This window comes from Vibrio sp. M260112, from assembly GCF_036533775.1.
Classification (GTDB): domain Bacteria; phylum Pseudomonadota; class Gammaproteobacteria; order Enterobacterales; family Vibrionaceae; genus Vibrio.
In genome coordinates this window covers 57672-115342 of record NZ_JATABH010000010.1, presented here as the reverse complement: position 1 = coordinate 115342, position 57671 = coordinate 57672, and the positions used below count along the sequence as shown (strand labels likewise).

The 57671-nt window shown below is 45.3% G+C and carries 52 protein-coding genes (2 of these 52 cut by a window edge); 32 read left to right on the top strand and 20 right to left on the bottom strand.

Annotation, left to right across the window (positions count from 1 at the left end):
* From truD to rpoS, 5 genes are all read left to right on the top strand, one after another.
* On the top strand, positions 1 to 359 hold the 3' end of the coding sequence (gene truD / locus QTN95_RS07160; protein ID WP_331416933.1) for a tRNA pseudouridine(13) synthase TruD. It extends 688 nt beyond the left edge of the window; 359 of the gene's 1047 nt are visible here — the last part of the coding sequence; its start codon lies off the left edge, out of view; it ends in the stop codon at positions 357 to 359.
* Positions 356 to 1114: a 5'/3'-nucleotidase SurE gene (gene surE, locus QTN95_RS07155; RefSeq protein ID WP_331416932.1), complete on the top strand. Its 759-nt coding sequence runs from the start codon at positions 356 to 358 to the stop codon at positions 1112 to 1114. Before truD ends, surE begins: the two co-directional genes overlap by 4 nt.
* A 2-nt stretch (positions 1115 to 1116) precedes the next feature.
* Positions 1117 to 1743, top strand: coding sequence for a protein-L-isoaspartate(D-aspartate) O-methyltransferase (locus QTN95_RS07150; RefSeq protein WP_138971397.1), 627 nt, complete (start codon positions 1117 to 1119; stop codon positions 1741 to 1743).
* 2 nt (positions 1744 to 1745) lie between these two features.
* A complete protein-coding gene (gene nlpD, locus QTN95_RS07145; protein ID WP_331416930.1) occupies positions 1746 to 2657 on the top strand; it encodes a murein hydrolase activator NlpD in 912 nt (303 codons plus the stop codon).
* A gap of 72 nt (positions 2658 to 2729) precedes the next feature.
* Positions 2730 to 3710, top strand: a complete 981-nt coding sequence (gene rpoS / locus QTN95_RS07140; RefSeq protein ID WP_331416929.1) for an RNA polymerase sigma factor RpoS — start codon at positions 2730 to 2732, stop codon at positions 3708 to 3710.
* Between the two features lie 77 nt (positions 3711 to 3787).
* Here rpoS and QTN95_RS07135 read toward each other — a convergent pair whose 3' ends face one another.
* Together QTN95_RS07135 and QTN95_RS07130 are read right to left on the bottom strand one after the other, a co-directional pair.
* A complete protein-coding gene (locus QTN95_RS07135) occupies positions 3788 to 5059 on the bottom strand; it encodes an HlyC/CorC family transporter (protein WP_331416928.1) in 1272 nt (423 codons plus the stop codon).
* A 122-nt stretch (positions 5060 to 5181) separates the two neighbouring features.
* Entirely contained in the window at positions 5182 to 5976 is a 795-nt protein-coding gene (locus QTN95_RS07130) for a cytochrome C assembly family protein (protein WP_331416927.1), read from the bottom strand.
* Between the two features lie 208 nt (positions 5977 to 6184).
* On the opposite strand from QTN95_RS07130, the gene ffh reads away from it, so the two are divergent.
* The 5 genes from ffh (at position 6185) to rplS (ending at position 9767) form a co-directional block, all read left to right on the top strand.
* Entirely contained in the window at positions 6185 to 7573 is a 1389-nt protein-coding gene (ffh, locus tag QTN95_RS07125) for a signal recognition particle protein (protein ID WP_269377480.1), read from the top strand.
* A gap of 206 nt (positions 7574 to 7779) precedes the next feature.
* The gene (rpsP, locus tag QTN95_RS07120) at positions 7780 to 8028 is read left to right on the top strand and encodes a 30S ribosomal protein S16 (protein WP_004410028.1); all 249 of its coding nucleotides are present in this window, start codon (positions 7780 to 7782) and stop codon (positions 8026 to 8028) included.
* A 26-nt stretch (positions 8029 to 8054) separates the two neighbouring features.
* The gene (gene rimM, locus QTN95_RS07115) at positions 8055 to 8603 is read left to right on the top strand and encodes a ribosome maturation factor RimM (RefSeq protein ID WP_138971392.1); all 549 of its coding nucleotides are present in this window, start codon (positions 8055 to 8057) and stop codon (positions 8601 to 8603) included.
* Between the two features lie 25 nt (positions 8604 to 8628).
* The gene (trmD, locus tag QTN95_RS07110) at positions 8629 to 9369 is read left to right on the top strand and encodes a tRNA (guanosine(37)-N1)-methyltransferase TrmD (protein WP_138971391.1); all 741 of its coding nucleotides are present in this window, start codon (positions 8629 to 8631) and stop codon (positions 9367 to 9369) included.
* A 44-nt stretch (positions 9370 to 9413) separates the two neighbouring features.
* The gene (rplS, locus tag QTN95_RS07105; protein ID WP_138971390.1) at positions 9414 to 9767 is read left to right on the top strand and encodes a 50S ribosomal protein L19; all 354 of its coding nucleotides are present in this window, start codon (positions 9414 to 9416) and stop codon (positions 9765 to 9767) included.
* A 251-nt stretch (positions 9768 to 10018) separates the two neighbouring features.
* Here the strand turns inward: rplS and yacG are convergent, their stop codons facing one another.
* From yacG to nadC, 8 genes are all read right to left on the bottom strand, one after another.
* Entirely contained in the window at positions 10019 to 10213 is a 195-nt protein-coding gene (yacG, locus tag QTN95_RS07100) for a DNA gyrase inhibitor YacG (protein ID WP_269377476.1), read from the bottom strand.
* 64 nt (positions 10214 to 10277) lie between these two features.
* Positions 10278 to 11018 carry a cell division protein ZapD gene (gene zapD, locus QTN95_RS07095; protein ID WP_331416923.1) on the bottom strand — a complete coding sequence of 247 codons (741 nt, stop codon included), beginning with the start codon at positions 11016 to 11018 and terminating at the stop codon, positions 10278 to 10280.
* Between the two features lie 34 nt (positions 11019 to 11052).
* Entirely contained in the window at positions 11053 to 11661 is a 609-nt protein-coding gene (gene coaE / locus QTN95_RS07090; protein WP_331416922.1) for a dephospho-CoA kinase, read from the bottom strand.
* Between the two features lies 1 nt (position 11662).
* On the bottom strand, positions 11663 to 12532 hold the full coding sequence (locus QTN95_RS07085) for a prepilin peptidase (protein WP_331416920.1): 870 nt from the start codon (positions 12530 to 12532) through the stop codon (positions 11663 to 11665).
* A 43-nt stretch (positions 12533 to 12575) separates the two neighbouring features.
* Positions 12576 to 13805 carry a type II secretion system F family protein gene (locus QTN95_RS07080; RefSeq protein ID WP_331416919.1) on the bottom strand — a complete coding sequence of 410 codons (1230 nt, stop codon included), beginning with the start codon at positions 13803 to 13805 and terminating at the stop codon, positions 12576 to 12578.
* Between the two features lie 9 nt (positions 13806 to 13814).
* Entirely contained in the window at positions 13815 to 15506 is a 1692-nt protein-coding gene (gene pilB, locus QTN95_RS07075; RefSeq protein ID WP_331416918.1) for a type IV-A pilus assembly ATPase PilB, read from the bottom strand.
* Positions 15506 to 15952: a pilin gene (locus QTN95_RS07070; RefSeq protein WP_138971384.1), complete on the bottom strand. Its 447-nt coding sequence runs from the start codon at positions 15950 to 15952 to the stop codon at positions 15506 to 15508. The genes pilB and QTN95_RS07070 overlap by 1 nt, the downstream gene beginning before the upstream one ends.
* 199 nt (positions 15953 to 16151) lie before the next feature.
* Positions 16152 to 17039 carry a carboxylating nicotinate-nucleotide diphosphorylase gene (nadC, locus tag QTN95_RS07065; protein ID WP_331416917.1) on the bottom strand — a complete coding sequence of 296 codons (888 nt, stop codon included), beginning with the start codon at positions 17037 to 17039 and terminating at the stop codon, positions 16152 to 16154.
* A gap of 132 nt (positions 17040 to 17171) precedes the next feature.
* Here nadC and ampD point away from each other — a divergent pair, with 132 nt between their 5' ends.
* On the top strand, positions 17172 to 17726 hold the full coding sequence (ampD, locus tag QTN95_RS07060; RefSeq protein WP_331416951.1) for a 1,6-anhydro-N-acetylmuramyl-L-alanine amidase AmpD: 555 nt from the start codon (positions 17172 to 17174) through the stop codon (positions 17724 to 17726).
* A 272-nt stretch (positions 17727 to 17998) separates the two neighbouring features.
* On the opposite strand, the gene fldB is transcribed toward ampD, so the two are convergent.
* Positions 17999 to 18520, bottom strand: coding sequence for a flavodoxin FldB (fldB, locus tag QTN95_RS07055; protein WP_331416915.1), 522 nt, complete (start codon positions 18518 to 18520; stop codon positions 17999 to 18001).
* 164 nt (positions 18521 to 18684) lie between these two features.
* Here fldB and xerD point away from each other — a divergent pair, with 164 nt between their 5' ends.
* The 7 genes from xerD (at position 18685) to lpdA (ending at position 29665) form a co-directional block, all read left to right on the top strand.
* The gene (gene xerD / locus QTN95_RS07050; protein ID WP_269377546.1) at positions 18685 to 19581 is read left to right on the top strand and encodes a site-specific tyrosine recombinase XerD; all 897 of its coding nucleotides are present in this window, start codon (positions 18685 to 18687) and stop codon (positions 19579 to 19581) included.
* Between the two features lie 40 nt (positions 19582 to 19621).
* Entirely contained in the window at positions 19622 to 20368 is a 747-nt protein-coding gene (locus QTN95_RS07045) for a thioredoxin fold domain-containing protein (protein ID WP_331416913.1), read from the top strand.
* 39 nt (positions 20369 to 20407) lie between these two features.
* On the top strand, positions 20408 to 22144 hold the full coding sequence (recJ, locus tag QTN95_RS07040) for a single-stranded-DNA-specific exonuclease RecJ (RefSeq protein ID WP_331416911.1): 1737 nt from the start codon (positions 20408 to 20410) through the stop codon (positions 22142 to 22144).
* Positions 22145 to 22580: 436 nt separating this feature from the next.
* Entirely contained in the window at positions 22581 to 23372 is a 792-nt protein-coding gene (gene pdhR / locus QTN95_RS07035; protein WP_138973121.1) for a pyruvate dehydrogenase complex transcriptional repressor PdhR, read from the top strand.
* A 31-nt stretch (positions 23373 to 23403) separates the two neighbouring features.
* A complete protein-coding gene (aceE, locus tag QTN95_RS07030; protein ID WP_269377463.1) occupies positions 23404 to 26067 on the top strand; it encodes a pyruvate dehydrogenase (acetyl-transferring), homodimeric type in 2664 nt (887 codons plus the stop codon).
* Positions 26068 to 26086: 19 nt separating this feature from the next.
* A complete protein-coding gene (aceF, locus tag QTN95_RS07025) occupies positions 26087 to 27973 on the top strand; it encodes a pyruvate dehydrogenase complex dihydrolipoyllysine-residue acetyltransferase (RefSeq protein ID WP_331416909.1) in 1887 nt (628 codons plus the stop codon).
* Between the two features lie 264 nt (positions 27974 to 28237).
* Entirely contained in the window at positions 28238 to 29665 is a 1428-nt protein-coding gene (gene lpdA / locus QTN95_RS07020; RefSeq protein ID WP_138973118.1) for a dihydrolipoyl dehydrogenase, read from the top strand.
* Positions 29666 to 29788: 123 nt separating this feature from the next.
* Here lpdA and QTN95_RS07015 read toward each other — a convergent pair whose 3' ends face one another.
* A complete protein-coding gene (locus QTN95_RS07015) occupies positions 29789 to 30409 on the bottom strand; it encodes a LuxR/HapR/OpaR family quorum-sensing transcriptional regulator (protein ID WP_331416908.1) in 621 nt (206 codons plus the stop codon).
* Positions 30410 to 30726: 317 nt separating this feature from the next.
* Between QTN95_RS07015 and hpt the strand changes: the two genes are divergently transcribed.
* Entirely contained in the window at positions 30727 to 31257 is a 531-nt protein-coding gene (gene hpt, locus QTN95_RS07010; RefSeq protein WP_331416907.1) for a hypoxanthine phosphoribosyltransferase, read from the top strand.
* 65 nt (positions 31258 to 31322) lie between these two features.
* Here hpt and can read toward each other — a convergent pair whose 3' ends face one another.
* Entirely contained in the window at positions 31323 to 31991 is a 669-nt protein-coding gene (gene can / locus QTN95_RS07005; protein WP_331416906.1) for a carbonate dehydratase, read from the bottom strand.
* A 397-nt stretch (positions 31992 to 32388) separates the two neighbouring features.
* On the opposite strand from can, the gene QTN95_RS07000 reads away from it, so the two are divergent.
* From QTN95_RS07000 to QTN95_RS06990, 3 genes are all read left to right on the top strand, one after another.
* Positions 32389 to 34059, top strand: a complete 1671-nt coding sequence (locus QTN95_RS07000; RefSeq protein ID WP_138973114.1) for a SulP family inorganic anion transporter — start codon at positions 32389 to 32391, stop codon at positions 34057 to 34059.
* A 171-nt stretch (positions 34060 to 34230) separates the two neighbouring features.
* On the top strand, positions 34231 to 35148 hold the full coding sequence (locus QTN95_RS06995; protein WP_331416905.1) for an ABC transporter ATP-binding protein: 918 nt from the start codon (positions 34231 to 34233) through the stop codon (positions 35146 to 35148).
* 1 nt (position 35149) lies between these two features.
* Complete coding sequence (locus QTN95_RS06990; RefSeq protein WP_138973112.1) at positions 35150 to 35920, top strand: ABC transporter permease; 771 nt, start codon at positions 35150 to 35152, stop codon at positions 35918 to 35920.
* Positions 35921 to 35982: 62 nt separating this feature from the next.
* Here QTN95_RS06990 and panC read toward each other — a convergent pair whose 3' ends face one another.
* From panC to sfsA, 7 genes are all read right to left on the bottom strand, one after another.
* Positions 35983 to 36885 (bottom strand): pantoate--beta-alanine ligase, encoded by a 903-nt coding sequence (panC, locus tag QTN95_RS06985; protein ID WP_331416903.1) that lies wholly within the window; start codon positions 36883 to 36885, stop codon positions 35983 to 35985.
* 12 nt (positions 36886 to 36897) lie between these two features.
* Positions 36898 to 37692: a 3-methyl-2-oxobutanoate hydroxymethyltransferase gene (panB, locus tag QTN95_RS06980; RefSeq protein ID WP_138973110.1), complete on the bottom strand. Its 795-nt coding sequence runs from the start codon at positions 37690 to 37692 to the stop codon at positions 36898 to 36900.
* Between the two features lie 22 nt (positions 37693 to 37714).
* On the bottom strand, positions 37715 to 38200 hold the full coding sequence (gene folK / locus QTN95_RS06975; RefSeq protein WP_138973109.1) for a 2-amino-4-hydroxy-6-hydroxymethyldihydropteridine diphosphokinase: 486 nt from the start codon (positions 38198 to 38200) through the stop codon (positions 37715 to 37717).
* Positions 38201 to 38202: 2 nt separating this feature from the next.
* Positions 38203 to 39564, bottom strand: coding sequence for a polynucleotide adenylyltransferase PcnB (gene pcnB / locus QTN95_RS06970; protein WP_331416902.1), 1362 nt, complete (start codon positions 39562 to 39564; stop codon positions 38203 to 38205).
* 81 nt (positions 39565 to 39645) lie between these two features.
* Entirely contained in the window at positions 39646 to 40536 is an 891-nt protein-coding gene (gene gluQRS, locus QTN95_RS06965) for a tRNA glutamyl-Q(34) synthetase GluQRS (RefSeq protein ID WP_331416901.1), read from the bottom strand.
* A 77-nt stretch (positions 40537 to 40613) separates the two neighbouring features.
* The gene (gene dksA, locus QTN95_RS06960) at positions 40614 to 41060 is read right to left on the bottom strand and encodes an RNA polymerase-binding protein DksA (protein WP_331416900.1); all 447 of its coding nucleotides are present in this window, start codon (positions 41058 to 41060) and stop codon (positions 40614 to 40616) included.
* Positions 41061 to 41199: 139 nt separating this feature from the next.
* A complete protein-coding gene (gene sfsA, locus QTN95_RS06955; RefSeq protein WP_331416899.1) occupies positions 41200 to 41913 on the bottom strand; it encodes a DNA/RNA nuclease SfsA in 714 nt (237 codons plus the stop codon).
* Positions 41914 to 41967: 54 nt separating this feature from the next.
* Between sfsA and hrpB the strand changes: the two genes are divergently transcribed.
* The 10 genes from hrpB to QTN95_RS06905 all read left to right on the top strand — a co-directional run.
* Positions 41968 to 44421 (top strand): ATP-dependent helicase HrpB, encoded by a 2454-nt coding sequence (gene hrpB, locus QTN95_RS06950; protein WP_331416898.1) that lies wholly within the window; start codon positions 41968 to 41970, stop codon positions 44419 to 44421.
* Positions 44418 to 46793, top strand: coding sequence for a penicillin-binding protein 1B (gene mrcB, locus QTN95_RS06945; RefSeq protein ID WP_331416897.1), 2376 nt, complete (start codon positions 44418 to 44420; stop codon positions 46791 to 46793). Before hrpB ends, mrcB begins: the two co-directional genes overlap by 4 nt.
* A gap of 83 nt (positions 46794 to 46876) precedes the next feature.
* Positions 46877 to 49168 carry a patatin-like phospholipase family protein gene (locus QTN95_RS06940; RefSeq protein WP_443088857.1) on the top strand — a complete coding sequence of 764 codons (2292 nt, stop codon included), beginning with the start codon at positions 46877 to 46879 and terminating at the stop codon, positions 49166 to 49168.
* Positions 49169 to 49465: 297 nt separating this feature from the next.
* Entirely contained in the window at positions 49466 to 52054 is a 2589-nt protein-coding gene (acnB, locus tag QTN95_RS06935; RefSeq protein WP_269377448.1) for a bifunctional aconitate hydratase 2/2-methylisocitrate dehydratase, read from the top strand.
* 309 nt (positions 52055 to 52363) lie between these two features.
* Complete coding sequence (locus QTN95_RS06930; RefSeq protein WP_138973126.1) at positions 52364 to 52735, top strand: YacL family protein; 372 nt, start codon at positions 52364 to 52366, stop codon at positions 52733 to 52735.
* Between the two features lie 189 nt (positions 52736 to 52924).
* Positions 52925 to 53263, top strand: coding sequence for a P-II family nitrogen regulator (gene glnK / locus QTN95_RS06925; protein WP_269377446.1), 339 nt, complete (start codon positions 52925 to 52927; stop codon positions 53261 to 53263).
* A gap of 26 nt (positions 53264 to 53289) precedes the next feature.
* Positions 53290 to 54519, top strand: a complete 1230-nt coding sequence (locus QTN95_RS06920; protein ID WP_269377445.1) for an ammonium transporter — start codon at positions 53290 to 53292, stop codon at positions 54517 to 54519.
* 161 nt (positions 54520 to 54680) lie between these two features.
* The gene (locus QTN95_RS06915) at positions 54681 to 55697 is read left to right on the top strand and encodes a Fe(3+) ABC transporter substrate-binding protein (RefSeq protein WP_331416896.1); all 1017 of its coding nucleotides are present in this window, start codon (positions 54681 to 54683) and stop codon (positions 55695 to 55697) included.
* A gap of 220 nt (positions 55698 to 55917) precedes the next feature.
* A complete protein-coding gene (locus QTN95_RS06910) occupies positions 55918 to 57543 on the top strand; it encodes an ABC transporter permease (RefSeq protein WP_331416895.1) in 1626 nt (541 codons plus the stop codon).
* On the top strand, positions 57543 to 57671 hold the beginning of the coding sequence (locus QTN95_RS06905) for an ABC transporter ATP-binding protein (RefSeq protein WP_138973131.1). The gene runs 903 nt beyond the window's last position; 129 of the gene's 1032 nt are visible here — the first part of the coding sequence; the start codon lies at positions 57543 to 57545; its stop codon lies off the right edge, out of view. Before QTN95_RS06910 ends, QTN95_RS06905 begins: the two co-directional genes overlap by 1 nt.

Sequence of the window (57671 nt, the reverse complement as noted above, 5' to 3'; positions counted from 1 at the left end):
AAGATAACGCATTACAAACCGTTGAACTTGACAGCTTAGATCAAGTCAATAGCCAGTTGATGCAAGGGGATGTTCAGCTTACAGCGGCTTTGGCCGGTGACAATGAACTGCCTACCAAGAATCAGGCTTTAACGCTTGAGCAACCTCATTTAGATGCGGAACCCGATCTGATGGCATTGATTCGTGGTAATAGAATGCGCCATGATCGTCGTGAAATTGGCTTGATGCCTCAAGATCTGAGTTGGGAAGTTGAGGGAGATAATGTAACGCTAACCTTCTCTCTGGACGCTGGTTGTTTCGCGACAGCGATTATTCGAGAACTCATTGAAGAGATCGAAGTGGAGCGCCAATACCAATGAGCGATAGACGTCTGAGAATATTGATCAGTAACGATGATGGAGTGCATGCGGAAGGCATTCATACTCTGGCAGATGCGCTACGCGATATGGCAGAGGTGACGATTGTTGCCCCTGACCGTAACCGTTCAGGAGCTTCCAACTCTCTGACGTTAGAGCAGCCTTTGCGAGTGAATCAAATAGCTCCACAGGTCTATTCTGTGCAAGGTACGCCGACGGATTGTGTTCATTTTGCTCTCAACGAATTGATGAAAGATCAACTGCCTGATCTTGTTTTAACGGGCATTAATCATGGTGCGAACCTCGGTGATGATGTGCTCTATTCAGGCACGGTTGCGGCAGCGATGGAAGGTCATTTTCTTGGTGTTCAAGCCATTGCTTTCTCTTTAGTTGGCAAACATCATTTTGGAACTGCCGCCAATATTGCGCGTCAAATGGTTGCTCAGCATGCTCGATCACCGATCCCAACGAACCGTTTACTGAATGTTAATGTTCCTGATGTGAAGCCTGAACAGCTGAAAGGCACTGTGGTGACTCGACTTGGTGCGCGCCATCACGCAGAAGCAATGATTAAGCAGAAAGATCCGCGTGGTCATGATATTTATTGGCTTGGTCCTCCAGGCAAAGAACAAGATGCGGGTGAAGGTACCGACTTTTTTGCCATTGAACGCGGTTACGTGTCCATCACTCCGCTTCAAGTCGATCTTACGGCCCATGAGTCTCTTGCGAGTATGGATAATTGGTTAAAGGATAAGTAACAATGGTCAATCCACATGCTGACAGATTAATCGACTTTCTTGTCGCGAGTGGCATACAAGATAAAAAGGTACTTGATGCTATTTATCGCCTTCCTAGAGAGCAATTTGTCTCTCAAGCGATGATGCACCAAGCCTATGATAATAACGCGTTGCCTATTGGTCAGGGACAGACAATTTCACAGCCCTACATTGTCGCTAAAATGACAGAAATGTTAGAGCTAAGCAGAGACAGTCGTGTTCTTGAGATAGGAACGGGGTCGGGTTATCAGACTGCGGTGTTAGCGCAGCTTGTCGATCATGTTTACTCTATCGAACGTATTAAAGCATTGCAGTGGGAAGCGAAAAGGCGCCTTAAACAGTTAGATATATATAATGTATCGACTAAGCATGGCGATGGTTGGCAAGGCTGGCCAGCTAAGGGACCGTTTGATGCCATTATCGTCACAGCGGCAGCCGAATCGGTGCCCTCTGCATTACTAGAGCAACTGAATAATAAAGGTATTATGGTTATCCCGGTTGGAACAGAAGAGCAGCAACTGTTAAAGATCACTCGCCAAGATGATCAATTCAGTTCAGAGATCATTGAGATGGTGCGTTTTGTTCCTTTAGTCGCGGGTGACCTCGCATAGTAATGAAGCGTTGTATCGTCTTACTTCTCATTCTTGGATTAGGCAGTATGTTATTTGGATGTGCTGCTCATTCGCCTGCACCAGTATCTGGTCTTCAAAAAGACTATGGCTCTGTTTCTCGTGGCAGTTATCGAGGCAGTTACTATCAGGTAGAAAAAGGCGACACGCTATATTTCATTGCTTATGTTACTGACAAGGATGTTAATGAGATAATTAGCTACAACTCATTAAAAGCGCCTTACACGATTTACCCTGGTCAGAAGCTTAAGTTATGGCAACCTGCATACAATGCTCCAGCCTATGGTGGTACAGGTGCTGGAGCTGCAATCGCGGTTGCAGCAGTACCGTCGAAACCACAAACGAGTACAGTGTCGAGTAAAAACTCGAATCAAAAGGTTACTCCAAGTAGTACAAAAAACAATCAAACACAGGTTAAAAAAGATCCTCCTAAGAAGGTTGATCAATCGAAATCAAAGGAGTATGTTGGTTCTAACGACAAACAAAAAGTGACCAACACAGCCAGTAAATCAACTTCAAACAACAACAAAATTTCCAAGTGGTTATGGCCAACAAAAGGGAGAGTAATCAAAAACTTCTCTGCTGGAGATCAAGGGAACAAAGGTATTGATATCGCAGGACAGCGTGGTCAATCTATCGTATCAACAGCAGGTGGCACCGTCGTTTATTCAGGCAATGCGCTACGCGGTTACGGTAATCTCGTGATTATTAAACATAACGACAATTACCTCAGTGCATATGCACATAATGATCGGTTGCTAGTACACGAAGGACAGAGTGTAAAAGCAGGCCAAAAGATTGCAACAATGGGCAGCTCCGGAGCCAGTAGTGTTCGTTTGCACTTTGAAATTCGCTATCAAGGTAAGTCAGTCAATCCAAAACGCTACTTACCATAAAATTTACTATTTAGAGTAAAATAGCGACATTAGACGTAGTAATGTCTTGCTAGCTCGCCAGGGGGAGGCGCTATGAGTATCAGCAATGCAGCAACGAAAGTCGAACCATTCGAAGTTAGTGACGAAACGATGGATACGTTTCAAACTACCGAATCCACCAAATTAGATTTAACTGAGGACGTCAAAGAAGAGTTTGATGCATCAAGCAAAAGCTTGGATGCGACACAGCTTTACTTAGGCGAAATTGGCTTTTCTCCACTACTCACAGCAGAAGAAGAAGTTCTATACGCGAGGCGCGCTCTTCGTGGCGATGAGGCTGCACGTAAACGCATGATAGAAAGTAATCTGCGTCTAGTTGTAAAAATTTCCCGACGTTACAGCAATCGTGGCCTTGCTCTATTAGATCTTATCGAAGAGGGTAATCTTGGTTTGATCCGAGCGGTTGAGAAGTTTGATCCAGAACGTGGATTTAGATTCTCTACTTATGCGACTTGGTGGATCCGCCAAACCATTGAACGTGCTTTGATGAATCAAACTCGCACTATCCGTTTACCTATCCATGTTGTCAAAGAGCTAAACATCTATCTGCGCACAGCGCGTGAACTATCACAGAAACTCGATCACGAACCAACCGCTGAAGAGATTGCAACACAACTCGATAAGCCAGTTGATGATGTCAGTAAGATGCTGCGTTTGAATGAGCGTATAAGCTCGGTTGATACACCGATCGGAGGGGATGGCGAAAAAGCCTTGCTGGATATCATTCCGGATGTCAATAACTCAGATCCAGAGGTCTCCACGCAGGATGACGATATTAGAGATTCTCTGATTCATTGGTTAGACGAACTTAACCCTAAGCAGAAAGAAGTGTTAGCCCGTCGCTTTGGCCTACTTGGCTATGAGCCTTCAACGCTCGAAGAAGTAGGACGTGAGATCAATCTAACTCGCGAGCGAGTGCGCCAAATTCAGGTAGAAGGCCTACGTCGATTAAGAGAAATTCTTATCAAGCAAGGTCTGAATATGGAAAACTTATTCAGTGTTACTGAAGACTAACGTTTTCCTCTGAGTATTAAAAAGCCTTGGTCAGTCCAAGGCTTTTTTGATCTTGAATGTGGTTCAATGAAATCGATTTATTTCGACTTCAGTTTTGGAAAGACTTTTACCTGCTTGATGCGGTTCTCTTCCAACTCGACGATCTCCATCGGGTGTCCAGATACTTGCACGCTGAGGTGACTTTCTGGGATATCTTCTAAATGCTCAAGGATTAGGCCGTTCAAGGTCCTAGGTCCATCAGTCGGTAGAGACCACTTAAGTCCTTTATTGATATCTCGGATATTGGCGCTGCCCTCAATCAGGAAGCTACCATCACCTTGTGGGCTGATTTCATCAGACAGACTTGGTGCAATAGAGGTGGTAAATTCCCCTACGATCTCTTCAAGAATGTCTTCTAAGGTAATCAAGCCGATAATATCGCCATATTCGTCGACAATTAAACCGATGCGCTCTTTATTGCGTTGGAACTTAAGTAATTGGACATTGAGAGGCGTACTTTCTGGAATAAAGTAGACTTCATCCGCCGCACGCAAAAGTGTCTCTTTCGTCGACTCATTTTTTTCCAACATCAGGCGATAAGACTCACGTAAACGCAACATACCCACCACTTCATCTATCTTATCGCGATATAGAACAACTCGACCATGCGGAGAGTGGGTTAACTGACGTACGATAGATTTCCAGTCATCGTTGATATCAATACCGGTAATCTCATTGCGAGGCACCATAATGTCGTTAACGGTGACATGCTCTAGGTCGAGAATCGATATCAGCATGTCTTGGTGGCGGCGAGGGATTAAACTGCCGGCTTCATTTACAACGGTTCTTAATTCTTCAGAGCTCAGCGGATCTTCCGCACCGTGGTTTGCTTTTATACCAAGTAAGCGGATAAAACCATTGGTGATAAAATTGACCAGTAAAACAAGAGGTGACAGCACCTTCATTAGAATCGTGAGTAAGATACTACTAGCGTAAGAAACCTTTTCAGGATACAGAGCAGCAAGGGTTTTTGGGGTCACTTCTGCGAAGACGAGTATGACTAGGGTGAGGGCACCGGTCGCAATAGCGACGCCTAAATCCCCAAATAAACGCATACCGAGAATAGTGGCAATCGCTGAGGCAAGAATATTTACTAGGTTATTGCCGATTAAGATTAAACCAATCAGTCGATCAGGGCGAACAAGCAGTTTTTCTACGCGTTTAGCACCTTTATGACCATGGTTGGCAAGGTGTTTGAGTCGGTAGCGGTTTAGAGACATCATCCCTGTCTCTGAACCTGAAAAATATCCTGAAATAACAATAAGACACGCGAGTAGCGCAAATAAGATACCCGTTGATATGTCGTCCAAAGCTTATCTTTTCCTTGTTATGTTTGGTTAATTTATGACCTAGTTTGTCAGTGAAGTCAATTTCAAAAAAAGAACTGAACATTGTAAAAGAAAGGTGCATCAGATGCACCTTTCTTAATCAACTAGTTCAAGATTATCTCGCGAACAAAGCGACTGCCAAAATAGGCAAGGGTCAGTAAGGTTGCGCCAGCGACGGCAAACCATGTGACTTTACGACCACGCCAACCTTTACGATAGTGGCCCCATAGAAGCACTGAGTAAACAATCCAAGCAATGAAGGAAAGAATGCCCTTGTGTGCTTTACCTTGTGCGAACATATCCTGCACGAAGACAAAACCGGTTAAAAGTGTTCCGGTGAGTAACAGGTTTCCGATCAAAATGATATTAAAGAGCTGTCTCTCCACCATGAGTAAAGGTGGCAGATTTGGATTAATCGCCAACGCTTTCTTCGCCTTTAATTTATGATCAAGCCAAGCTAATTGCAGAGCGTACAGTGCACCAATGGTCAAGGTTGAATAGGAGAACAAAGCGAACGAGATATGTATCAGCAGCTTTGGATCTTGTTCAAGATGAGTAATGAAGGTGCTCGGCAGAAAAGCGGCGGCAATAAGATTAATCGCAGCAAAGCTGTAGACGACTGGCAATAAAAACCACAGGCGAGTTTTGAGCATCGCTCCGCTCATCACCAGCGATACGATAAAACTGATTAGTGAGGCGACATTTAGAATACTAAGATTCTGCCCCGAACTACCTAAAATGAGATCGCTAAGCAGCCAAGCATGAAATGCCAACGCAACAAATGCACTGACAAAGACAGTTTTGACACGGATGCCTGTTTGGTGAACAAGGCCCGGGACTATAGTTGCAATCGCTAATAGATAGAGTATTGCAGCAACAACGGCGATTAGGTTGTCCATTATTCTCTATAAGCTGGTGGATTTTTAACAAATTATACCCTGCATCAACGGCTTGAGCTATGACTTATCTCGTTCATTTGCGTGACTTGAGAGGTCAAAACTCATCTAGGCAGTGTCAAGCATGGGTTGGCTAAGGTATACTCATAGTAATTTGTCGCCATTTTAAAGGGCGAAGCTCCTTGCAAACCGTCTAGGTAAAGAGACTAAGATGTTTGATAATTTAACGGATCGCTTATCCAAAACGCTGAAAAATATCAGCGGTAAAGGTCGCCTGACCGAAGATAATATTAAAGATACGTTGCGCGAAGTGCGAATGGCACTTCTTGAAGCGGACGTTGCATTGCCTGTTGTACGTGATTTTATTAAACGCGTTAAAGAAGCAGCCGTTGGTGTAGAAGTTTCGAAATCGCTCACTCCTGGCCAAGAGTTCATTAAGATTGTTCAAAATGAACTTGAAGGTGTCATGGGTGAGTCAAATGAAGCGCTAAACTTAGCGGCTCAACCACCTGCTGTTATCTTAATGGCAGGTTTGCAGGGTGCGGGTAAAACCACATCGGTAGGTAAACTTTCTAAGCTACTGACAGAAAGAGACAAGAAGAAAGTCTTGGTTGTCTCTGCCGACGTATACCGTCCAGCGGCAATTAAGCAGCTAGAAACCCTTGCTGCTGATGTTGGTGTTGATTTCTTCCCATCTTCTGCTGACCAGAAGCCGATTGACATTGCCAATGCTGCAATTGATCACGCAAAGAAAAAGTTCTACGACGTTCTTGTTGTCGATACTGCGGGTCGATTGGCGGTAGATGAGCTAATGATGGCGGAGATTAAAGACCTCCATTCTGCGATTAATCCTGTAGAAACCCTATTCGTTGTTGATGCAATGACGGGTCAAGACGCGGCGAATACGGCCAAAGCATTTGGTGATGCATTGCCTCTGACGGGTGTCATCCTGACAAAAGTTGATGGTGATGCTCGTGGCGGTGCGGCCCTTTCTGTTCGTCATATTACAGGTAAGCCAATCAAATTCTTAGGTGTCGGTGAAAAAACCGATGCACTAGAACCGTTCCATCCTGATCGTGTTGCTTCTCGTATTTTGGGTATGGGCGATGTACTGTCTTTGATTGAAGACCTACAGCGCAACGTAGATACAGAAAAGGCCGAAAAGCTCGCTAAGAAGTTTAAAGAGAAAAAAGGTTTTGATCTCGAAGACTTCCGTGAACAGTTAGGTCAAATGCAAAACATGGGCGGTATGATGGGAATGATGGATAAGTTGCCAGGTATGAGCAACTTACCAGACAACATCAAAGATAAAGTTGATGACAAGATGTTCAAACAGATGGAAGCGATCATCAACTCTATGACGATGAAAGAGCGTCAACGCCCAGAACTGATTAAAGGCTCACGTAAAAAGCGCATCGCAGCGGGTTCAGGTACTCAGGTACAAGACGTTAACCGCTTGCTGAAACAGTTCACCCAGATGCAGAAGATGATGAAGAAAATGCAAAAAGGTGGCATGAAAGGCATGATGCGTAACATGCAAGGCATGATGGGTGGCATGGGCGGAATGGGTGGCGGTGGCTTCAACCCATTTGGTCGCTAAACTTAGTCAGCAACAATATTTCAAGGTGTTAGCTGTGTTACAAACTTAGAACCCGTTTTATGTTGGTGAAAAAGTAGCTAAAGACCTTGCATTGCTCCGGAATAAGAGTAAAATTCCGGAGCTTTATTTTGGCACGAGCCCCAAACTATTTAGAGATAAATGGTTTCTGGGGTTAATTTTATTTTTGAGAAAGCAAAGAGGACGACATGGTAACCATTCGTTTGGCACGTCACGGCGCTAAAAAGCGTCCATTTTATCAAATCGTAGTAGCGGACAGCCGCAATGCAGCAACTGGCCGTTTCATCGAGAAAGTTGGTTTCTTCAACCCAACAGCTCAAGGTCAAGAAGAAGGTCTACGTCTAGACCTAGATCGCGTTAACCACTGGGTTGGTCAAGGCGCATCTCTATCTGACCGCGTAGCTAAGCTAGTTAAAGACGCTCAAAAAGCGGCTTAATTCTTTTTAGAAGTAGAAATTAGCTTATGTCGATGAAAGGTAAAGAAACAATGAGTGACGAAAAGATTGTTGTAGGCAAGTTTGGTGCTACTTACGGCATTCGTGGTTGGCTCAAGGTTTTTTCCTACACAGACAATACCGAAAGCATATTTGATTACACTCCTTGGTTTATCAAGCAAGGTGAAAAGTGGGTCGAGTACAAAGTAGAAAGCTGGAAGCGCCATAACAAAGGTTTGGTGGTAAAGCTGGAAGGTCTTGATGTACGTGAAGACGCGCAACTGATGACTAACTTTGAAATCTCTATTGACCCTGCTGTATTACCAGAATTGCCATCAGACGAGTTCTATTGGCGTGATTTGATTGGTATGCAAGTAGTAACCGATAAAGGTTACGATCTAGGCATTGTCTCTGACATGCTAGAAACTGGCTCCAACGATGTTTTGGTGATTAAAGCAAATCTAAAAGATGCTTTTGGGCAAAAGGAACGACTAATTCCGTTCCTTGAAGAGCAAGTGATCAAACATATTGATCGCGAAGCTCAACGGATCGAAGTTGACTGGGATCCTGGATTCTAACTCCAAGTAACGGAGCGATTGAACAATGTGGGTTGGCGTAATTAGCCTATTTCCTGAGATGTTCCGCAGCGTTACTGATTACGGAGTAACAGGTCAAGCGGTTAAAAAAGGTCTTTTGTCGATTGAGACATGGAATCCTCGTGATTTCACGCACGACAAACATCGCACTGTCGATGACAGACCTTATGGTGGTGGTCCTGGCATGCTTATGATGGTTCAGCCTTTGCGCGATGCTATCCACGCAGCCAAACAGGCATCACCAGGTAAGACGAAGGTAATCTACCTGTCACCTCAAGGTCGAAAACTTGACCAAAAAGGTGTCGAAGAGCTGGCAACAAACGAGAACTTGCTTCTGATTTGTGGTCGCTACGAAGGGGTAGATGAGCGTGTCATTCAATCTGAAGTCGACGAAGAATGGTCGATTGGTGATTTTGTGATGACGGGTGGTGAAATACCAGCCATGACGCTAATTGATTCAGTCTCTCGGTTTGTTCCGGGTGTGCTTGGAGATTTTGCGTCAGCGGAAGAAGACTCTTTCGCAAATGGTTTGTTAGATTGCCCTCACTATACGCGGCCTGAGGTTCTAGATGGTAAAGAAGTGCCAGCGGTACTCAAATCTGGAAACCATAGGGATATTCGTCGCTGGCGACTAAAACAGTCGTTAGGCCGCACTTGGTTAAGAAGACCAGAGCTCCTGGAAAACCTAGCTCTGACTGACGAACAGGAACAATTACTAGCCGAATTCATTTCTGAATCTCGAACTTAGTAACCTATTAAATTTAGTATCAGTTTATTCTAGGAATATTGAAAATGAGTAACATCATCAAAGCTCTTGAAGAAGAGCAAATGAAAAAAGACCTACCTAACTACGCACCTGGTGACACAGTTGTTGTTCAAGTTAAGGTAAAAGAAGGTGAGCGTGAGCGTCTACAGGCTTTCGAAGGCGTTGTAATCGCAATCCGTAACCGTGGTCTACACTCTGCATTCACAGTACGTAAGATTTCTAACGGTGAAGGTGTAGAGCGTACGTTCCAAACACACTCTCCAATGGTTGATAGCATTGAAGTTAAACGCCGCGGTGCAGTACGTCGTGCCAAACTGTACTACCTACGTGAGCGTTCTGGTAAGTCAGCTCGTATCAAAGAGAAACTTGCTAAGAAGTAATGCTATAACTAGCGTTCTCATATTAAACGGAGCCCATATGGCTCCGTTTTTTTATTTTAGGCACTATGCTGGTGGCATTTCACGATAGCGTCGGCGTCGGTACTCATTTACTGGCGTAAACTCCGTTCCTCCTTCTTGCTCTCGTAAAATTCTCCTGCGCATATCGCTATATAATATAGAAAGATAGGCAAGAAAAAAGCCGATGTTTTCACATCAGCTCTTCAATGTTTAGTATTTTCGCTACTCGCTACTTAATATTGGTCTTCCGACCAACCGTCAGCATCTGACATATCCGGTGCGCCGGGAATCGTATTTTCTTCGTCAGCCCACTCGCCAAAATCAATCATTTGGCACTGTTTACTGCAAAATGGACGGTAAGGGCTTTGCTCTCCCCAAATAACGTCGGTGCCACATTGAGGGCAGGGTACGGTAGTAATTTTTGACATGATGATTCTCTAAATACCCAAAAATAGTATTGAAGTAGTATAACGCGTTAACTAGTGATTGTGTTTAGCAACAAACGGCAAGTTGAAATTCAACGTTCGCGATGGAAGCTTGGCCTGTTTTGAATTCAATAAATTTAATCGCAAAACGGTTCTTATGGCCAGAAATCATAGGATAGACGCCGAAATGCATCGGTATTTCAAGGCGTAAGATATTGGCTTCGTCAGCGTCACTTTGGTAGAAACCAGAGTTGGCATGTATGGTTCTAAAATGGCCAGCTTCTCGGGTTAGTTTTAGCCACTGATTCAGTGCTTTTGCTAGGGGTTGAAGGGTACTCAACCACTGATGAGCATCAGTTTTTTTCTGCTCAAGTGGTAGGTGTAACCAATGATGGAGAGCCGGAAGATCAAAGCAGCATGAGCCGCCAGGAAGATTAAACCTTTGGCGTATGGCGCTAAGAAAGCGATCTTCTTTGAGACTTTGTCCAAAACGCTCGGCGGCCATCAGTTCACTGTGAACGCTATCAACTTCGTTCAGAACCTCTCGCAGCATCTCTTGATCGACGCCTTCGACATTTAACCAAGAACGGTAAGCGAGGCGCTGCTTTTCGATGTCTTTAGCCAACTCACTTTTCAACTGAATCTGTTCAAAGATTTCCAGTAAGTCAAACAGTGAACGGTAGAAGATCAGATGCTGCATATTATCGCTGAACTGAGCGGCAATATTTAGTTGGTTGAGTAAAGCCTCAACCCTCAAATATATACGGGTTTTCTCGTTCAGTGGATGTTCAAAATAATGCGTTGTCATTAATCGGCAGCTCTGGATTATTCATCCTTTATTCTCACAGATTTACCCTACATATTTCTAGAAACTTTTTATGTAATTCTGTGATTTGATACAAAATTTTTTGGTTTTTTGTATTATTTTTAATCACGTAATCGGCGATAGCGAGTCGCTGCTCGCGTGTCGCTTGAGAGGCGAGAATTGCTTTGGCTTGCTCGCTGCCTACGTGATCACGTTTAACCGTACGCTGAATTTGAGTTTCTGGGTCGACATCCACCACAATCACCTTATCAGCTAAGGTTTGCAGGTTGTTTTCTACCATCAATGGAATGACAAGCAGTGCGTATTCAGAGCGGACATTTTCAAGATCGTTTAGCATCTTATGTCTGATCATTGGATGGAGTAGGTTGTTAAGCCACTCCTTGTGAGTGGGATCGGCAAAGATAATTTCTCTCAGCTTAGCACGATTTAACGCACCATCTGATTGAATAACTTCAGATCCAAAATGTTGCGCAATCTGCTGTAATCCATCACTACCTGGCTCTACGACCTGACGAGCGACGATATCTGCATCAACAATTTCAATTCCAAATTCTTGGTGGAAAATATTTGCGACGGTTGTTTTTCCACTCGCGATGCCGCCAGTGAGTCCGATGACGAGTGTCATATTAAATTCCTAGAAAATTGCTCAGATACCAATCCAAAATGTCATTTCCCCACATCATACAAATCCAGCCTGCGATAGCTAGGTACGGGCCAAATGGAAATGCTTTGTCGATACCTTGTTGCTTCAGTCGGAGTTGGATTAAACCAAAAATGAGTCCTACGCCAGAAGATAGCAGTATAACCATTGGCAGATATTGCCATCCCAGCCAAGCCCCCAGCGCCGCAAGAAGTTTGAAGTCACCATACCCCATGCCTTCTTTGCCAGTTATCAATTTGAATAACCAATAAACAGACCATAAAGATAGGTAACCAGCTATCGCGCCTATAATTGAATCTTGCAGTGATACAGGGCTAATGTGGAGCAGAGAGAGTAGGATACCGGCCCAAGTCAAAGGTAGGGTGAGTTGATCGGGAAGCAGCATGGTATCGAGATCAATGAATGTGGCTGCAATCAGAACAAAGGTGAAGAAAATTAGGGCAATCGTGAAATAGCTGAAGCCAAGTTGATAGGCAACCAAGAATGAGAGCGCAGCACTGATCAGTTCTACCAATGGATAACGTGCGCTAATTTTCGCATGACATTGATGACATTGACCTTTGAGTATCAGCCAGCTGACGATAGGAATATTATCAACGAAACGAATCGGCGTTTGACACTTTGGGCAGCTCGAGCGTGGTACGCTCAGATTGTAAGTCCCCTGTGGTGGCTCGATATTGTACTCAGGAAAGCTTTCAGCACATTCATGACGCCATTCCCGTTCCATAATGAGCGGCAGGCGATGAATAACCACGTTGAGAAAGCTGCCAATGATCAGACCAAACACTGTCGCCAAAGTAGGGAAAAGCCAAGGATTGAAGTCAAAAATGTCCATATAGGAGTCAACTGTCCAATTTCACACATATATCCTGAGTATACTACCCTAAGACATTCATTAAGTTAAAGATTGGTAGGTACATTGCCACAACTAGCCCTCCGACTGTCGAGCCAAGGAAAATAATGATAAGTGGCTCTAGCGTTTTGCCAAGGGTGTCAATACTACTTTCTACGCTTGCCTCGTATATATCCGCTATTTTGTTGAGCATATCATCCAATTTTCCTGCTTCTTCACCAATCATGACCATTTGTAAAACCATCTCTGGAAATGCTTCACACTGTCTCATCGCGACATACATCGGCATACCCGATGCAGTGTTTGTCGTGACACGCTCCAGTGCTTTTTGATAGTAGAGATTTCCCGCTGTTCGCGCCGCCGTTTCCAAACATAAAAGAATAGGTAGGCCAGCGCTAAAGCTTGTCGCCATTGTGCGGCTAAATCTAGCGATGGCGGCTTGTCCTAGTACTTTGCCAAGGATAGGTGCAGCGAGTAGCCATTGATTCCATAGTAAGGTGAAGCGCGTAGAGCGCTTATTAACAGACTTGAAAGTCAGACAGATTAGAAAGAAGAGTAGCAAGATCACCCAGAGATAATCTTGGCTGAGCGAAGATATGTGCAGTACCTGCTTAGTTAACCAAGGAAGGTCGGCTCCGAAGCCAGCATATATAGATTCAAACTGAGGGATAACCAGTGTCAGCATTAAGTAACAGACGATTAGCGCGGTTAGCACTACCATGCTTGGGTATATTAATGCTTTAACCACATTGGATTTGAGTTGATCGGATTTTTCTCTATGGCTGGCCAATCGCTCAAATACGTCAGTGAGTTTGCCGGTCTGCTCTCCAGTTACCACTAAATCGCGATACATAGGATCAAAATGAACGCTGGTCATCCCCAGTGCCTGAGACAGAGGAACGCCGACTTCAATTGTTGCGGAAAGTTTCATGAGTATCGATTTCATTTCTCCTTTGTTCTGGTTCGTCGCGACCAATTTAAGGACTGAGATAATCGGCATGCCAGTGGAGAGCATAGTCGCGATTTGACGGGTCACAATCGTAATATCTTTCGCTTTTACTTGCTGAGTGAAGCGTTCGACCATGGATAATGGACGTACGGTTATTTGAATCTCGTTTATATGATTCAGCTTGAGTTCACGTCTTACCTCGAAGTCACTATAGGCAAAACTACGCCCCGTAACTTTTGACCCAGAGCGGGCGATGCCTTTCCAGATAAAGGCTTTTATTTGAGGTCGGTGTTTAAGCGTCATCATTTCCCCACGTTATAAATAGAGCACACGTTGAAGTTCTTGGTAGCTTGTAATTCCGCAGAGCAACTTTTCCACACCCGCTTGTTTCAGAGTCATCATGCCTTGTTCTCTGGCAAGGTTTTCAATTTCTTGACTGCTTCTCTCAGCACCGACCGCATTAAGTAAAGCCTCGTTGAATGCCATCAACTCATAGAGTCCTACTCTGCCGGAATAACCGTTGTTGCATTCACTGCATCCCTGCTCGTGAGCTTGGTAGAGAGTGGTGTCGTCTGGTAGTTCAAACTGTTTTCTTATAGACGCTGACGGATTGAGGCGTTGTTTGCAGTGAGGGCATAGACGGCGAGCGAGGCGTTGTGCAATCACCAGACTCAGCGATGAAGAAAGATTATAAGATTCAATCCCCATATTTTTTAATCGAGAAACGGCTTCGGAAGCGGAATTGGTATGAAGCGTGGTTAATACCAGATGGCCCGTTTGAGCGGCCTTAACGGCAATTTCTGCTGTCTCACGATCTCGTATTTCACCCACCATAATAATATCTGGGTCTTGGCGCAGAAATGCTCTAAGAGTCTTAGAAAAGTCGAGACCGATATGCGGTTGAATCTGAACTTGGTTAATACCCGTTAGGTTGATCTCTACCGGGTCTTCTGCTGTGGAGATATTAATCTGGGGGGTATTGAGAATTTTTAAGCCAGTATACAGGGAGGCACTTTTCCCGCTTCCTGTCGGTCCTGTAACCACAATGAGTCCTTGAGGTTTGTTGAGGGCTTGAAGATAGATCTGCTTTTGATGAGGCGTATATCCCAGTGAATCAAGGTCGAGGGTCGTAGAACGACTATCTAGCAGACGAACCACAATTTTTTCTCCCCATAATGTCGGTAAGCTAGACACTCGGATATCTATTGCTGCATGTTGGCTTAGCTTCAGTTTTATCCTGCCATCTTGCGGAAGCCGTCGCTCCGCAATATCGAGCTTGGCAAGTATTTTGAGTCGGGTGGTGAGTCGTCGGCTTAAATGATGAGGTGGCTGCTGACTTTCTACCAGTAGTCCATCACAACGCATACGGACACGATATGATTGTTCATAGGGCTCGAAATGAATATCTGAAGCGGTTTTCCTGACCGCATCTAAAAGGATCTGATTGATATAGCGACTTACAGGCGCGTCATCTTGGCTAAGATCTTCAACCGATGCCATTTCCTCCTGAGTAATGTCAACCAATGAAGCCAGTTCCTGCTCATTAATGTCTCGTCCAAAATTAGCGTGCAGAGTGACATCTGCTTTTCCATAAACGCGCCGTATAGCGCCTTGAAGTTGTTGGAAGTCGGCTAAGACGAGATCTATTTGAAATCCGGTAGCAAAACGAAACTCCTCTTCAATTTCACTATGTGTAATATCGGTGACGGCGACCGTTAGAACTTGTCCAATTTGCTCAATTGGTAACGCAGAAAATCGTGTGATGAGTTCCCTTAAGCCTAACGTGTTACACAACTTCGCATATTCAAATTGTTCGAGGTTGGTTTCTGGCTGCTCGAAAAGCTGGGAGAGCACTTTAGTTAGCTGGCCAGAGCTCAATAACTTCAATGATATCAAAGCTTCGGGTGCCGACTGACCAGAAGCTTTGATGTGATTAAGTAGTAAGGATTCTTGTTGGTGATTAAGAATACTTGCTTGTCTTAATATTGAAGGCAATGTGGTTAGCATTAGTTTTTAGGGCACCAGTTATCCGCAGTACCATCAATCGATGTGCATACAACACTCCATATCACTCCCCCAGAAGACACTTCAGGGATTAAGTCCACCATATCACCATTTTTTAACCTACCTTTTGTTTTTGAGGGATTGATTGACGCTCGCACCCTCTGTCGCCCGCTTGTTGCGTCGGTAATTGACGCGACTGAAAAGTCGCCAAGATCTTGTGCTAAAGGAACGTCGCCATTACCAGAGGTGCAATTGGGCTCCCCTCGGATGAGACAAATGGAAACCGCAGTCTTGATGGTCATGGATGCATTGAGCATTTCACTGGCATGAGCGCGGGTTACGTAGTTTTGATAACTGGGGATCGCTAATGTTGCAAGTACCGCCACAATCGCAACAACGACCATCAATTCGATTAAGGTAAAGCCTTTATTCTTTTGCTTCGTTGCCATCTTTCTCATCTCTAGTTTTTTTGGGGTGTGGCAAAAGAATACGAGGGAGAGAATGGATAAGGTATGTAGCAGTGAGTTGTTCTGGACAAGAAGAGAGCAAAATAATCCTTTTTTGCACATAAGTGTCAGAAGGATTTGACGTTGTGGGAAAAAATAGAGGCTTGAAGGCCTCTATTGTGATCAGTTAGTGCTGATGTTTTTATTTAAAGCGCATGGAAAGATCCATCGCCTTGATATGTTTAGTTAATGCTCCAACAGAGATGTAATCCACACCCGTTTCCGCGTACTCACGTAGAGTCTCTAAAGTGACGTTACCGGAGTTTTCTAGTGCGGCACGACCTGCATTAATTTTCACGGCTTCGCGCATCATATCGGTTGTGAAATTATCCAACATAATGATGTCTGCACCTGCTTCAATCGCTTCTTGTAGCTCAGCAATACTTTCTGTTTCAACCTCGACAGGTTTACCTGGATTTAGCTCTTTAGCCGTTTTGATTGTTTGCGTGATACCACCATTAGCGATGATGTGGTTCTCTTTAATCAAGTAGGCGTCGAAAACTCCGATGCGGTGGTTGAAGCCACCACCACAAGCTACCGCATATTTTAGTGCGCTGCGTAGACCTGGAATGGTTTTGCGGGTATCAAGTAAACGACAGCCAGTACCTTCCAGCTTTTCAGCATATTGAGCGGTGGTAGTTGCACAGCCAGAAAGTGTTTGGATGAAATTCATCGCGTTACGTTCACCTGTAAGTAGCGCGCGAGAAGGACCTGAAAGAGTACAAAGAACCTGATTTGGCTCTACTTTGTCACCATCTTCGACATTCCATTCGATGGTGACTTCGCCACCTAGCTGCTTAAACACTTCATCAGCCCAAGCTTTGCCACAGAAGACACCGTGTTCGCGGGTGATAATGGTTGCTTCGTTGTGGGCATCTGCGGGAATTAGACTTGCGGTAATATCAGCAGCAGGGTCAAGTGTGCCACCAAGATCTTCTTTGATGGTATCCGCGACTGCTCGGGAGATCTCTAGGGGAAGTTGTTGTTTCAAATATTCGAGACGTTCTTGGCTATTGTGTGTGTTTTTCATCGCAAATCTAATACGCAGTTGGACAAGAGGTGGGCATGATACGCTGACTGAGAGTGAAATTCAGCCATTAATCTCGCATTTCATGGCCAAACAGATAAAATCGTGAGGACTGATAATATGACGAGCAGCAAAATGATTGATGAGCAGGGTTGGTACAGTAAAGCGCGACGAGTTGAATCTCCATTCTTCGATCAAAGAAGCGAGCCACAAGACATCTCTTTGCTGGTGGTACATAACATCAGCCTCCCGCCTGGGCAGTTCGGTGGTCCTTATATTGAGCAGTTTTTTACTGGCAAGTTGGATCCTGAGCAGCACCCATTCTTTAAGGTCATCCATCAAATGGGGGTTTCGGCGCACTGCTTAATTCGTCGTGATGGTGAGGTCGTACAGTTTGTTCCATTTACAGCTAGAGCTTGGCATGCGGGAAAGTCGAGCTTTGCTGGGCGTGAAAAGTGTAACGATTATTCGATAGGCATTGAGCTAGAAGGCAGTGACTTTGTCGCCTACACCGATGCGCAATATCAAGCATTGACTGAACTAACTCAGCAGATTCAGCACGAGTATCCTTTAATCACACTTCCGCGCATCACAGGACATCAGTATATAGCGCCACTGCGTAAGACAGACCCTGGGCTAGTGTTTGATTGGGCTAGGTTTAGGAACGGACTGCGCTCTATAGATAGCTAGAGCGCAGCGCTTAGAGAGTCGAGAACGGACTTCGTCCTGCGAGAATTTAGAGCGGGCTTCGCCTTTCGAGAGGCGGTTATTGAGCGTGAACCTCCGTTTACGGACATTGTTGTTTATTTTACTTAAAAGAAAAGGGTTGACGCAGTGTGCCAACCCTTCAAGCTTTTCTCGACGCTCGACGCTCGACGCTCGACGCTCGACGCTCGACGCTCGACGCTCGACGCTCGACGCTCGACGCTCGACGCTCGACGCTCGACGCTCGACGCTCGACGCTACAGCGTCTCTTGATATTCAACCAGAATTTGCTCAACCCAAGTAGCGATACGTTCATCACTTAACTCATATTGTGAGTCTTCATCTAGTGCAAGGCCGACAAAATGGCTTTTGTCTTCAGTGAGAGCTTTCGAAGCTTCAAACTGATAGTTTTCATCGTTTGGCCAATATCCAACGACGTTAGCCCCCGCTTTTTTCACTTCATCGTGCAGAAAGCCCATGGCATCTAAATACCATTCGCCGTAACCTTCTTGATCGCCCAGACCAAACAGAGCAACGGTTTTTCCTGTCAGTGGCAGGCTCTCTATTTGATCCCAAAGTTCGTTCCAGTCTTCTTGGATCTCGCCAAAATCCCATGTTGAAATCCCCAAAATCAGAAAATCATAGTCAGCCATTAAAGACAGAGGCGCTTGTTTAACATTGTGAATATCAATAAGGTCTTCACCAATAATGGCACGGATCTTCTCTGCTGCCATTTCGGTATAACAAGTGGTTGAGCCGTAAAATAGACCGATTTTCATAGTATTCTTTTCTGTATTGGAGAATTGATGGTGAATTCTAAACACAAAATGGCGAGCTTTGCAGCGAATATCCGTCGGTAGGATGAATTTTTATAGCTTTATTACTCTTAGGAACTTACATTTGAGCGCATAACGAAATAAAGAGGTTTGCTGTGTCTGAACAAATGTCACCTGATCAAGGAATAGTTGAGCAGTTTTTAGATTCAATGTGGATGGAGAGAGGGTTGTCAGAAAACACTTTAGATTCATACCGTAATGATCTGGTAAAACTATTGAAGTGGATGGCAGCAAACAACTATCGTCTCGATTTTATCAGCCTCTCTGGACTTCAAGACTATCAGTCTTGGCTTGCTGACTCAGGCTATAAACAAACCTCGCGAGCAAGAATGCTATCAGCGATTCGTCGTCTTTTTCAGTATCTACACAGAGAAAAAATTCGCGGTGATGATCCCAGTGCACTACTCATCAGTCCCAAACTGCCAAAACGACTACCCAAAGACTTAAGTGAAGAACAAGTTGAAGCACTTCTCAATGCGCCAGATCCCAATGATGCAATGGAGTTACGTGACAAAGCGATGCTTGAGTTATTGTACGCTACTGGATTGCGTGTCACTGAACTCGTCAGTCTGACAATGGAAAACATCAGTCTGCGACAAGGGGTGGTAAGAATCACAGGTAAAGGTGGCAAGGAACGTTTAGTTCCGCTGGGTGAAAATGCTATCGAGTGGATTGAAACTTTTTTGCAGCAAGGTAGGTCTGAATTACTTGGAGAAACAACTTCGGATGTCGTTTTCCCGAGTAAGCGAGCTCGTCAAATGACGCGCCAGACATTTTGGCATCGAATCAAACACTATGCTGTGTTAGCCGGGATTGATACTGAGCAGCTTTCTCCCCATGTTTTACGACATGCTTTTGCGACACATTTGCTCAACTATGGAGCTGATCTGCGTGTCGTGCAGATGCTATTGGGGCATAGTGACTTGTCGACAACACAAATTTATACTCATGTAGCGACGGAGCGATTGAAGCAGCTGCATAGTGAACACCACCCAAGAGCATAGTGTCTCTTGGCTATAACATGATTGATTTAAGGTGAATTGAATGAGCGTATTACGCCGAATGACGTTACTGACATTACCATTTATTTTGGCTACTCAGACCGTTTCTGCCGCTGAAGTTAAGTTTGACAAGGAACTGCTTGAGCAGCGTTTTGCCAAGCTTGGTCTTGAAGTCAAAGATGTGGTTCCTGCTGAAGTTGAAGGTTTGGTTGAAGTTCAAACCAGTGGTGGTGTTTTATTTGCAACGCCATCGGGTGATTACTTTTTAGCGGGTACCTTGTATAAGCTGGATGTAGAAGGTCAATATGAAGATGTTCTTGCTAAGCGTCAGGCGCCCCTAAATGCGGCGAAGATTGAAGCATTCAAAGACAGTATGATTGAGTTCAAGGCGGATAACGAGAAGTATGTTGTAACCGTATTTACTGATATTACTTGTGGTTACTGTGTTCGCCTACACAACCAGATGAAGGGTTACAACGAACTTGGTATTACTGTTCGCTACATGGCATACCCTCGCCAAGGTGCGACGGGTTCTGTTGCTGATCAAATGGCGGCAATCTGGGGCGCAAAAGATCCTCAGTCAGCGATGCATAACGGAAAAGTGAATCGTGAGTTTCCTGAGCAAGGCGAGGACTATGCGAAATACCAGCAAATCATCAAGCAGCACTTTGCACTGGGACGTGAGTTAGGTATTAGCGGTACACCAGCGATTTTCCTTCCAAATGGTGAAATGGTCGGTGGGTATCTTCCTCCTGCACAGTTACTCCAACGTCTTCAACAAACTCAATGATTTGAAAAGAGCCTCTAATTAGAGGCTCTAATATTTATTATGATAGAAATTCAACGCAGACCTGAAGCTGATTTAAGTTTACTTCCTGACTCCATCGCTCCTTTACTGAAGCGCATATACATATCCCGTGGAATCCGTAGCATCGAACAGTTGGAAACCACCGCCCGCGGATTACATTCGTATCAAAAGTTACATGGGATAGATAAAGCGGTTGAGTTGCTGTTTAACGCATTGCAAGCCAACAAACGCATCATTGTTGTTGGTGATTTTGATGCCGATGGCGCTACCAGTTCCGCGTTATCTGTACTGGCGTTGCGTATGCTTGGCTCAAGCAATGTTGATTACTTGGTACCAAACCGGTTTGAAGATGGCTACGGCCTCAGCCCTGAAGTGGTCGACCAAGCGATTGAGCTTGGTGCAGAGGTCATCATGACGGTCGATAACGGCGTATCATCGATTGAAGGTGTTCGCTATGCGAAGCAACAAGGTCTACAGGTGCTCGTCACAGACCACCATCTTCCGGGTCATCAATTGCCTGAGGTTGACGCAATGGTCAATCCCAATTTGCAGGAATGCGCTTTTCCCTCTAAAGCTTTGGCGGGCGTTGGTGTTGCCTTCTACTTGATGATGGCGCTGTGTGTACATATGCGCAAAAATGGTTGGTTTACCCAACAAGGAATGGCTGAACCGAAGCTGATGGAACTGATTGATTTAGTGGCATTAGGCACGGTTGCCGATGTGGTGCCACTGGATGAAAATAACCGAATCTTAGTTCATCAAGGTTTGCAGCGGATTCGTGCAGGTAAAGCGCGACCAGGTATTCAAGCCTTAATCGAGGTAGCCAAGCGTGATGCTCGTCGGCTGGTTGCGTCTGACTTCGGTTTTGCTCTAGGGCCGCGCATCAATGCCGCTGGACGTTTGGATGACATGTCGTTTGGCGTTGAGTTGCTGTTGAGTAACAATATTCATGCTGCTCGTCGTATGGCGAGTGAACTGGATGGTCTGAATCAGACACGAAAAGAGATCGAAGAAGGCATGAAACAGGAAGCGATGGCTTTCTGTGAGCGTCTGCAATTCGGTGAAACTGATATGCCACATGGTTTGGTGTTGTTTCAAAGAGACTGGCATCAGGGCGTGATCGGTATTCTGGCTTCACGTATCAAAGAGAAGTTTCACCGTCCGGTCATCGCGTTTGCTGATGGAGGGGAGGGGACGATTAAGGGATCTTGTCGCTCAATTCCCGGTTTGCACATGAGAGATGTATTGGATCGCATTGATACCCAGAATCCTGGAATGATCATTAAGTTTGGCGGCCATGCAATGGCGGCAGGTTTGACCATCGAGGAAAAAAACTTTGCACGTTTCTCTCAGTTATTCGATGAGGCGGTAAAACAGGACTTAGATGATGCAGCGCTCAAAGGTGTGATTTTATCCGATGGCGAATTGGCGCCAGAGGAGTTCTCAATGCATATTGCTGAAATGCTGCGCTCAGGTGGTCCTTGGGGGCAGGCGTTTCCCGAGCCTGTTTTTGATGGAGAGTTTAAAGTTTTGCATCAAAAGCTGGTGGGGGAAAAACACCTCAAACTAATGCTCGAGCCTTTGCACAAAGGCCATCCGACCAACATTCTGATCGATGGTATTGCCTTTAATGTCGACTTACGTCGTTGGCCTGATGCATCAGTTAAAACGGTTCGCTTAGCTTATAAGCTCGATATCAATGAGTTTCGTGGTAATCAGTCGCTGCAGTTGATGATAGATCATATCGAGGCGAAGTAGGGCGAGAGCGGACTACGCCCTTCGAGACCGGACTTCGTCCTCCGAGAGGTGAGCGCTTCAACTGCTTAGTACGCTTCTCGCTTCTCGCTTCTCGCTTCTCGCTTCTCGCTTCTCGCTTCTCGCTTCTCGCTTCTCGCTTCTCGCTTCTCACTTCTCGCTTTCTTTTCCCGACACATCCCATTCATATTCTTTTAAAACTAAAAAGATAAACCGTGCCCCCTAGCACGTTACATGCCCATCTGTTTATAAATTGTAATTGGTCTGACCAATTTAATTGCTGTTTTAATCAGCTATTGTTATCAAAGTGTTGATGTAAGGACTGTTCTATGATTTGGGTCAATTTTTGACTGGAACTTGCGTTTTAATTATGTTAATTTTCCTGCCAACTTGAAATTGGTAATACCAATTGACTGCAAAGAGTAGAAGAAAAACAACTATGGCTTATCAAAGGATTCGTCAGCCAAAACTTTCTGATGTCATTGAACAAGAATTGGAAAGGCTGATAGTGGAAGGAACATTGTCTCCGGGGCAGCAGTTGCCACCAGAGCGTGAGTTAGCGAAGCAGTTCGATGTCTCACGTCCTTCAATCCGTGAAGCGATACAACGCCTAGAAGCCAAGCGTCTTCTTACTCGTCGTCAGGGCGGCGGCACATTTGTTAGTGAGAGTATTTGGACAAGCTTTTCTGATCCTCTGCTAAATTTATTGTCTAGCCACTCTGAAACTCAGCTGGACTTACTGGAAACTCGCCATGCGATGGAAGGTATTGCGGCTTACTTTGCAGCAGTTCGTGGAACCGAGGAAGACTTTGCGCGTATTCAGGCTTGCCTGAAAAACATCAGCGAAGAGCAAACGAAGAAAAATGTCGAAGCGGAAGCTGTAGCTGTTATGCAGTTTTTGATTGCTTTAACGGAAGCAGCACACAACGTAGTGTTGCTGCATATTGTTCGTAGTTTGGCTCCTTTGCTTGAGCAAAACGTCTTACAGAATTTAAAGCTCTTACATCGCCGCGATGAAGTGGTCGAGAAAGTAAGTAAACACCGAGCTAATATTGTGGATGCGATTGTTTCGGGTCAGCCGGAAAAGGCACGTGAAATGTCACACTCACACTTAGCTTATATCGAAGAAACATTGTTGGATTTGACTCGTGAAGAGTCACGCAGAGAGCGCTCTTTGCGTCGAATTCAGCAAGGTAACGATTCTTTAAACAAGAAACGGTTACTTAAATAAGTAGATCCAACCAATAGAAGGATAGATCGCCATGTCTGATATGAAGCATGACGTAGATGCACTGGAAACTCAAGAATGGCTTCAAGCACTTGAGTCAGTTGTACGTGAAGAAGGTGTAGAGCGTGCTCAGTTCCTATTAGAGCAAGTTCTAGACAAAGCACGTCTAGACGGTGTTGATATGCCAACAGGTATCACAACTAACTACATCAACACGATTCCTGCAGACCAAGAACCCGCTTACCCAGGTGACACAACACTTGAGCGCCGTATTCGTTCTATCATCCGCTGGAACGCAATCATGATCGTTCTACGTGCATCTAAGAAAGACCTTGAGTTAGGCGGCCACATGGCGTCTTTCCAGTCTTCTGCTGCATTCTACGAAGTATGTTTCAACCACTTCTTCCGCGCTCCAAACGAGACGGACGGTGGCGATCTAGTTTACTACCAAGGTCACATTTCACCGGGTATCTACTCTCGTGCATTCGTTGAAGGTCGTCTAACTGAAGAGCAGCTAGATAACTTCCGTCAAGAAGTAGACGGTAAAGGTATCCCATCATACCCACACCCTAAACTAATGCCTGAGTTCTGGCAGTTCCCTACCGTTTCTATGGGTCTAGGTCCAATTTCTGCGATCTACCAAGCGCGTTTCCTTAAGTACCTAGACGGCCGTGGTTTGAAAGATACTTCTGCTCAACGTGTATATGCTTTCCTAGGCGATGGTGAGATGGATGAGCCAGAATCACGTGGTTCATTGTCTTTCGCTGCGCGTGAGAAGCTAGACAACCTATGTTTCCTAGTTAACTGTAACCTACAGCGTCTAGATGGCCCTGTAATGGGTAACGGCAGCATCATTCAAGAGCTAGAAGGTCTATTTAAAGGCGCTGGCTGGAACGTTGTTAAAGTTATCTGGGGTAGCAACTGGGATGCTCTGCTTGCTAAAGATACAACAGGTAAACTTCTACAGCTGATGAACGAAACTGTAGATGGTGACTACCAAACATTTAAATCTAAAGATGGCGCGTACGTACGTAAGCACTTCTTTGGTAAGTACCCTGAGACAGCTGCACTCGTTGCAGACATGACAGATGACGAAATCTTCGCTCTTAAGCGTGGTGGTCACGAGTCTTCTAAGTTGTACGCAGCATACAAAAACGCGGCAGAAACTAAAGGTCGTCCAACTGTAATCCTAGCTAAGACAGTGAAAGGTTACGGTATGGGTGAAGCGGCTGAAGGTAAAAACATCGCGCACCAAGTTAAGAAGATGGATATGACTCACGTACTACATCTACGTGACCGTCTAGGTCTTCAAGACATCCTAACGGATGAAGCAGTGAAGGCACTTCCTTACCTGAAACTTGAAGAAGGTTCAGCGGAATACGAATACCTACACGCTCGTCGTAAAGCATTGAAAGGTTACACGCCTCAGCGTCTACCTAAATTTACTCAAGACTTCCAAGTTCCTGAGCTAGAAGAGTTCGCGCCGCTACTAGAAGAGCAGAAGCGTGATATTTCTACCACAATGGCTTACGTTCGTACTCTTAACATCCTGCTTAAGAACAAAAACATTGGTAAGAACATTGTTCCTATCATCTGTGATGAAGCACGTACGTTTGGTATGGAAGGTCTATTCCGTCAGATCGGTATTTACAACCCACATGGCCAGAACTACACGCCACAGGATCGCGACATTGTTTCTTACTACAAAGAAGCAACATCAGGTCAGGTACTTCAAGAAGGTATCAATGAGCTAGGTTCAATGGCATCTTGGGTTGCAGCTGCAACGTCATACAGCACTAACGATCTGCCAATGATCCCATTCTACATCTACTACTCAATGTTTGGTTTCCAACGTGTAGGTGATATGGCATGGCTAGCTGGCGACCAACAAGCTCGTGGTTTCCTACTAGGTGCAACTGCTGGTCGTACAACGCTTAACGGCGAAGGTCTACAGCACGAAGATGGTCACTCGCACATTATGGCGGGCACAGTTCCTAACTGTATTTCTTACGATCCAACGTTCGCATACGAAGTTGCCGTTATTATGCAAGACGGTATCCGTCGCATGTACGGCCCTGAGCAAGAGAACGTGTTCTACTACCTAACAGTAATGAACGAAAACTACGCGATGCCAGCGATGCCTGAAGGCGCGGAAGAAGGCATCCGTAAGGGTATCTACAAGCTTGAATCTTACGCTGGTGACAAGTCTAAAGTTCAGTTGATGGGCTCTGGTACTATCATGAACGAAGTTCGTAAAGCGGCAACAATCCTAAGTGAAGAGTACGGCATTGCATCTGACGTGTTCTCTGTAACGTCATTCAACGAGCTAACTCGTGATGGCCAAGCGGTAGAGCGTGACAACATGCTGCACCCAGAAGCAGAAGACAAAGTACCTTACATTGCTCAAGTTATGGGTACCGAGCCAGCGATCGCAGCAACTGACTACATGAAGAACTACGCAGAACAAGTTCGTGCGTTTATGCCTTCTGAGTCTTACAAAGTACTGGGTACTGATGGCTTTGGTCGTTCTGACAGCCGCGAAAACCTACGTCGTCACTTCGAAGTGAACGCAGGTTACGTCGTAGTAGCAGCGCTCTCTGAACTAGCTAAGCGTGGTGATGTTGAGAAATCAGTAGTAGTTGAAGCTATTGCTAAGTTCGACATCGATACTGAAAAAACTAACCCGCTATACGCTTAATTGAGAAGGTAGATAAGAAATGGCAATCGAAATTAATGTACCAGACATCGGTGCGGATGAGGTTGAAGTTACTGAGATTCTTGTAAGCGTTGGCGACAAGGTTGAAGAAGAGCAGTCTCTGATCACAGTTGAAGGCGATAAAGCTTCTATGGAAGTTCCTGCATCTCAAGCAGGTATCGTTAAAGAAATCAAAATCGCAGAAGGCGACAAGGTTTCTACTGGTTCTCTAATCATGCTATTCGTTGAAGAGAATGTCGAAGCCGAGGGTGCAGCTGAAGCTGCACCTGCTCCTGCGGCAGAAGCGGCTCCAGCTCCAGCAGCAGAACTGAAAGAAGTTTTCGTACCAGATATCGGTGGCGACGAAGTAGAAGTGACTGAAATTATGGTTGCAGTTGGCGACAGTGTTGAAGAAGAGCAATCTCTTCTCACTGTTGAAGGCGACAAAGCTTCTATGGAAGTTCCAGCACCATTTGCAGGTACTCTAAAAGAGATCAAAGTAGCCGCTGGCGATAAAGTATCGACTGGCTCTCTAATCATGGTATTCGAAACAGCCGGCGCTCCATCAGTGGCACCAGCAGCAGTAGAAGCTCCAGTGGCAGCAGCTGCAGCAAAAGAAGTGAACGTGCCTGATATTGGTGGCGACGAAGTAGAAGTGACTGAAATCATGGTCGCAGTTGGCGATACAGTGGATGAAGAGCAATCGCTCATCACTGTTGAAGGCGACAAAGCTTCAATGGAAGTTCCTGCACCATTCGCGGGTACGGTTAAAGAAATCAAGATTGCAGCTGGCGACAAAGTGTCTACTGGCTCACTCATCATGATTTTCTCTACAACGGCAGGCGAAGTGGCGGGCGCAGTGCCTGCACCTGTAGCAGCTCCAGCACAAGCAGCAGCGCCTGCAGCGGCAGCTCCTAAAGCAGAAGCACCAGCGGCAGCAGCTCCAGCAGCTGGCGATTTCCAAGAAAACAACGAGTACGCACATGCGTCTCCAGTTGTTCGTCGCCTAGCTCGCGAATTTGGCGTTAACCTATCTAAGGTTAAAGGTACTGGTCGTAAGAGCCGTATCCTGAAAGAAGACGTTCAGTCTTACGTTAAAGAAGCGCTTAAGCGTCTTGAGTCTGGCGCAGGTGCAGCCGTATCTGGCAAAGGTGACGGCGCGGCTCTTGGTCTACTACCATGGCCAAAAGTTGACTTCAGCAAGTTTGGTGAGACAGAGGTTCAACCTCTATCACGTATCAAGAAGATCTCTGGTGCGAACCTACACCGTAACTGGGTAATGATCCCTCACGTTACACAGTGGGATAATGCAGACATCACTGAGCTAGAAGCATTCCGTAAAGAGCAGAACGCGATTGAAGCGAAGAAAGACTCTGGCATGAAGATCACTCCACTAGTGTTCATCATGAAAGCGGCAGCTAAAGCACTTGAAGCGTTCCCAGCGTTCAACTCGTCTCTATCAGAAGATGGTGAAAGCCTAATTCTGAAGAAATACGTGAACATCGGTATCGCGGTAGATACGCCAAACGGCCTAGTTGTTCCTGTATTTAAAGACGTGAACAAGAAAGGCATTTACGAGCTATCTGAAGAGCTAATGGTGGTTTCTAAGAAAGCACGTGCTGGTAAGCTTACTGCAGCAGATATGCAGGGTGGCTGTTTCACGATTTCAAGCCTTGGTGGTATCGGTGGTACTGCGTTTACTCCAATCGTTAACGCGCCAGAAGTTGGTATCCTAGGTGTATCTAAATCTGAAATTAAACCAGTTTGGAACGGTAAAGAATTTGAACCGCGTCTACAACTTCCACTATCTCTATCATACGACCACCGTGTGATCGATGGTGCTGAAGGTGCACGTTTCATTACGTTCCTAAATGGCGCACTATCAGATATCCGTCGTCTAGTTCTTTAATTCGATAGACGATTAAGAGGCGGCAATTAAGCCGCCTCTGCTAATAATAATTACCAGACAATTTGATAGCAGACCTTAGATTCAATAAGGTTTTACTCATCGAATTGTTGTCTAGCTCACAGGCTAAATTGATTTACTTTTCACTCCATTAACATCTCTGTAAACTGTTGGCGGTCTGAAAATAACTGTTTAAAACAAATCGACTTGAACATATAAATCAATACCCACTCAGCCTGTTAGGGATAATGACTACAAGAGGTCACAATGAGCAAAGAAATTAAAGCCCAAGTTGTTGTACTTGGTTCTGGTCCTGCTGGTTACTCAGCTGCATTCCGTTGTGCAGATTTAGGTCTTGAAACTGTACTTATCGAGCGTTACAACACCCTAGGTGGTGTATGTCTGAATGTTGGTTGTATCCCATCTAAGGCGCTTCTACACGTTTCAAAAGTAATTGAAGAAGCTAAAGCGATGGCTGAACACGGCGTCGTTTTCGGTGAGCCACAAACAGATATCAACAAAATTCGTATCTGGAAAGAGAAAGTTGTAAACCAACTTACTGGTGGTCTTGGCGGTATGGCTAAGATGCGTAAAGTTAACATTGTTAATGGTTACGGTAAGTTCACTGGTCCTAACACTATTCTTGTAGAAGGTGAAGGCGAGTCAACAACGGTTACTTTTGACAACGCTATCATCGCAGCAGGCTCTCGTCCTATCAAATTGCCATTCATTCCACACGAAGATCCACGTATCTGGGATTCAACGGATGCTCTAGAGCTGAAAGAAGTACCAGGAAAACTACTGATTATGGGTGGTGGTATCATCGGTCTAGAAATGGGTACGGTATACCAGTCTCTTGGCTCTAAGGTAGACGTCGTAGAGATGTTCGACCAAGTTATCCCAGCGGCAGATAAAGACATCGTTAAAGTTTACACCAAGCGTGTGAAGAACAAGTTCAACCTAATGCTAGAAACGAAAGTGACAGCGGTTGAAGCGAAAGAAGACGGTATCTACGTTTCAATGGAAGGTAAGAAAGCGCCAGCAGAAGCTGAGCGTTACGATGCTGTTCTTGTTGCTATCGGTCGTGTTCCAAATGGTCTATTGATTGATGGTGAGAAAGCGGGTCTAGAAATTGACGAGCGTGGCTTCATCAAAGTCGATAAGCAGATGCGCACTAACGTTCCTCATATCTTCGCGATCGGTGACATTGTTGGTCAACCAATGCTTGCTCACAAAGGTGTGCATGAAGGTCACGTTGCAGCAGAAGTTATTTCTGGTAAGAAACACTACTTCGACCCTAAAGTTATTCCTTCAATTGCTTACACTGAGCCAGAAGTGGCGTGGGTTGGTAAGACAGAGAAAGAAGCGAAAGCGGAAGGCATTAACTACGAAACAGCGACATTCCCATGGGCTGCATCTGGTCGTGCGATCGCTTCAGACTGTTCTGATGGTATGACTAAGCTGATCTTCGATAAAGACACGCACCGTGTAATTGGTGGTGCTATCGTTGGTACTAACGGTGGCGAGCTACTAGGTGAAATCGGTCTAGCTATCGAGATGGGTTGTGATGCGGAAGATATCGCTCTAACTATCCATGCTCACCCAACTCTACACGAGTCTGTGGGTCTAGCAGCGGAAGTGTTTGAAGGTACTATCACTGACCTACCAAACCCTAAAGCGAAAAAGAAAAAGTAATTTTTTCGTAGAGACGCTAAAAAACCGCTGATTGTTCAGCGGTTTTTTTATTGTTCAATTTCGCCAAGACAGAAAAAAGGCCTACTCAACAAAGGGTAGGCCTTTAACATTTACTCGTAAAAATTATGCATTCTCAGCATGCTTGTAGATACAAAGCATATTAAGGTAGCTTTGTGTCAATCGAGACATAACCATTTCATCTTGAATTCGGTTGGCTTGAACAAACAGTGAATAGAAGATTCCGTGGAATAACGTAGTCAGATGTGAAGGTTCATGTTGTTCACATACTTCACCACGTTCGATCGCTTTAACAAACATATTTTGTACTAATAGCTGGTTAGTACGGTTGGTAGTCACAAACAGTGGCCACACTTCATCACGAGTCGATGCGCTCCACTCAAACCAAACTTTTAGCCAATGGCAGTCATTAACCACCAAATCAACCATATTGTTGGTTAGATTGTTTAAGTTTTCCTTCGCGTGGATATCCAAATCGATATTGTCTGAGAGGAAGTTTGAGAACTGACGTACTACGTAGTTAAGTACATCATCAACAAGATCTTCGCGAGTAGGGAAATAGTTAAAAACGGTAGCGACAGAGACTTGTGCAATTTCAGCAATATCAGCGTGACCACCACGCCCGATGCCACGACGTGCAAACACTTCGAGAGCGATTTCCATTAATTGCTGCTTACGTTTTTGCGGTGATAGACGCGTACGCGGTCTTTTAGCTATAGAGTCCATAGTTAATTTCCTTGCCAAATGAGTTGTTAATATAATTGTCTGGGCTTTGCCCTATTTTAGTATTTTATAAATTGCATGACGCTCTATGAGTGTAATGGTGCATATGTGTCAGGTCAACGATTTCTGCTTATTTTATAATCACTTTTGTTAATGTCGTGCTAAAGATCAACCTGAAACATTAAATTTATCGATCATTATTTTAGGCAAACGTTTTTCCTTGATGCTGGCTAGTGCTAAACTACGCCCTTAAAGCATCAGACTGTACGTAAGTGGTCATTCATTGACCTGGTACAGAGAACGTGAAAAACGAGATTGGTATGAAACATACAGTAGAAGTAATGATTTCTGAGCAAGAAGTCAGCGAGCGAGTAAAAGAGTTAGGTAAGCAGATTACTGAGCACTACCAAGGTAGTGAAGATCTAGTCATGGTTGGTTTGCTACGCGGATCATTCGTATTTATGGCGGATCTGGCTCGCTCGATTGAGCTTACTCATCAAGTTGATTTTATGACCGCTTCTAGTTATGGCAACACGATGGAAAGTTCACGTGATGTTCGCATCCTTAAAGATCTTGATGACGACATCAAAGGTAAGGATGTTCTGCTTGTAGAAGACATTATTGATACAGGTAATACGCTAAATAAGGTTAAGGATATTTTGAGTCTTCGTGAGCCTAAATCAATCGAAATATGTACTCTGCTAGACAAGCCATCTCGTCGTGAAGTTGACGTGGATGTGAAGTGGATTGGTTTTGAAATACCTGACGAATTTGTTGTTGGTGTTGGTATCGACTATGCACAGAAATACCGTCACCTATCATACATTGGTAAAGTTGTACCTCAAGAGTAAGTAAAACTCTGTGAAGTGACGAAAAGCAAACGCCCGCATTCAATAGCGGGCGTTTTTGGTTGTGCTTAACGACACAGTAAATGGTGTTCTGGGTTCAGAATCGATTCCATTGCTTTCTGGTATGACGTATCTACAGACTCGCGAGAGCTGGAGCGAACCCCTAAATACTCGAGTTTGCCATCACCGATACCATAGACCACGCCATGAATTTCAACTTCTTGTCCTCGCTCCCAAGCGTTTTGCAAGATAGTGGAGTTACCCAGATTATAAACCTGTTCCGCGACATTGATTTCGCCCAATTTGTCAGCACGCTTATCTACAGGCATGGCATCTAAATAATTACGGTGCTTGAAGTAGAGATCTCGAATATGCAGTAACCAGTTATTGATAAGACCGAGTTGTGGGTTGTCAATCGCGGCGTTAACACCACCACAACCGTAGTGACCACAAACGATAATGTGCTTAACTTTGAGCACATCGACGGCATATTGGACGACAGAGAGGCAGTTAAGGTCGGTGTGTATTACCTGATTGGCGACATTTCGGTGAACAAACAACTCCCCCGAGTAAAGTCCGGTAAGACGTTCTGCGGGTACGCGACTATCTGAGCAACCAATCCAAAGAAAGTCTGGGCTTTGGCCTTCTTCTAACTTCGCAAAGTACTCGGGATGTTCTGCTTTAATCGATTCTGACCATTTGGAATTGTTTTTAAATAGCTGTTTAATTTCCGGCATTTCTTCACAACCTTTAAAATATACTTGCACCACTATACACAATGTTACAATTTCCTTCCTAGTTAAATTGGCCAAAAATGTACTCATCTGACGTGTTTGAGCGCCAAAAATCATAAACTTAGTCGTTATCCTAACAAATGGTTATAAAGTATGAGTTATAGGATGCGATTAACACTTATCTCTACTCGATAACATTTGATAAGATGATGTAAATAGCGTTATTTCGCAGCATTTGGCGTCATTTTTGCCTACAAATTCTAAGGTTATGCCGTCTAAGAACGACCATAGATTGATGTGACTTTAGAGTAAGACGTTGTAATGCCAATACATAACCACAGTGGCGTCACCATAGACGGTGTCTGTGGGTAATGTTGAGTAATAAGCATGGAGCAAAGTTGTGTTCGCGAGTCGTTTTGAAGATATAAATCTCAGAGGGGATTTGTTTGGTGGTGTGACAACCGCCATTATTTCTTTACCGTTAGCACTTGCTTTCGGTGTCGCTTCAGGAGCGGGTGCGGAGGCTGGCCTTTGGGGGGCCATCATGGTCGGCTTATTTGCGGCCTTGTTTGGTGGATCAAACACGCTGATCTCTGAACCTACCGGTCCTATGACGGTTATCATGACAGCGGTACTCACCAGTATGGTGGCGAAGTACCCAGAAACCGGTATGGCAATGACGTTTACTGTTGTCATGATGGCAGGTGCATTCCAAATTTTACTCGGTACGTTGAAGCTTGGAAAATATGTCACTTTAATGCCATATAGCGTGATATCTGGCTTTATGTCGGGAATTGGCGTTATATTAATTATTCTCCAACTCTCTCCACTACTCGGTCATGCCGCCCCATCCGGTGGCGTCATGGGAACGCTTTCTGCGTTGCCAGAAACGGTTGCTAACATGAGATTTAGCGAGCTGTTTCTTGGTTTGCTAACCCTAGCGATTCTGTTCTTCTTTCCTAAACATTATCGTAAGTATGTTCCAGCTCAATTAGTCGCACTGATCGTTGTGACCTTACTTTCCGTCATTCTATTTGATACCGATGCCATCCGTCGTATTGGTGAGATCCCAGCAGGACTGCCTTCTTTAGTGATCCCTCAGATTGATTCGGCGATGTTTACTGAGATGGTGATCGATGCCTTAGTGCTGGGTACTTTAGGCTGTATTGACACCTTGCTGACAGCGGTCATTGGTGACTCCTTAACGCGTAAAGAACATGACTCAGATAAAGAGCTTCGTGGCCAAGGTTTGGCAAACATGATCTCAGGTCTGTTTGGCGCTCTGCCTGGTGCAGGGGCAACAATGGGAACGGTTACCAACATCCAAGTTGGTGCACGCTCTCCGTTATCTGGTGTGATTCGTGCTCTGGTGTTGGCACTGGTGGTTCTTGTCGCGGGTGGTTTGACTGAGCCAATTCCAATGGCGGTGCTAGCCGGTATTGCCGTCTATGTCGGTTTCAATATCTTAGATTGGAGTTTTATCCAACGCGCGCACAAAGTCAGTTTTTCTGGTATGGCGATCATGTACGGTGTCATGCTGCTGACTGTATTCGTTGATTTGATTGCAGCTGTCGGACTGGGTGTATTTATCTCCAATATTATTATTATTGAGCGTTTAAGCCGTGAGCAAGCAAGACAAGTGAAAGCCATCAGTGATGCAGATGAAGATGATGTGCCTTTAACCGACAGTGAACGAGGCTTGTTGGATAAAGCGAATGGTAAGGTTCTCTTTTTCTACTTGTCTGGACCGATGATTTTCAGTGTATCTAAGGCAATTTCGCGTCAACATAGCAGCATTTCTGATTATGAAGTCATGATCCTAGACTTGACCGATGTACCAATGATTGATGTTACGGTGGGACTGGCACTGGAAAACGCTATCAAGGACGCATTGGATGCTAAATGTCAGGTTTACTTGCTATGTCCGAATGAACAGACACGCCAACAATTGGATAAATTCCACGTCATTGACTTAGTGCCTGAAGGGAACACTTATAAATTCCGCTATGAAGCATTAAAAGCCGCAGTGAAGCATGTGGGAAGTGATGAACATCAGGACGAAGCGATATAAGTCTGATGTTTTAGAGTAAAAAAGCGCCACCGACCTCGTTCGGTGGCGTTTTTATTTGTGGCTAAGTTAGGTAAATATTATTTCCAAAATATTCGAAAGGTTTAATTGTAATCATCGTCATTCAACGATAAACTGAATTTCGAATACGCAAAGCAATGGCAGTCGTAACTTATGTATGCATTAGAAATTGAGCAGCTCCGCAAGACTTACGCGGGGGGACTTGAAGCGCTAAAAGGCATTAGCTTAAATGTCAGAAAAGGTGATTTTTACGCCTTACTCGGTCCAAATGGTGCCGGAAAATCGACCACGATCGGAGTCATATCATCTTTGGTTAATAAGAGTTCTGGTCAGGTAAAAGTGTTTGGCTTTGATATTGATAAAGATCTTGAGCTAGCCAAACAGCACCTCGGTCTTGTGCCACAAGAATTCAATTTTAACCAGTTTGAAACCGTTGAACAGATAGTGCTTCAGCAGGCTGGTTACTATGGTGTGTCAAAATCCGTAGCCAAAGAGAGAGCAAAAAAGTATTTATCTAAGCTCGATCTGTGGGAAAAACGTAGCGAACGTTCACGAAATTTGTCTGGCGGGATGAAGCGACGTTTAATGATCGCTAGGGCTCTTATGCACGAACCTCAGCTATTGATTCTGGATGAACCTACTGCGGGTGTCGATATTGAACTACGCCGTTCAATGTGGGAGTTCCTGAAAGAAATCAATCAAGAGCAGGGGATCACTATCATTCTAACGACTCACTATCTAGAAGAAGCTGAAATGTTGTGCCGTAACATTGGGATCATCAATAAAGGTGAACTGATCGAAAACACCACCATGAAGGCGCTACTGAGCAAACTGGATGTGGAGACATTTATTCTTGATCTTGAAGAAGGCTCGGCACAACCAGAATTGCAGGGTGTGAAGAGTCAGATTTTTTCTAATGACTTGTTGGAGATCGAAATAGAGAAAACTCAGGGATTGAATGGCATATTTTCTCAGCTATCGGAGCAGGGTATTAAGGTGCTGTCGATGCGTAACAAAGCCAATCGTCTTGAAGAGTTGTTTGTCAGTATTGTACGAGAGGGGAGCCAATAATATGTATCATTTATATTGGACTGCATTTTGTAGCCTGCTGACTAAAGAGGTTAACCGTTTTACTCGTATCTGGGTACAAACACTGGTGCCACCCGCCATTACGATGACCTTGTACTTCATCATTTTTGGTAGCCTAATTGGTTCGCGAATTGGTGAAATGAATGGTTTCAGCTATATGGAATATATCGTCCCGGGATTGATCATGATGTCGGTGATTACCAACTCATATTCTAACGTGGCCTCCTCTTTCTTTAGTGCGAAGTTTCAGAGAAATATAGAAGAGTTGTTGGTCGCGCCAGTACCAAATTATGTGATCATTTTAGGCTTTGTGATGGGCGGGGTCGTGCGTGGTTTATTGGTTGGTACGATCGTTACTTTTGTGTCATTGTTCTTTGTTGATCTCCAAGTTGATCACTGGGGCATTATCATCGCAACGGTATTTATGACCTCAGTAGTCTTTGCATTGGGCGGTTTGATCAATGCGGTCTATGCTAAAACCTTCGACGATATTTCGATCATTCCAACCTTTGTGTTGACTCCACTGACCTATCTTGGTGGTGTATTTTACTCCATCAGCTTGCTACCAGAGTTTTGGCAGGGGGTGTCGAAGATCAACCCAATTGTCTACATGGTAAACGCATTCCGTTATGGCTTTCTCGGTGTCTCTGATGTCGGTATAGTCACTTCATTCAGTGTTCTTGGTGTTTTTGTCGTCCTGCTATACGGCGTTGCACATTATCTAGTGACACGAGGAATTGGCTTGAGAAGCTAAAGAGTAAGATAACAAAAAAGGGTTGGCTTAAATGCCAACCCTTTTTTTGGGGGGAGATTTAGTTATTCCGCCGAGATCGAAGTCGATTCAGACGGATCTTCTTCTTTGCTCTCAACTGAGATTTCCACCACTTGATTATCAATCAGGCGTGCTTTACCTAAGAACGCAGACATCAAGATAACGATCTGCGTGGTTTCAGCGGATACCACTTGAAGTGTACGGGCGTCGCGAATGAAGATTTCATCTGGGTGTAGCCCGGCAGCGCGTAACTGATCGCTGGCATCTTCAATTACAGACACGTAGTCATCGCGGCCACCACGAATGGCGCTACTGATCCAACGCATCGTACGTGCCAGAACAGGGGCTCGTTGGCGTTCGTCAATCGTGAGTAAGCCATTGCGTGAGCTCATTGCCAGTCCATCCATTTCACGAACGGTTGGTACGCCAATGATTTCGGTATCCAGAGCCAAGTCTTCAGTCATTTTGCGAATAATGGCGAGTTGCTGGAAGTCTTTTTCACCAAAACAAGCAACGTCGGGTTGGACGATATTGAATAATTTGGTTACAACGGTCGCGACGCCACGGAAATGCCCTGGACGAGACGCACCTTCAAGAATATTAGATAGCACAGGAACTTCAACAGTGGTCTGATTCTCAATTCCCAGTGGGTAGATAATCTCTGGAGTCGGGGTAAAGACCAAATCAACGCCTTCGGCCGTTAACTTGCTTAAGTCATCATCTAACGTGCGTGGATAGTTGTTGAGGTCATCAGCACGATCAAACTGCATTGGGTTTACGAAGATGCTAACAACAACGATGTCCGCATTCTCGCGAGCCTTACGGACTAACGTAAGGTGACCTTCATGGAGGTTACCCATAGTTGGTACAAACGCAACTTTGCGGCCATCACGTTTGTGCTGTTTGATTTGCTCACGCAGAGCGGAAATTTCAGCAAAAGTTTGCATGGCTATCATTCCTTAGGCGATTGTATGTGCTTCGTCAGGGAAGGCACCGCTTTCAACATCTTGCTTGTACTTAGCGACAGCGCTGCGCATATCACCCGTTTCAGCAAGGAAGTTTTTCGAGAATTTTGGCATGTAGTTAGCTGAAATGCCGAACATATCGTGCATCACTAAGATCTGACCGTCAGTCACATTACCCGCACCGATGCCGATCACTGGTACTTCACACACTTCGGTGATGCGCGCTGCAAGTTCTTGCGGTACACACTCAAGTAGGATGATTTGAGCCCCAGCCTCTTGTAGTGCAAGTGCATCACGTACCATGCGATCCGCTTTGTCTTGCTCACGACCTTGAACTTTGAAGCCACCAAAGATGTTGACTGACTGTGGCGTCAGACCGAGGTGTGCACAGACAGGAACGGCACGCTCTGTGAGTGTTTTCACTGTGTCGACTAACCAGTCGCCACCTTCAATTTTGACCATATTGGCGCCAGCACGCATTAAAGCAGCCGCGCTCTCACAAGCTTGTTCAGGCGTGGCATAGCTCATAAATGGCATATCAGCCATTAGTAGACAGTTTGGGCTGCCAGCACGCACACAGCGCGTGTGGTAGGCAATATCATCGACAGTCACTGGTAGTGTGTCACGAGTGCCTTGTAAAACCATTCCTAGTGAGTCACCGACTAGCAGCACCGGCATCTCTTGGCTTTCAAATAACTGAGCAAAGCTCGCATCGTAAGCGGTAGAAGTGGCAAATTTACGACCTTCTTGCTTCCATTTCATCAAGTCGCTAATAGTAATTTTTTTCATGATTTTTCCTTACAGGAGTTGGCTATGATTGCCAAATACGCAGACCGTTTTGCTCAACGACTTTAAGTAAGTCTTCCAGTCTGGTCCCACATGGGAGGGTTAAATTTGGTGCGATTTCTGCGAGCGGGTAGAGCACGAATTCACGCTCTTTCATTCCATAATGAGGAACGACCAAACGCTCGGAATCAATCACCTCATTGCCATAAAGAATCAAATCGAGATCTAAGGTTCTTGGGCCCCAGCGTTCTTCTTTACGGACACGCCCTTGCTCTAGTTCAATTGTTTGTGTGCAATCGAGTAGTTCAAGAGGCGTTAATTCGGTTTTAATTTCGACAACTGCGTTGATGTAGTCAGGTTGATCCTGAGGCCCCATCGGTGTACTGCTGTACAGCGATGAGGTTTGGATAAACTCGGACTTAGGGAGTTGTTTTAAGGCATCAATTGCCGCATTAGCTTGAGAGACAGGATCACTAAGATTACTTCCTAGTGCGATAAAAACAGTGATCATTGTTATGCCTTAGGCTTCTTCTTGCGGTAGTTCTTACGGCGGCGCTGTTTAGGTTGACCTTCGATTGAAGCGTCAAGATCTGCCACCATAGCTTGGCGCATATTGCGACCAGCGTTCTGGAACGTTTCCCACCATTTGGCTAACTGTGCGGTTTCACCTTGTTCCACTTCACCTCGCATTTCGAGGAAGTCGTAGCCAGCACGGAACTTGTTAAGTTCCATTAGACGGAATGCGCGTTTGCCATTACGACGTGGCATACGGAGCTGGAGCTGCCAAATTTCGCGGATAGTTGCGGTGTGGCGGCGTGGGATCGCAATTGTTCGAACTTGATCATCAAGTACAAAGTTGCTTGCTTCCATTATCGCGTCGTAGAACGAGAGATTGCGCTTTTCCATCAGCTGTTTGGCTTTCTCTTGCAGTGGATACCACAGCATGGCTGCAAACATAAATGCAGGGTTGATGCGTTTACCTTCTTCGATACGCTGATCAGTAGAATCGAGCACGAGATCCAGCATTTGCTCAGTTTGCGATGAGTAATCTTCAGTGAAGAACTCAGCAATGGTCGGGAAAAGCTGTTGAAAAAGGTTGTATTCACGCATCAGATGATAAGTTTCTAGGCCATGGCCAGACTGAAGCATTTTAAGGGACTCTTCATAGAGTCGTGCAGCAGGGATCTCTTGCAGTAATGTTGCCAGTTCTTCTATCGGAGCTGCGGTGTCTTCTTCAATATCGAAGTCCAGTTTTACCGCGAACCTGATCGCACGCAGCATACGCACTGGATCTTCGCGGTAACGGGTATCAGGATCACCAATCAGGCGAATGAGTTTATCCTCTAAATCTTCGATACCACGTGCGTAATCGTGGATAGAGTAATCGCCGATGTTGTAATACATTGCGTTGACGGTAAAGTCGCGGCGTTCAGCATCTTCATCTATGGTGCCATAGACGTTGTCACGCAAAAGCATACCTTCTTTTGATTGCTGAGAAACGTTTTTACTAGGTTCTTGGTGGTGGCCTCGGAAGGTCGCCACTTCGATAATGTCGCGACCAAACATAATATGCGCCAGGCGGAAACGGCGGCCAATGAGACGGCAGTTTTTAAAAAGCTGTCTGATTTGTTCAGGGGTTGCATTGGTCGCGATGTCGAAATCTTTCGGCTGCTGAGAAAGCAGCAAGTCTCGAACACCGCCTCCGACAAGATATGCGTCGAAGCCTGCACCATGAAGACGGTATAGCACCTTCAATGCATTATCACTGATCTGTTTGCGCGAGATATTGTGCTCTTGGCGAGTAATAATATTTAGAGCGAGCTCAGAAAATTTTCCTGTTTCGCTGGGTGTATAATCGTTTTTATTCATGTGCATATGGCAATAATTGGTCAAGCCAACCTTGCTTGAGTTTAATTTCTTAGGCCCATAAGGGGCGAATTTGCGGCTAATAATAGCTTACAGCGAGCGGTTTGAGAATATTGGTGTGATCTCAGTCGATGAAGGCAGTTGTGATAAGTGCCAATTCTCTATCCCCCAAAGGATGATTTCATCTAAGCTCGCAGTACTAATTTCTTCATCAATATCAAACCCTAAGAATGTCATAGCATCGATGAGTGCTGGCTTAGGATTTTGGTTATCAATGGCTTTCGCATGATTTTGTTTGGACAATTTTTGTCCATTATTATCAAGCGCTAAAGGCAGATGCAAATAGTTTACAGGTTTAGCATCAAGCATTTGATATAAGCTGATTTGTCTTCCGGTTGGCTCAATCAGATCTGCCCCTCTGACGACTTCCGTCACCCCTTGGTCAATATCATCTAATACTACAGCAAGGTTGTACGCAAATAAGCCATCTCTTCGCTTTATAATAAAATCTTCATCTGCCAGAGCAGTTGGAATGTTGAGTATACCGTGGCGTCTATCTTCAAACTGATACACGGGATGAGACATTTGCAGACGAACGGCACATTGTTCACCATTAGTGAGTTTAAGATCGCGGCAAGTACCGGTGTAAAAGCCACCTAACTCTTTAATTTGCTTGCGTGTGCAATGGCAAAAATACGCTTGGCCAGAGTCTAACCAACGATCAATCTGTTGTTGGTAAAGTGAATGACGTTGACTTTGGTAAACGACCTCTCCATCCCAGTGAAGGTGGTACGCCTCCAGCGTTTCCAAAATCAGGCGGCTAGCGCCCGGCATTTCGCGTGGGGGATCTAAATCTTCAATTCGAACTAGCCATTTACCTTGGTTAGATTTTGCTTGAAAGTAACTGCCAAGCGCAGCGATCAGTGAACCAAAATGAAGAGGTCCTGAAGGGGATGGGGCGAAGCGACCGATGTAACTCATAGTATTATTGCGCTAATAGGTATAACAAACCAAAAAGGGAGCCAAGGCTCCCTTCAGTAGTCATAACAAAGCCGTAATTAGCCTTGCATTTGCTTCTCTTTGATTTCTGCAAGAGTTTTACAGTCAATACAAAGGTCAGCCGTTGGGCGTGCTTCTAAACGACGGATACCGATTTCAACGCCACAAGATTCACAGAAGCCAAAATCATCTTCTTCAATCTTATTAAGAGTTTTTTCAATTTTCTTGATTAGACGACGCTCACGATCACGGTTGCGTAGTTCTAAGCTGAACTCTTCTTCCTGAGACGCGCGGTCAACTGGATCTGGAAAGTTTGCTGCTTCATCCTGCATGTAGTGTACAGTGCGATCAACTTCTTCCCTGAGCTGGTTGCGCCAAGCGGACAGAATTTTTGTAAAATGAGCCATCTGCTCAGGTGACATGTATTCTTCACCTGCTTTCTCTTGGTATGGCTCAACCCCTGCAATGGCTAGGATGCCTAGCGCTTTTTTCTTTGATTCTGGCATGCAGCATCTCCTACTAACACCTAGTCAACTGCGCTTGCAGTTTATTTTAAGGCGAGTATCTATAGCAAAAATAACCTTTTGAGGCAAATACTGGTGAGTAAACTTACTGTCAATGTGAAGGTTACATCACTTTTGTTTGTTAATGGCTGAAATCTAGCGCCTTAACCAGCTTTATCTCATGGTGTGAAAGTTGTGCTTTATAGCACAGGATTTCCACCCCTTGTTCTTGTGCATATTTAAGTAATTGTGAATAGTCGGCGTCTATATGGTGGGCAGGAGATACTTTTTCAATACCTGAATGTAAAACAGTGAATAAAAGTACAGCTCTGCTTCCATTTTGAGCCATCTGAGCCAGCTCTCTCAAATGTTTTTGACCTCTAGTGGTCACTGCATCAGGGAAATAGCCTTGGCCTAATTTATCCTTATCCAATAAGGTGACGCTTTTTACCTCTATATAGCATTTTGGTTTATTTTTAGCGTTGAGCAAGATATCAATCCGGCTATTTTCATTGCCATATTTTACTTCAGTTTGAAGTTGGTCGTACTCTTGAAGTTCAGTTATCACCCCAGACTTTATCGCTTCGACTGCTAATTGGTTAGCGCGAGCGGTATTAATGCAGATGCGATGACCCGCTTGCGTCTCACTCAACTCCCAACTATTTGGGTACTTGCGTTTAGGATTGTCTGAGGTCGAGTACCAAACTTTATTTCCCGGAGTGGCGCAACCCGTCATAGCGCCAGTGTTGGCGCAGTGAATGGTTCGTTCACTTCCATCAGGTAAAGTGATATCCGCTAAAAAGCGTTTATAGCGCCTAATGAGGACAGCAGGCTCAAGTATAGGTTCAAACTTCATTTACAACTGGATTTATGTACAATATTTGCATCATTACACCATAAGGCCTTCCCATTGTCACAACTGCCTATTCAAGGCGTGATGCCAGATTTACTCTTTGGTATTCGCTCAAGCTCGCAATTGATCCTTAAAGCTGCTCCAGGAGCCGGTAAATCGACCTATTTTCCTTTGCAACTGCTTCTCGAACGAACGGTGGAAGGAAAAATTGTCATGTTGGAACCAAGACGGCTTGCAGCACGCAATATTGCCCGTTATTTGGCTAACCAATTGGGTGAAAGTGTGGGGCAACGGGTGGGTTATCGTGTTCGAGGCGAGAACAAAACGAGTACGAATACTCAGTTAGAAGTGGTGACGGAAGGGATTCTGACGCGAATGATTCAATCGGATCCGGAGTTAACGGGTATCGATTTGATCATTTTTGATGAATTCCATGAGCGCAGTATCCATGCAGACACTGCGCTGGCTTTCTGTTTGGAAATTCAGGATGCACTGCGTGAAGATCTTAAACTGGTCGTGATGTCTGCAACATTAGACCAAAATGCGTTAAGTCAATTGCTTCCCCTTGCGACCTATATTGAATCTCATGGGCGAAGCTACCCTGTTGAGTATCGTTATCAGTCAGCGAAACCAAATGAGCGACTCGAGGATCTGATGGCCAAACAGATTACCTCTCTTATGGCGAAAGAAACTGGCTCTTTACTTGCGTTTTTACCGGGGGTCTCTGCCATCAAACGCGTTGAAGAGCGTTTGCATAACCTCACCGACGATATTCAGGTCTGCCCATTATATGGTCAGTTAGATTTTGCACAGCAGCAAGCCGCTATCGAACCTTGTCAACAAGGTAAAAGAAAAGTGGTGTTAGCGACCAATATTGCTGAAACCTCCCTGACAATCGAAGGGATCAGACTGGTGGTCGATTCAGGGTTGGAGCGAGTAGCCAAATTTGATTTGAAAAGTGGTATTACAAGGCTCCAGCAAGTTCGTATTTCCCAATCTTCGGCAGAGCAGAGAGCAGGACGTGCGGGACGTATCGAATCGGGTATTTGTGTCCGCCTTTACAGCGAAGCTCAACTTGCGCAACAGCCTTACGTTCCCCAAGCTGAGATTCTTCATTCCGACTTATCAAATTTAGTTTTAGAGTTGGCTCAGTGGGGAACCCAGAACCCTGCGGAATTAAGCTGGCTGGATGTGCCGCCTTCGAGCGCAATCAGTCAGGCAAAAGGGTTATTGCGTCAGCTCAACTTATTGGATGAAAAAGGCCAACTGACGGAATCAGGCTCACTGGCTGCAAAATTAGGATTAGATCCGAGAATGGCAAGCCTTATTGCCCGAGCCGAGCATTCACTGGCGACAGCAATTGCTGTTGTCGCACTGTTGGAAGACGCTGAGCGAAACACGATTAACTTTATACATAGTGTTCATCGCTTAAAAGAAGGCCGCCATAGCCGACAGAAAGTCGTTCTACAACGTGCAAATACGCTTGCCAATAGACTTGGGTGTCGGTTTGAACTCGCGGCGCTTGATGAGTCACTGGTGGCTCCTTTGTTGGCCACCGCGTTTCCTGATCGAATCGCCCAAGCGAGAAGTCATCAGCAGGGACGATTTATTCTTGCCAATGGACATGGTGCTGAACTGCAAGAGGTTGAAAAGCTAGCTGCAAGTGAGTATTTGGTGGTTATCGACCTGATGCGCAGCCAGTCTGACTCTTCAATGATTTATTCTGCTGTCGAACTGGATATGTTTGTTTTACACAATCTCTTTCCCGATCTGTTTGTGGAGCAGGAGGTTGTTGACTGGGATGAGCAGAAAGGGCGACTTATTGCTGAACAACAGCGTAAACTTGGTCGCTTAGTGGTAGAGAGGAAAGCGTTGCCTGAACCACCTCGCGAAAAAATGACGCAAGCTTTACTTAATTTCATTCGTCGTAACGGTCTTTCGGTATTAAATTGGACGCCACACAGCCTTGAGTTACTGGAAAGAGTGCGTTGCGGTCAAGAATGGTTGCCAGAGCAAGCGTGGCCCGAGTTAACAGACAACGCGCTGTTAGACAATTTAGAGCAGTGGTTAGAACCATATCTCAATGGGATTGGATCGGTTAAAGCGCTAAGCAAAGTCGAATTAGAAGCGGCGTTATTGGCGTATTTAGGTTGGCCACTGAACCAAGACATTGATAAATGGCTACCAACGCATTACCAGTTGCCGACAGGCAGCAAGAAAAAAATTCGCTATCAGCAAGGTCAGGAGCCCGTGTTATCAGTACGAATGCAAGAAGTATTTGGTGAGCAGGCTTCTCCAGAAATAGCACAGGGCAGGAAGCGTTTAGTTTTGGAACTACTCTCTCCGGCGCAGCGACCTCTGCAAGTGACCCGAGATCTTGCTAGCTTTTGGGCGGGTGCTTATATCGAAGTGCAAAAAGAGATGAAAGGTCGCTACCCCAAACACGTTTGGCCTGATGATCCCGCTAACCATGTAGCGACAACGAAAACAAAACGACAATTGAACTCATGACCAAGAAAAATACCACCACAACCAGTAAGGCAAAAACATCCACAACCGCCAAGAAGCCATCTGGTAAACGAAGCGCGAAATCGCCTCAGCGTAAGCCTAGTAAGCCGCCCCAACGTAGGTGGCTGAAAACATTATGGGGCATTAGCTGGAAGGTCGGCTTAGCTGGCTTCGCTTTGTTGCTGTTTGTTGGTATCTATCTAGATAGTGTGGTGAAACAACGCTTTGAAGGGCAATTATTTGATTTGCCTACTGTGGTTTATGCGCGAATCCTTAACTTGGCTCCGGGCGAAGATATTACTATTCAAGAAGTGCGCAATGAGTTAGACGTGCTCAATTACCGCAAAGTCCGCCAACCTCGCTACCCTGGCGAGTACTCTTCTTCTTCGACAAAAATTGAAGTGATTCGTCGACCATTTGAATTTAGTGATGGTCCAGAGCCTGATCGTCATGTGATGCTCCATTTCTCTTCAAGCCAGCTAGAGCGCATTCAATCACTAGAAAAGAAAGGCGATTTAGGCTACTTACGTATTGAGCCGAAAATGCTTGGTATGTTGGAGAAAAACCACGATGAACAGCGACTGTTTTTGCGTCGAGACCAGTTCCCAGAAGTCATGGTGGATGCCCTACTCGTCACAGAAGATCGCAACTTTTACCAACATGATGGCGTTTCGCCTGTTGCGATTGCACGAGCGATGGTTGCTAACGTAAAGGCGGGCAGAACTGTGCAGGGTGGCAGTACTCTGACTCAGCAGTTGGCCAAGAATATTTTTCTATCCAGTGATCGAACCTTATGGCGTAAAGTTCGAGAAGCCTACATTGCTTTGATTCTGGATTATCGCTACAGCAAAGATCGCATACTAGAGGCGTATCTGAACGAGGTTTATCTCGGTCAAAGTGGCGGCGAGGCGATTCATGGCTTTGGTCTTGCTTCGCGACTTTACTTTGGTCAGCCGATCCAAGAACTGCGCATTGACCAGCTTGCTCTGCTGGTGGGCATGGTAAAAGGTCCTTCCTACTACAATCCGGTGCGCTTTCCTGAGCGTGCGAAAGAGCGTCGAGATTTAGTGTTACGCCTAATGATGCAGCAAAACATTCTCACGGCAGAACAGTATGATATGGCGGCAAGTCGCCCCCTTGATATTCAGGACAATCCGAAAATTGCCAGCCGCCAACCCGCTTATTTTCAGCAGTTGAAGATTGAACTAGAACAGAAGGCTGGGGATGCATTTCAGTCAGATATCGGCTTACGTGTATTTACATCATTGGATCCTGTTTCTCAGCAAGAACTTGAACGAGCAATCGCAAAGAAAATTCCGCAACTTGCTGATGTGGCGGGTAAATCTCTTGAAGGCGCAGCTGTCGCTGTTGACAGGCACACAGGGGAAATACGAGCCATGGTCGGAGGGAAACGAACCGGTTACGATGGCTTCAACCGAGCTCTGAATGCCAGCCGACAAATTGGTTCATTAGCCAAGCCTGCGGTTTATCTCACGGCATTGGAACAACCAGAGAAATACAATCTGGCCACGACGCTGCACGATAAGCCGATTAGCTTGAAAGGCAGTAAAGGTGATGTCTGGTCGCCTAGAAATTATGACCGTCAGTTCCGTGGTGATGTGCCTTTGTATATCGCTTTAGCTAAGTCGCTCAATGTACCTACGGTCGAGCTAGGGATGCAGGTTGGTATCGCCAATGTGGTTAACACGTTGGAAAAACTTGGCGTAGACAAGAATGAAATTCGTCCGGTTCCGTCGATGTTTCTTGGTTCATTTACGTTAACGCCATTTCAAGTCGCGCAGATGTACCAAACGCTGACTAACTCGGGAAAACAAGCTCAGCTGTCAGCCTTGCGCTCCGTGATTGATTTGGAAGGGAATGTGCTGTACCAGTCATTACCGAAAGTGTCACAAACCGTTGATCAGCAGGCCGCGTGGTTAACGACATACGCAATGAAGCGAGGCGTCTTGGAAGGAACTGGGCGTCATCTCAACAGCCAGTTTGGCTGGGCGGCGTTAGCAGGAAAAACCGGAACCAGTAACGATACTCGAGACAGTTGGTTTGTCGGCGTCGATGGGCGAGAAGTGACCACGATTTGGTTAGGCCGAGATGACAACAAACCGACGAAGTTAACCGGTTCAAGTGGTGCATTGCGAGTTTACGCTGAGTACCTAGAGCACCGTATTCCTGAAAAGTTAACCCTACCTTGGCCTCAGGGAATCAGTACGCTTGGTTTTGCTAAAACGGCTCAGGGTAGTCTGGATTTGGATTGTGGAAACGAGTTCACATTGCCAGTGTGGGACATCAATGGCGCAATGAAGCAGCAATGTGATAGCCAGCCTAAACAATGGTTACAGAAATTATTTAGTTGGTAACACACATGGTGTTGAATATTAGTACTTTACGCTGATTAAGTCTGTCAGTATAAACGTTAGAACGACTGTAGAAAGGGATTTGTATCGTGAAAAAATTAGCAGGCCTCCTATTATGCTTGTTTGGAAGCGTTGCCTTTAATGCGATAGCACAGACAGAGCCGCAACCTGATACGCGGCCCAAAGTAGCAGTTGTTTTAGCTGGTGGAGGCGCGAAAGGCGCAGCGCATATTGGTGTGCTAAAAGCGCTTGAAGAACTAAGGGTGCCTGTTGATGTAATCACTGGTACCAGTATGGGCTCTTATGTAGGGGGCTTGTACGCGACCGGTATGAGCGCCGATGAAATCGAGTCTTTCATTGATACCGTTGACTGGAACAGTGGTTATCGAGATCGAGTCGACCGCAGTCAGCGAAAAGTACAGGACAAGGAGTACGAAGATAGATATCAGTTAACTACTGACCTTGGTTTACGCTGGGGGGAGGTTCGAGCTAGTCGTGGGATCGTGCAGGGGCAGGGAATGCTTAAATTGCTCCGTGAAACGACGGGCAATTTACCTCCGTTTGATTCTTTTGATGATCTCGCCATTCCCTACCGTTCTGTCGCGACCGATATTATTGAACTGAAAGCAGTTGTGATCAGTCAGGGCTATTTGGTTGATGCCATGATGGCCAGTATGTCGGTTCCCGGCGCACTGCCTCCTTACCAACTCAATGGTCAGATGTTGGTGGATGGTGGCGTGACGAACAATATGCCAGTAGACGTTGCGCGTGACTTGGGGGCTGATATTGTTATCGCGGTTGATATCGGTACGGAATACAAAAATGAAGAAGACTTCACCACGTTCCTAACGGTGGCAGACCAACTCTCCAACTATTTGGTCCGCAGTACGACAGCTCGTCAGGCTGAATTACTGACAGACAAAGACTTTTTCTTGCAGCCTGATGTTGGCGAAATGGGAACCACTGAGTTTGATAAAATGCCGCAGGCATTTGAAAGAGGTTATCAGGCAACGATGGCGAGGAAAGCAGAGTTGCAGAAACTGAGCTTATCCACGGCAGACTATCAACACTATATTGAACAGAAACAGAATGTCCGACGTGAACTGCGATATGGTGATGAAATTACCGTTGATAAAGTGGTCATCAATAATAACACCCACTATACAGACACCCTTCTTGAAAACCGTCTTGAGCTTGAAGCAGGTAAGCAGTACACCTTGGATCAGGTAGAGAAAAGTATCCAAGATCTTTACGCTTTAGACCGTTTTGAACTAGTGACTTATCGCTATGATGAAGTCGATGGGCAAGATGCCCTGATCGTTGATGTTGATGAGAAGTCTTGGGGGCCAAACTATGTAAACTTCCGTTTTTTCCTTGAGGATGATTTCTCAACAGACAGCCAGTATTCCATTGGTGTGTCGACGAATTTTACCAACCTCAACTCCCATGGATCAGAGTTGAGAACCAACTTTGAAATCGGCACAGATAAGCTCATCGAAGCGGAGTTTTTCTCGCCATTCTTTTCGAGCCAAAAGACCTTTACAACGTTAGCTCTCACGTACAGCAATGAAAAACGTAATGCGCCAGTGACTGGCTTTGATGATACAAGCCTAGAGGCAACCAAGAATTACGTACCAGTTGCGTATACTGAGTGGGTTAGCCAGTGGGCGATTGGTTATCAAGATACCTTGTGGCGACGTTTCATGGCAGGGGTAAGGTACACCGATGGCAAGAGCACACTCTCGACTTTACCTAGTTTTGGTGATGTTGCGTTTCATCGCTTAGGGGCGTTTGCGAACTATCGGATTGATACTCTCGACAACTACAGTTTTCCGCGCTCTGGTTTTTACTTGGATCTCAATTATCTCGTCTCACACGACAAAAGCGTCGGTGATAGTGTGTTGGTTGAGAACCAGAGAGTTGAAGACACATCGTATGAAATCGGAGCGAAAATGATCGCTGCACATACGTTTTCACGCCATACTTTGGTCGCAAATGTCGATCTGGGTTTTGTAGAGAGTAAGAATTCTTCGGTGCCAATTGATCCTGAAGAGATTGGTGGCTTTCTTAACTTATCTGGTGTCCCAAGAAACAGCTTAATTGGTCAGAATAAAGTGTTTGGTAGCGTGGTTTACCGCTATCGCTGGTTTGACAACGACTTTGGCCTGTTTAGCTCCCCGTTTTATGTCGGTGCATCGCTTGAGCATGGTGGGGTTTGGTCTGATCCGGATCTCGAAATCAACGAAGCACCTTTGTATACCGCAGGTTCTGTATTTGCAGGGGTTGACTCACCGATTGGGCCGGTTATGTTTGGTTACGGGCGTACCGAAAATAACTATGATTCATACTACCTAATTATCGGTACTACCTTTAAGTAGCTCTGGTGTTTATATGTCCATTTCCGCCATTCTCAAAGTATGGGAATAGGCGGGATTGACCAGTGAAAATCATAGAACTTTAGTCTTAAGTTGCTATGTTGGTCAAAATGATGAGATTTTAATTTAAGGTTAAATTTGCTATTCTACCGCCCACAGTTTGGCCTCTCTGGCACTGTTTCTCAGTCAAGATTGAATGAAAAATATGGCATGGAGAGCCAAGTTTCCAAGGATGTTCACTCCCTTATTCTTTGAACAAATAGCAATAAGAGGGAGGAACCGCAATGAGAGGAAAAAGTCGTGCTTGAAGCCTACCGTAAACACGTCGAAGAGCGTGCTGCCGAAGGAGTTGTTCCTAAACCACTAGATGCCGAGCAAGTTGCAGGCCTTGTGGAACTTCTGAAGAACCCGCCTCAAGGTGAAGAAGAGTTTATTCTTGACCTCCTAGAAAACCGTATCCCACCAGGTGTAGACGAAGCTGCGTATGTTAAAGCAGGTTTCTTAACCGCTATCACTAAAGGTGAGGTTTCATCACCACTTGTCAGCAAAGCAAAAGCGGCGGAGCTGCTTGGCACTATGCAAGGTGGTTACAACATTGAGCCATTAGTCTCTCTGCTAGATGACGCTGAGTTGGCTCCTATCGCTGTTAAAGCGCTTTCTCATACTCTACTGATGTTTGATGCTTTCTATGATGTAGAAGAGAAAGCAAAAGCAGGTAATGATTCAGCTAAGCAAGTCCTACAATCTTGGGCGGATGCTGAGTGGTTTACGGCTAAAGAGAAAGTAGCGGAAAAAATTACTGTTAAAGTATTCAAAGTTACCGGTGAAACGAACACTGATGACTTATCTCCAGCACCAGATGCTTGGTCTCGTCCTGATATTCCAGTGCACGCAAAAGCGATGCTAAAAATGGAACGTGAAGGTATCAACCCAGATCAACCAGGCAGCGTTGGTCCTATTAGCCAGATCGAAGAACTACAAAAAGACGGCATCCCACTTGCTTATGTTGGTGACGTTGTTGGTACAGGTTCTTCTCGTAAATCAGCGACAAACTCTGTGCTTTGGTTTATGGGTGAAGATATTCCTTACGTACCAAACAAACGCACAGGTGGCGTGTGTCTGGGTGGTAAGATTGCCCCAATCTTCTACAACACAATGGAAGATTCTGGTGCACTACCTATCGAACTGAACGTGCAAGACATGAACATGGGTGATGTGATTGATATCTACCCTTATGAAGGTGTTGTTCGTAAAGATGGCGTTGAAATTTCTAGCTTTGAGCTAGGTAAAGTTCTGCTTGATGAAGTTCGCGCTGGTGGTCGTATCCCTCTGATTATCGGTCGTGGTCTAACAAGCCGTGCACGTGCATCGCTTGGTTTAGGCGAAACGGATTTGTTTGCTAAGCCAGTCGATCCTTCAGCTTCAACTAAAGGCTATACGCTAGCTCAGAAGATGGTTGGTAAAGCGTGTGGCGTTGAAGGTGTTCGCGCAGGTCAGTACTGCGAACCTAAGATGACAACAGTAGGTTCACAGGATACAACTGGCCCAATGACGCGTGATGAGCTAAAAGACCTCGCGTGTCTTGGCTTCTCTGCGGATCTTGTGATGCAGTCATTCTGTCACACATCTGCGTACCCGAAACCTGTTGACGTTAACACTCACCACACGCTACCAGATTTCATCATGAACCGTGGTGGTGTCTCTCTACGTCCTGGTGACGGTGTTATCCACTCATGGCTAAACCGTATGCTATTGCCTGATACTGTCGGTACAGGTGGTGACTCGCATACTCGTTTCCCTCTAGGTATCTCGTTCCCAGCAGGTTCTGGTCTTGTTGCATTTGCAGCCGCGACTGGTGTAATGCCACTGGATATGCCAGAGTCAATTTTGGTTCGCTTTAAAGGTGAAATGCAGCCAGGTATCACTCTACGTGACCTAGTACATGCCATTCCTTACTACGCAATTCAGCAAGGTCTATTGACGGTTGAAAAAGCAGGTAAGATCAATGAATTCTCAGGTCGTATTCTAGAGATTGAAGGTGTTGAGCATCTCTCTGTAGAGCAGGCATTTGAGCTTTCTGATGCCTCGGCAGAGCGCAGTGCAGCTGGCTGCACAGTGAAGCTTTCAAAAGAGTCTATCGAAGAGTACCTAAACTCGAACATCACTATGCTTAAGTGGATGATCGCGGAAGGTTACGGTGATGTACGTACTATTGAGCGTCGTATTAAAGGGATGGAAGAGTGGTTAGCAAATCCTGAATTGCTGACAGCTGACTCTGATGCAGAGTACGCTCACGTTATCGAAATCGATCTTGCTGACATCGACCAGCCAATCCTATGTGCTCCTAATGACCCAGATGACGCTCGTCTACTGTCTGACGTCCAAGGTACTGAGATTCAAGAAGTGTTTATCGGTTCTTGTATGACTAACATTGGTCACTTCCGTGCTGCGGGTAAGATGTTAGAAGAGTTCAATGGTTCTCTTAGCACTCGTCTGTGGGTTGCTCCACCAACTAAGATGGATAAGGATCAGCTAACTGAAGAAGGTTACTACGGTATCTTTGGCCGTGCTGGGGTTCGTATTGAAACTCCGGGATGTTCACTATGTATGGGTAACCAGGCACGTGTTGCTGATAAGTCGACAGTGATGTCTACGTCGACTCGTAACTTCCCGAACCGTCTAGGTACAGGTGCGAATGTTTACCTAGCTTCTGCTGAACTTTCTGCGGTGGGTGCGATTCTTGGCCGTATCCCAACGAAAGAAGAGTACTTAGAGTACGCATCTAAGATTGATGCAACAGCAGCGGATACATACCGTTACTTGAACTTCCATAAGATGTCTCAGTACACGGCAAAAGCAGATACAGTGATTTTCCAAGAGCCAGCTTAACAAGCTCTGGAATACTGAATTGCTGAGAAAGCGCCCACCGCAAGGTGGGCGCTTTTTTTCGGGCTTCCCCTCAGAGAACGCTTCACTGTGAGAGCGGGCTGCGCCCTTCGAGAGATGGGCGAGTAGTGAAGTGATTGAACCTTACCTCCACAAGGTGTTGACAGAACCAGCCCTTAACAAGCCATAATTTTCTCGATTCTCGATTCTCGATTCTCGATTCTCGATTCTCGATTCTCGATTCTCGATTCTCGATTCTCGACCCTGTATACTGCCGCCGATTAAGTTTGGTGGAATATACAGAGGCGTCCTATGGAATTTGAATTTATTAGAAATACCCTCATGGGCGAATACTATGTTAAGTCCAGTATGGGGCATGAAATCGTAGGTCGCTGGTTGCAAGAAGAAGTCAGTAAAGACTGGCAAAAAATCGAACAAGTCGAACGCTTGATCGAAAACGCTCGCTTAAATCCTCAACTGGAGCACCAACTTGAAGGAACCGAGATCTCACTGAGTATTCAAGGCGATGAGGTCATTGTTCAAGAAAACGTGTTGGCTCATGGACAGGAAATGGACAGTGATAGTGAGTTTGACTTTTATGATAGTGAAAGCACGGCAAGTTGCGGTATTGAGGACTTTGAAGATCTGATCGCACAGTGGAAAACATTCCTGACGACCAAGTAATGCACTTCTATGGTGAGCGATTGAACGCTTGCCTTAAAATTGTGAGCAAGGCGCACCTAAATGGTGCGCCTTTTTTGTTATTAGGTCATGAATTTTATGTGTTTTCATTAATTATCAACAGCTTAAAAACTTGGCACGCAGCTTGGATTACTTAATAACAAAAAGGATGACAGCTTCAGAGAGGATGCAATGAAACTTATAAACGCGATTATCAAACCATTTAAATTAGACGATGTTCGAGAAGCGCTTGCTGATGTCGGTATCGAAGGGATGACGGTTTCAGAAGTGAAAGGCTTTGGCCGTCAGAAAGGACACACCGAGCTTTATCGTGGTGCGGAATATCAAGTCGACTTCCTACCAAAGGTAAAGTTAGAGATAGCGACACAGGCAGACAATGTAGACCGCGTCATTGAGGCGATATCTAAAGCTGCGCACACGGGAAAAATCGGTGACGGCAAGATTTTTGTCTATGACCTGAGTCAGGCGGTTCGCATCCGTACGGGTGAAATGGACGTTGAAGCACTTTAAGAATTCAAAGGACTGGAGATAATACGATGGAATTAACGACAACAGTAACAGAGTTACGTTACGCACTAGACACCTTTTTCTTCCTCATTTCAGGTGCGTTGGTTATGTGGATGGCCGCAGGTTTTGCAATGTTGGAGGCGGGTCTTGTTCGCTCAAAAAACACGACAGAAATTCTAACTAAGAACGTCTGCTTGTACGCGATCGCATGTACCACCTATTTAGTCGTTGGCTACAACATCATGTATGTCGATAACGGCGAAGGTGGTTGGCTACCATCATTTGGTGCCTTGATTGGTACACAAGGAGAGGGCGCGGATCATTCACTTGAATCTGACTTTTTCTTCCAAGTAGTTTTCGTTGCTACAGCGATGTCTGTAGTCTCAGGAGCGGTTGCTGAGCGTATGAAGCTTTGGTCATTCCTTATCTTCTCTGCGGTACTGACAGCGTTTATCTACCCAATGGAAGGCTACTGGACTTGGGGCGGAGGTTTCCTATCTGAAGCGGGATTCAGTGACTTTGCAGGTTCAGGAATCGTACACATGGCGGGAGCAGCAGCAGCACTAGCGGGTGTTCTACTACTGGGTGCACGTAAAGGTAAGTACGGTAAAAATGGTGAAATCTACCCAATTCCTGGTTCTAACATGCCGCTAGCAACACTGGGTACATTCATCCTGTGGTTTGGTTGGTTTGGCTTCAACGGTGGCTCACAGTTGATGGTGTCAGACTTTGAAAATGCGACAGCAGTCGGTCAGATCTTCCTGAACACTAACGCAGCAGCAGCGGCGGGTGCCATTGCAGCACTGCTTGTATGTAAGACCACTTGGGGTAAAGCCGACCTTACGATGATTCTAAATGGCGCGTTAGCAGGTCTAGTCGCTATTACTGCGGATCCTCTCTCTCCATCGCCACTGTATGCGGTTGCGATTGGCTCGGTATCGGGAGCGCTCGTGGTGTTCAGCATCATCGGCTTGGACAAACTGAAGATTGATGATCCAGTTGGTGCGATTTCGGTTCACGGTGTATGTGGTTTCTTCGGCCTGATGGTTGTTCCACTAAGCAATGGCGATGCATCATTTGGTGCACAGCTTCTTGGTGCTGGAGTTATCTTCGCTTGGGTATTTGGTGCAAGCCTTGCGGTGTGGGCGGTACTGAAAGCCACTATGGGTATTCGCGTCTCTGAAGATGAAGAGATGGAAGGCATGGATATGCATGACTGTGGCGTAGGTGCTTACCCTGAATTCGTGACAGTGAAGTAATTATACTAGATGTGACGTAACAAACAGTTACAAATAAACTTATCAAAAACCTGCTCAAATGAGCAGGTTTTTTTGTTTTGCATCATTGTTTTCTCGACTATGATGAATATAATAACGCAACTGATAAACGTTATCATTTCGAATACTAAAGGATTGAACCAATGAAAAAGCTGCTAACTCTTTCTGCATTAGCATGTGCAACAATTGCTCCTTCAACTGCGATGGCTGCAGAAGAGGTTAACGTGTACTCTTATCGCCAGCCATTCCTAGTTGAGCCAATGTTCAACGAGTTTACAAAAGAAACGGGTATCAAAGTAAACGTTAAGTTTGCTAAGACAGGTCTGACAGAGAAGCTAGCGCAAGAGGGTGAATACAGCCCAGCAGACGTTATCCTAACCGTTGATATTAGCCGCCTTTCTGAGCTGACTAAGAAAAACTTAGTTCAAGCTGTAGAGAGTGAAGTGCTAGAAAAGAACATCCCTGCTCAATACCAAGATACAAATAACGAGTGGTTTGCTCTAACAACTCGTACTCGTAGCGTTTACTCTTCTCGTGATCGTGTTGGTCGTCTAGGTGAAGACTTTACATACGCAGATCTAACTAAGCCTGAATTTAAAGGCAAAATTTGTACACGTAGCGGTAAGCACCCATACAACGTATCTCTAGTTTCTGCGATGATTGCTCACGAAGGTGAAGCTGCGACGAAAGAGTGGTTGGAAGGCGTAAAAGCGAACCTAGCACGTAAACCTCAAGGTAACGACCGTGCACAAGTTAAAGCGATCAAAGAAGGCCTATGTGATGTTTCTCTAGGTAACAGCTACTACCTAGGTAACATGATTAACGATGCTGAGCAAAAAGCTTGGGCTGACGCGGTTTACATTAACTTCCCTAACCAGAAAACAACAGGTACTCACGTAAATATCTCTGGTATGGCAATGGCTAAGTACGCACCAAATAAAGAAAACGCTCAGAAACTTATGGAGTTCCTAGCGGGTGATACTGCACAAAGCATGTACGCAGAAGTTAACTACGAATACCCAGTAAAAGAGGGTGTTAAGCGTTCTGAGTTAGTGGCATCTTGGGGTGACTTCAAGTCTGACATGATTTCTCTAGATGACGTTGCTAACTACCACGAAGCAGCAATCAAACTGCTAGACGAAGTGAAGTTCGACCTATAATAGTTTTAAGTAGTGAGTCGAATATGACTGACTAAAATACAGCCTCAAGTCGCTTTTCGTTAAGTTACTTGGGGTTGTTTGTTTTTATACTCACGGCTAAGAGCAGTTCACCTTGAACTCCTTTGAGTATATGGGTATAAATACCCTTAAACTATTAAAGGGATATGAGATGTATTTGCAACTGCATTTATGTTTCATACAGCCTCGTTGTTATTAGACGATGAAAGAAAAAAATTACCTATGGAAAACCAGTAGTGGAGCGCTTGCTTTACTACTGGTTTTGCCGATCTTAGCGATATTCACTACTGCTGTGGGCGAAACAAATGAGCTTTTTAGTCATTTGATGTCAACGGTAATGCCGACCTATGCGTATAACACCGTCGTTCTTGTTATAGGAACGATCTTGCTATCCTTGGTGCTTGGTATTCCATCGGCTTGGATTATGGCGATGTGCCGCCTTCCGAGTGAACGCATTTTACAATGGGCATTGGTGTTACCACTGGCGATGCCTGGCTATATCGTCGGTTATATCTTTACGGACTGGTTTGACTTTGCAGGTCCGGTACAGATTTTTCTCCGTGATCTGACAGGGTGGGGACCTGGTGAGTATTGGTTTCCTGATATTCGAACACTGACAGGAGCGACTATTGTACTGTCACTGGTGCTCTACCCATACGTCTACTTATTATGTCGTGCCGCGTTTATGGAGCAGAATGTCTCTTTGCTACAATCGGCTCGATTGCTCAAGTGTTCACCGTGGGAAAGTTTCCGTCGTATCTCGCTTCCTCTTGCACGCCCCTCTATAGCCGTCGGCCTCTCTTTGGTGGCAATGGAAACCGTGGGTGATTTTGGAACGGTTAGCTACTTTGCAGTCAATACATTAACCACCGCGGTTTATGACACTTGGTTAGGCTATTCGAGCCTCACTGCGGCGGCAAAAATTTCAGCCATTATGCTTGTGGTGGTGATTTTACTCTTAAGTGCAGAACGCTATAGCCGTAGAAAACAGAAGCTATTTCAGAGTCAGTTTAGTAGCCGCGAAGATTTTCGTTACGATCTCGTCGGGTGGAAAAAGTGGTTGGCGCTAACATGGTGTTGGGGGCTGGTTTGCGTGGCATTCATTCTCCCTCTTGGTCAGTTGCTTATCTATGCATATAAGTATTTCGCACAGAGTTGGACGGCTGAGTTCCGCGAATATGCGTTAAATAGTCTTTACGTATCTCTTGCGGCGGCATTCATTGGTGTAATGGTTGCGTTGATCGTTAATTTTTCTCAGCGTGTCAACCCTAGCCGTCAAAGCTTAGCCTTTATGCGCCTATCGTCGATGGGCTATGCTGTTCCAGGAACGGTTTTAGCCATTGGTGTTATGGTTCCGGTATTGTCTATGGACCACTTAGTCAATGATGTTGCAAAGTACATGGAGTGGGAGCGTCCAGGATTGATTTTCTCTGGCTCAATGTTTGCGATTGTTTTTGCTATGGTGGTGCGTTTTTCTGCTGTGGCGATTGGCAGTATTGAAAGCAGTTTAAGCAAAGTTTCACCGTCTCTTGATATGGCATCACGCACTATGGGATGTAACGCCAATGAGATGCTAAGACGAGTTCATTTGCCTCTTGTTCGTCGTGGGGCGCTGATAGCGGCTTTGCTGGTCTTTATCGAGTCAATGAAAGAGCTAAACGCCGCTTTATTGCTACGACCATTTAACTTTGAAACATTGGCGACTTATGTTTATAACTTCGCGTCTGATGAGAAGTTAGAGTTAGCGGCGTTACCAGCCGTGCTACTGGTTTTAGTTGGTCTTGTCCCTTTAGTTATTGTTAACCGTTCACTGGAGCATTCACACTGATGAGCTGTGCCCTATCAATACAAAACTTAACGTGTAAGTACGATCAAGAGACGACAGTTCTTGAGTCACTTTCTCTCGAAGTGGAGCAGGGGGAAATTGTTTGTCTACTTGGGGCAAGTGGCTGCGGT

Coding starts and splice junctions, on each gene's coding strand:
- surE (WP_331416932.1), top strand. CDS start 356: ATGAGCGATAGACGTCTGAGAATATTGATCAGTAACGATGATGGAGTG.
- QTN95_RS07150 (WP_138971397.1), top strand. CDS start 1,117: ATGGTCAATCCACATGCTGACAGATTAATCGACTTTCTTGTCGCGAGT.
- nlpD (WP_331416930.1), top strand. CDS start 1,746: ATGAAGCGTTGTATCGTCTTACTTCTCATTCTTGGATTAGGCAGTATG.
- rpoS (WP_331416929.1), top strand. CDS start 2,730: ATGAGTATCAGCAATGCAGCAACGAAAGTCGAACCATTCGAAGTTAGT.
- QTN95_RS07130 (WP_331416927.1), bottom strand. CDS start 5,976: ATGGACAACCTAATCGCCGTTGTTGCTGCAATACTCTATCTATTAGCG.
- ffh (WP_269377480.1), top strand. CDS start 6,185: ATGTTTGATAATTTAACGGATCGCTTATCCAAAACGCTGAAAAATATC.
- rpsP (WP_004410028.1), top strand. CDS start 7,780: ATGGTAACCATTCGTTTGGCACGTCACGGCGCTAAAAAGCGTCCATTT.
- rimM (WP_138971392.1), top strand. CDS start 8,055: ATGTCGATGAAAGGTAAAGAAACAATGAGTGACGAAAAGATTGTTGTA.
- trmD (WP_138971391.1), top strand. CDS start 8,629: ATGTGGGTTGGCGTAATTAGCCTATTTCCTGAGATGTTCCGCAGCGTT.
- rplS (WP_138971390.1), top strand. CDS start 9,414: ATGAGTAACATCATCAAAGCTCTTGAAGAAGAGCAAATGAAAAAAGAC.
- yacG (WP_269377476.1), bottom strand. CDS start 10,213: ATGTCAAAAATTACTACCGTACCCTGCCCTCAATGTGGCACCGACGTT.
- zapD (WP_331416923.1), bottom strand. CDS start 11,018: ATGACAACGCATTATTTTGAACATCCACTGAACGAGAAAACCCGTATA.
- coaE (WP_331416922.1), bottom strand. CDS start 11,661: ATGACACTCGTCATCGGACTCACTGGCGGCATCGCGAGTGGAAAAACA.
- QTN95_RS07085 (WP_331416920.1), bottom strand. CDS start 12,532: ATGGACATTTTTGACTTCAATCCTTGGCTTTTCCCTACTTTGGCGACA.
- QTN95_RS07080 (WP_331416919.1), bottom strand. CDS start 13,805: ATGATGACGCTTAAACACCGACCTCAAATAAAAGCCTTTATCTGGAAA.
- pilB (WP_331416918.1), bottom strand. CDS start 15,506: ATGCTAACCACATTGCCTTCAATATTAAGACAAGCAAGTATTCTTAAT.
- QTN95_RS07070 (WP_138971384.1), bottom strand. CDS start 15,952: ATGGCAACGAAGCAAAAGAATAAAGGCTTTACCTTAATCGAATTGATG.
- nadC (WP_331416917.1), bottom strand. CDS start 17,039: ATGAAAAACACACACAATAGCCAAGAACGTCTCGAATATTTGAAACAA.
- ampD (WP_331416951.1), top strand. CDS start 17,172: ATGATTGATGAGCAGGGTTGGTACAGTAAAGCGCGACGAGTTGAATCT.
- fldB (WP_331416915.1), bottom strand. CDS start 18,520: ATGAAAATCGGTCTATTTTACGGCTCAACCACTTGTTATACCGAAATG.
- xerD (WP_269377546.1), top strand. CDS start 18,685: ATGTCACCTGATCAAGGAATAGTTGAGCAGTTTTTAGATTCAATGTGG.
- QTN95_RS07045 (WP_331416913.1), top strand. CDS start 19,622: ATGAGCGTATTACGCCGAATGACGTTACTGACATTACCATTTATTTTG.
- recJ (WP_331416911.1), top strand. CDS start 20,408: ATGATAGAAATTCAACGCAGACCTGAAGCTGATTTAAGTTTACTTCCT.
- pdhR (WP_138973121.1), top strand. CDS start 22,581: ATGGCTTATCAAAGGATTCGTCAGCCAAAACTTTCTGATGTCATTGAA.
- aceE (WP_269377463.1), top strand. CDS start 23,404: ATGTCTGATATGAAGCATGACGTAGATGCACTGGAAACTCAAGAATGG.
- aceF (WP_331416909.1), top strand. CDS start 26,087: ATGGCAATCGAAATTAATGTACCAGACATCGGTGCGGATGAGGTTGAA.
- lpdA (WP_138973118.1), top strand. CDS start 28,238: ATGAGCAAAGAAATTAAAGCCCAAGTTGTTGTACTTGGTTCTGGTCCT.
- QTN95_RS07015 (WP_331416908.1), bottom strand. CDS start 30,409: ATGGACTCTATAGCTAAAAGACCGCGTACGCGTCTATCACCGCAAAAA.
- hpt (WP_331416907.1), top strand. CDS start 30,727: ATGAAACATACAGTAGAAGTAATGATTTCTGAGCAAGAAGTCAGCGAG.
- can (WP_331416906.1), bottom strand. CDS start 31,991: ATGCCGGAAATTAAACAGCTATTTAAAAACAATTCCAAATGGTCAGAA.
- QTN95_RS06995 (WP_331416905.1), top strand. CDS start 34,231: ATGTATGCATTAGAAATTGAGCAGCTCCGCAAGACTTACGCGGGGGGA.
- QTN95_RS06990 (WP_138973112.1), top strand. CDS start 35,150: ATGTATCATTTATATTGGACTGCATTTTGTAGCCTGCTGACTAAAGAG.
- panC (WP_331416903.1), bottom strand. CDS start 36,885: ATGCAAACTTTTGCTGAAATTTCCGCTCTGCGTGAGCAAATCAAACAG.
- panB (WP_138973110.1), bottom strand. CDS start 37,692: ATGAAAAAAATTACTATTAGCGACTTGATGAAATGGAAGCAAGAAGGT.
- folK (WP_138973109.1), bottom strand. CDS start 38,200: ATGATCACTGTTTTTATCGCACTAGGAAGTAATCTTAGTGATCCTGTC.
- pcnB (WP_331416902.1), bottom strand. CDS start 39,564: ATGCACATGAATAAAAACGATTATACACCCAGCGAAACAGGAAAATTT.
- gluQRS (WP_331416901.1), bottom strand. CDS start 40,536: ATGAGTTACATCGGTCGCTTCGCCCCATCCCCTTCAGGACCTCTTCAT.
- dksA (WP_331416900.1), bottom strand. CDS start 41,060: ATGCCAGAATCAAAGAAAAAAGCGCTAGGCATCCTAGCCATTGCAGGG.
- sfsA (WP_331416899.1), bottom strand. CDS start 41,913: ATGAAGTTTGAACCTATACTTGAGCCTGCTGTCCTCATTAGGCGCTAT.
- mrcB (WP_331416897.1), top strand. CDS start 44,418: ATGACCAAGAAAAATACCACCACAACCAGTAAGGCAAAAACATCCACA.
- QTN95_RS06930 (WP_138973126.1), top strand. CDS start 52,364: ATGGAATTTGAATTTATTAGAAATACCCTCATGGGCGAATACTATGTT.
- glnK (WP_269377446.1), top strand. CDS start 52,925: ATGAAACTTATAAACGCGATTATCAAACCATTTAAATTAGACGATGTT.
- QTN95_RS06920 (WP_269377445.1), top strand. CDS start 53,290: ATGGAATTAACGACAACAGTAACAGAGTTACGTTACGCACTAGACACC.
- QTN95_RS06915 (WP_331416896.1), top strand. CDS start 54,681: ATGAAAAAGCTGCTAACTCTTTCTGCATTAGCATGTGCAACAATTGCT.
- QTN95_RS06910 (WP_331416895.1), top strand. CDS start 55,918: ATGAAAGAAAAAAATTACCTATGGAAAACCAGTAGTGGAGCGCTTGCT.